Origin of the sequence: Kocuria subflava (assembly GCF_012163155.1) — a bacterium.
GTDB lineage: Bacteria > Actinomycetota > Actinomycetes > Actinomycetales > Micrococcaceae > Kocuria > Kocuria subflava.
The window spans coordinates 1-57,671 of sequence record NZ_JAAVUN010000017.1; the positions used below are offsets into that span (position 1 = coordinate 1).

At 64.3% G+C, this 57,671-nt stretch carries 46 protein-coding genes, 2 pseudogenes and 2 riboswitches (1 of these 50 running past the window's edge); of the genes and pseudogenes, 13 read left to right on the top strand and 35 right to left on the bottom strand.

Going from position 1 to position 57,671, the window contains the following annotated elements:
- The first annotated feature begins 226 nt into the window (after window positions 1-226).
- Complete coding sequence (ald, locus tag GTW58_RS09230) at window positions 227-1,318, top strand: alanine dehydrogenase (RefSeq protein WP_119933103.1); 1,092 nt, start codon at window positions 227-229, stop codon at window positions 1,316-1,318.
- Window positions 1,319-1,646: 328 nt separating this feature from the next.
- Window positions 1,647-2,216 carry a CPBP family intramembrane glutamic endopeptidase gene (locus GTW58_RS09235; RefSeq protein WP_119933104.1) on the top strand — a complete coding sequence of 190 codons (570 nt, stop codon included), beginning with the start codon at window positions 1,647-1,649 and terminating at the stop codon, window positions 2,214-2,216.
- Between the two features lie 42 nt (window positions 2,217-2,258).
- Here the strand turns inward: GTW58_RS09235 and GTW58_RS09240 are convergent, their stop codons facing one another.
- The 7 genes from GTW58_RS09240 to GTW58_RS09270 form a co-directional block, all read right to left on the bottom strand.
- Window positions 2,259-3,272: a HoxN/HupN/NixA family nickel/cobalt transporter gene (locus tag GTW58_RS09240; RefSeq protein ID WP_232818049.1), complete on the bottom strand. Its 1,014-nt coding sequence runs from the start codon at window positions 3,270-3,272 to the stop codon at window positions 2,259-2,261.
- Between the two features lie 112 nt (window positions 3,273-3,384).
- Window positions 3,385-4,299, bottom strand: coding sequence for an urease accessory protein UreD (locus GTW58_RS09245; RefSeq protein WP_119933106.1), 915 nt, complete (start codon window positions 4,297-4,299; stop codon window positions 3,385-3,387).
- Between the two features lie 13 nt (window positions 4,300-4,312).
- Window positions 4,313-4,933, bottom strand: a complete 621-nt coding sequence (gene ureG / locus GTW58_RS09250) for an urease accessory protein UreG (RefSeq protein WP_119933107.1) — start codon at window positions 4,931-4,933, stop codon at window positions 4,313-4,315.
- A 50-nt stretch (window positions 4,934-4,983) separates the two neighbouring features.
- Window positions 4,984-5,664 carry an urease accessory protein UreF gene (locus GTW58_RS09255; protein ID WP_189587277.1) on the bottom strand — a complete coding sequence of 227 codons (681 nt, stop codon included), beginning with the start codon at window positions 5,662-5,664 and terminating at the stop codon, window positions 4,984-4,986.
- 2 nt (window positions 5,665-5,666) lie between these two features.
- Window positions 5,667-6,155 (bottom strand): urease accessory protein UreE, encoded by a 489-nt coding sequence (ureE, locus tag GTW58_RS09260; RefSeq protein WP_047687902.1) that lies wholly within the window; start codon window positions 6,153-6,155, stop codon window positions 5,667-5,669.
- A 39-nt stretch (window positions 6,156-6,194) separates the two neighbouring features.
- A complete protein-coding gene (locus GTW58_RS09265; protein ID WP_047687904.1) occupies window positions 6,195-7,919 on the bottom strand; it encodes an urease subunit alpha in 1,725 nt (574 codons plus the stop codon).
- On the bottom strand, window positions 7,909-8,568 hold the full coding sequence (locus GTW58_RS09270) for an urease subunit gamma (protein WP_119933108.1): 660 nt from the start codon (window positions 8,566-8,568) through the stop codon (window positions 7,909-7,911). The genes GTW58_RS09265 and GTW58_RS09270 overlap by 11 nt, the downstream gene beginning before the upstream one ends.
- Window positions 8,569-8,746: 178 nt before the next feature.
- Here GTW58_RS09270 and GTW58_RS09275 point away from each other — a divergent pair, with 178 nt between their 5' ends.
- Window positions 8,747-10,006, top strand: a complete 1,260-nt coding sequence (locus tag GTW58_RS09275) for an ATP-binding protein (protein ID WP_119933109.1) — start codon at window positions 8,747-8,749, stop codon at window positions 10,004-10,006.
- Window positions 10,007-10,080: 74 nt separating this feature from the next.
- On the opposite strand, the gene GTW58_RS09280 is transcribed toward GTW58_RS09275, so the two are convergent.
- From GTW58_RS09280 to GTW58_RS09330, 11 genes and pseudogenes are all read right to left on the bottom strand, one after another.
- Window positions 10,081-12,519 carry a restriction endonuclease gene (locus tag GTW58_RS09280; protein WP_232818051.1) on the bottom strand — a complete coding sequence of 813 codons (2,439 nt, stop codon included), beginning with the start codon at window positions 12,517-12,519 and terminating at the stop codon, window positions 10,081-10,083.
- Window positions 12,520-12,643: 124 nt separating this feature from the next.
- Window positions 12,644-14,272 carry an Eco57I restriction-modification methylase domain-containing protein gene (locus tag GTW58_RS09285; protein WP_232818052.1) on the bottom strand — a complete coding sequence of 543 codons (1,629 nt, stop codon included), beginning with the start codon at window positions 14,270-14,272 and terminating at the stop codon, window positions 12,644-12,646.
- A gap of 41 nt (window positions 14,273-14,313) precedes the next feature.
- Complete coding sequence (locus tag GTW58_RS09290; RefSeq protein ID WP_119933146.1) at window positions 14,314-14,958, bottom strand: DNA methyltransferase family protein; 645 nt, start codon at window positions 14,956-14,958, stop codon at window positions 14,314-14,316.
- A 175-nt stretch (window positions 14,959-15,133) separates the two neighbouring features.
- The gene (locus GTW58_RS09295) at window positions 15,134-15,826 is read right to left on the bottom strand and encodes an ATP-binding cassette domain-containing protein (RefSeq protein WP_119933112.1); all 693 of its coding nucleotides are present in this window, start codon (window positions 15,824-15,826) and stop codon (window positions 15,134-15,136) included.
- A complete protein-coding gene (urtD, locus tag GTW58_RS09300) occupies window positions 15,826-16,668 on the bottom strand; it encodes an urea ABC transporter ATP-binding protein UrtD (RefSeq protein WP_119933113.1) in 843 nt (280 codons plus the stop codon). Before urtD ends, GTW58_RS09295 begins: the two co-directional genes overlap by 1 nt.
- Window positions 16,665-17,873 (bottom strand): urea ABC transporter permease subunit UrtC, encoded by a 1,209-nt coding sequence (urtC, locus tag GTW58_RS09305; protein WP_119933114.1) that lies wholly within the window; start codon window positions 17,871-17,873, stop codon window positions 16,665-16,667. The genes urtD and urtC overlap by 4 nt, the downstream gene beginning before the upstream one ends.
- The gene (urtB, locus tag GTW58_RS09310) at window positions 17,870-18,754 is read right to left on the bottom strand and encodes an urea ABC transporter permease subunit UrtB (protein WP_119933115.1); all 885 of its coding nucleotides are present in this window, start codon (window positions 18,752-18,754) and stop codon (window positions 17,870-17,872) included. The genes urtC and urtB overlap by 4 nt, the downstream gene beginning before the upstream one ends.
- Window positions 18,755-18,826: 72 nt before the next feature.
- A complete protein-coding gene (gene urtA, locus GTW58_RS09315) occupies window positions 18,827-20,092 on the bottom strand; it encodes an urea ABC transporter substrate-binding protein (protein ID WP_047687910.1) in 1,266 nt (421 codons plus the stop codon).
- 304 nt (window positions 20,093-20,396) lie between these two features.
- Window positions 20,397-22,034: pseudogene (locus tag GTW58_RS09320) on the bottom strand (thiamine pyrophosphate-binding protein).
- 11 nt (window positions 22,035-22,045) lie between these two features.
- On the bottom strand, window positions 22,046-23,440 hold the full coding sequence (locus GTW58_RS09325) for an NAD-dependent succinate-semialdehyde dehydrogenase (RefSeq protein ID WP_119933116.1): 1,395 nt from the start codon (window positions 23,438-23,440) through the stop codon (window positions 22,046-22,048).
- 127 nt (window positions 23,441-23,567) lie between these two features.
- A pseudogene (locus tag GTW58_RS09330) lies at window positions 23,568-24,733 on the bottom strand (sodium:solute symporter family transporter).
- A gap of 124 nt (window positions 24,734-24,857) precedes the next feature.
- Here GTW58_RS09330 and GTW58_RS09335 point away from each other — a divergent pair.
- Window positions 24,858-25,442 (top strand): helix-turn-helix domain-containing protein, encoded by a 585-nt coding sequence (locus tag GTW58_RS09335; protein WP_342453304.1) that lies wholly within the window; start codon window positions 24,858-24,860, stop codon window positions 25,440-25,442.
- Between the two features lie 50 nt (window positions 25,443-25,492).
- Window positions 25,493-26,536: an agmatinase gene (gene speB, locus GTW58_RS09340; protein WP_119933117.1), complete on the top strand. Its 1,044-nt coding sequence runs from the start codon at window positions 25,493-25,495 to the stop codon at window positions 26,534-26,536.
- Window positions 26,537-26,576: 40 nt separating this feature from the next.
- Here speB and GTW58_RS09345 read toward each other — a convergent pair whose 3' ends face one another.
- The 3 genes from GTW58_RS09345 to GTW58_RS09355 all read right to left on the bottom strand — a co-directional run bounded on the left by GTW58_RS09345 (window position 26,577) and on the right by GTW58_RS09355 (window position 29,496).
- Entirely contained in the window at window positions 26,577-27,755 is a 1,179-nt protein-coding gene (locus tag GTW58_RS09345; RefSeq protein WP_052209241.1) for an aromatic ring-hydroxylating oxygenase subunit alpha, read from the bottom strand.
- 74 nt (window positions 27,756-27,829) lie between these two features.
- Window positions 27,830-29,155 carry an NAD(P)/FAD-dependent oxidoreductase gene (locus tag GTW58_RS09350; protein ID WP_119933118.1) on the bottom strand — a complete coding sequence of 442 codons (1,326 nt, stop codon included), beginning with the start codon at window positions 29,153-29,155 and terminating at the stop codon, window positions 27,830-27,832.
- The gene (locus GTW58_RS09355; RefSeq protein ID WP_047687918.1) at window positions 29,152-29,496 is read right to left on the bottom strand and encodes a bifunctional 3-phenylpropionate/cinnamic acid dioxygenase ferredoxin subunit; all 345 of its coding nucleotides are present in this window, start codon (window positions 29,494-29,496) and stop codon (window positions 29,152-29,154) included. The genes GTW58_RS09350 and GTW58_RS09355 overlap by 4 nt, the downstream gene beginning before the upstream one ends.
- A gap of 142 nt (window positions 29,497-29,638) precedes the next feature.
- Between GTW58_RS09355 and GTW58_RS09360 the strand changes: the two genes are divergently transcribed.
- The 3 genes from GTW58_RS09360 (at window position 29,639) to GTW58_RS09370 (ending at window position 34,530) form a co-directional block, all read left to right on the top strand.
- Window positions 29,639-30,445 carry an IclR family transcriptional regulator gene (locus GTW58_RS09360; protein WP_168023500.1) on the top strand — a complete coding sequence of 269 codons (807 nt, stop codon included), beginning with the start codon at window positions 29,639-29,641 and terminating at the stop codon, window positions 30,443-30,445.
- Between the two features lie 118 nt (window positions 30,446-30,563).
- Window positions 30,564-33,158 (top strand): GcvT family protein, encoded by a 2,595-nt coding sequence (locus GTW58_RS09365; protein ID WP_119933120.1) that lies wholly within the window; start codon window positions 30,564-30,566, stop codon window positions 33,156-33,158.
- 238 nt (window positions 33,159-33,396) lie between these two features.
- The gene (locus GTW58_RS09370; RefSeq protein WP_232818053.1) at window positions 33,397-34,530 is read left to right on the top strand and encodes an aminotransferase-like domain-containing protein; all 1,134 of its coding nucleotides are present in this window, start codon (window positions 33,397-33,399) and stop codon (window positions 34,528-34,530) included.
- A gap of 21 nt (window positions 34,531-34,551) precedes the next feature.
- On the opposite strand, the gene pdxT is transcribed toward GTW58_RS09370, so the two are convergent.
- Window positions 34,552-35,214: a pyridoxal 5'-phosphate synthase glutaminase subunit PdxT gene (gene pdxT, locus GTW58_RS09375; RefSeq protein ID WP_119933122.1), complete on the bottom strand. Its 663-nt coding sequence runs from the start codon at window positions 35,212-35,214 to the stop codon at window positions 34,552-34,554.
- A gap of 4 nt (window positions 35,215-35,218) precedes the next feature.
- Window positions 35,219-36,136 (bottom strand): pyridoxal 5'-phosphate synthase lyase subunit PdxS, encoded by a 918-nt coding sequence (gene pdxS, locus GTW58_RS09380; RefSeq protein WP_119933123.1) that lies wholly within the window; start codon window positions 36,134-36,136, stop codon window positions 35,219-35,221.
- Between the two features lie 96 nt (window positions 36,137-36,232).
- Between pdxS and pdxR the strand changes: the two genes are divergently transcribed.
- Window positions 36,233-37,735: a MocR-like pyridoxine biosynthesis transcription factor PdxR gene (pdxR, locus tag GTW58_RS09385; RefSeq protein WP_119933124.1), complete on the top strand. Its 1,503-nt coding sequence runs from the start codon at window positions 36,233-36,235 to the stop codon at window positions 37,733-37,735.
- Between the two features lie 122 nt (window positions 37,736-37,857).
- Here pdxR and GTW58_RS09390 read toward each other — a convergent pair whose 3' ends face one another.
- The 5 genes from GTW58_RS09390 to GTW58_RS09410 form a co-directional block, all read right to left on the bottom strand.
- Complete coding sequence (locus GTW58_RS09390; RefSeq protein ID WP_047692130.1) at window positions 37,858-39,285, bottom strand: L-serine ammonia-lyase; 1,428 nt, start codon at window positions 39,283-39,285, stop codon at window positions 37,858-37,860.
- A gap of 11 nt (window positions 39,286-39,296) precedes the next feature.
- On the bottom strand, window positions 39,297-39,680 hold the full coding sequence (gcvH, locus tag GTW58_RS09395) for a glycine cleavage system protein GcvH (RefSeq protein ID WP_209436483.1): 384 nt from the start codon (window positions 39,678-39,680) through the stop codon (window positions 39,297-39,299).
- 91 nt (window positions 39,681-39,771) lie between these two features.
- Window positions 39,772-40,932 carry a glycine cleavage system aminomethyltransferase GcvT gene (gene gcvT, locus GTW58_RS09400; protein ID WP_119933125.1) on the bottom strand — a complete coding sequence of 387 codons (1,161 nt, stop codon included), beginning with the start codon at window positions 40,930-40,932 and terminating at the stop codon, window positions 39,772-39,774.
- Window positions 40,929-44,015, bottom strand: coding sequence for an aminomethyl-transferring glycine dehydrogenase (gene gcvP / locus GTW58_RS09405; protein WP_119933126.1), 3,087 nt, complete (start codon window positions 44,013-44,015; stop codon window positions 40,929-40,931). The genes gcvT and gcvP overlap by 4 nt, the downstream gene beginning before the upstream one ends.
- 46 nt (window positions 44,016-44,061) lie before the next feature.
- A riboswitch (glycine riboswitch) is annotated at window positions 44,062-44,169 on the bottom strand.
- Window positions 44,170-44,268, bottom strand: a riboswitch (glycine riboswitch).
- A 128-nt stretch (window positions 44,269-44,396) separates the two neighbouring features.
- A complete protein-coding gene (locus tag GTW58_RS09410) occupies window positions 44,397-45,353 on the bottom strand; it encodes a helix-turn-helix transcriptional regulator (protein ID WP_119933127.1) in 957 nt (318 codons plus the stop codon).
- Window positions 45,354-45,460: 107 nt separating this feature from the next.
- Here GTW58_RS09410 and GTW58_RS09415 point away from each other — a divergent pair, with 107 nt between their 5' ends.
- The 4 genes from GTW58_RS09415 (at window position 45,461) to GTW58_RS09430 (ending at window position 49,013) form a co-directional block, all read left to right on the top strand.
- Entirely contained in the window at window positions 45,461-46,030 is a 570-nt protein-coding gene (locus GTW58_RS09415) for a DinB family protein (RefSeq protein WP_119933150.1), read from the top strand.
- A 53-nt stretch (window positions 46,031-46,083) separates the two neighbouring features.
- Window positions 46,084-46,695 (top strand): mycothiol transferase, encoded by a 612-nt coding sequence (locus GTW58_RS09420; protein ID WP_119933128.1) that lies wholly within the window; start codon window positions 46,084-46,086, stop codon window positions 46,693-46,695.
- A 174-nt stretch (window positions 46,696-46,869) separates the two neighbouring features.
- Entirely contained in the window at window positions 46,870-48,075 is a 1,206-nt protein-coding gene (locus GTW58_RS09425) for an NAD(P)-dependent alcohol dehydrogenase (protein WP_119933129.1), read from the top strand.
- Window positions 47,991-49,013 (top strand): NAD(P)H-dependent flavin oxidoreductase, encoded by a 1,023-nt coding sequence (locus GTW58_RS09430; RefSeq protein ID WP_119933130.1) that lies wholly within the window; start codon window positions 47,991-47,993, stop codon window positions 49,011-49,013. Before GTW58_RS09425 ends, GTW58_RS09430 begins: the two co-directional genes overlap by 85 nt.
- 95 nt (window positions 49,014-49,108) lie before the next feature.
- On the opposite strand, the gene fbaA is transcribed toward GTW58_RS09430, so the two are convergent.
- From fbaA to GTW58_RS09465, 7 genes are all read right to left on the bottom strand, one after another.
- A complete protein-coding gene (gene fbaA / locus GTW58_RS09435; protein WP_119933131.1) occupies window positions 49,109-50,134 on the bottom strand; it encodes a class II fructose-bisphosphate aldolase in 1,026 nt (341 codons plus the stop codon).
- A gap of 216 nt (window positions 50,135-50,350) precedes the next feature.
- A complete protein-coding gene (locus GTW58_RS09440) occupies window positions 50,351-51,424 on the bottom strand; it encodes a putative glycoside hydrolase (RefSeq protein WP_047692769.1) in 1,074 nt (357 codons plus the stop codon).
- Between the two features lie 10 nt (window positions 51,425-51,434).
- Window positions 51,435-53,327 (bottom strand): GT4 family glycosyltransferase PelF, encoded by a 1,893-nt coding sequence (gene pelF / locus GTW58_RS09445; protein WP_119933132.1) that lies wholly within the window; start codon window positions 53,325-53,327, stop codon window positions 51,435-51,437.
- A 135-nt stretch (window positions 53,328-53,462) separates the two neighbouring features.
- Entirely contained in the window at window positions 53,463-54,905 is a 1,443-nt protein-coding gene (locus GTW58_RS09450) for a hypothetical protein (protein WP_119933133.1), read from the bottom strand.
- Window positions 54,906-55,296: 391 nt separating this feature from the next.
- Window positions 55,297-55,953, bottom strand: coding sequence for a TrmH family RNA methyltransferase (locus GTW58_RS09455; RefSeq protein WP_119933134.1), 657 nt, complete (start codon window positions 55,951-55,953; stop codon window positions 55,297-55,299).
- Window positions 55,946-56,527 carry an orotate phosphoribosyltransferase gene (gene pyrE / locus GTW58_RS09460; protein ID WP_119933151.1) on the bottom strand — a complete coding sequence of 194 codons (582 nt, stop codon included), beginning with the start codon at window positions 56,525-56,527 and terminating at the stop codon, window positions 55,946-55,948. The genes GTW58_RS09455 and pyrE overlap by 8 nt, the downstream gene beginning before the upstream one ends.
- 24 nt (window positions 56,528-56,551) lie before the next feature.
- Window positions 56,552-57,671, bottom strand: partial view of an acyl-CoA dehydrogenase family protein gene (locus GTW58_RS09465; RefSeq protein WP_119933135.1) — the 3' portion only. 74 nt of this gene lie beyond the right edge of the window; the window shows 1,120 of its 1,194 coding nt (coding positions 75-1,194); its start codon lies off the right edge, out of view — the gene reads right to left on this strand; it ends in the stop codon at window positions 56,552-56,554.

Below are 57,671 nucleotides of genomic sequence, written 5' to 3' on the forward strand. Positions count from 1 at the left end.
TGCTGAGGTCCTCACGCAGTTGCTGAACACCGACCACAAAACCGGTGTTGCAACCACCACATGAATCCACCCCCCGGTTTTCCGGCCTGAAGCGTGTTCCAAACATTGAGCGATTCGGTGACCTGGACCACACTGGAGGTGTGCAGGGTGCTGATCAACACTCCGCAGCGCTCGGTGCCACCCACAGGCCGCCCGGGCACACCATCGGCTCCACGAAAGGCTCACCATGCTCATCGGCATCCCCAAAGAGACCAAGAACCAGGAAGATCGCGTGGCGATCACCCCGGCAGGGGTACATCAGCTGGTGAGCCAAGGCCACGACGTCGTGGTTGAACAGGGCGCCGGGGCGGGTTCGCGCATCCCTGATGAGGAGTACGTGGAAGCGGGCGCCCGCATGGTCTCCGTGGAGGAGGCGTGGGGTGTGGAGCTGGTGCTCAAGGTCAAGGAGCCCATCCCGTCCGAGTACGGCTACCTGCGTTCTGACCTGGTGTTGTTCACCTATCTGCATTTGGCCGCTTCAGAAGAACTGACCAGGGCGCTGGTGGAGGCCGGAACCACGGCCATCGCCTATGAAAACGTGGAGACCGACGACGGCGCCCTGCCCCTCCTGGCGCCCATGTCCGAGGTTGCGGGGCGGATGGCTGCCCTGGTGGGCTCCCACCTGTTGCTGGCCACGAGCGGTGGGCGTGGCCTGCTGGTTCCGGGGATTCCGGGTGTTCGCCCGGCGGTGGCCACCGTGATCGGTGCTGGAAACGCCGGCTCCAACGCGTTGAGCCAGCTGGTGGGGCTGGGGGCAGACGTGACAGTGCTCGACCTGTCCATCGATGCCCTGCGCCGAGTGGATGACCAGTACGGCGGGCGGGTGCGCACGGTGGTGTCCAGCCCGTACGAAATCGAAAAGTGTCTGCTGCGCTCCGACCTTGTGATCGGTGCAGTCCTGGTTCCTGGCCGCAAGGCACCCAAGGTGGTCCCGCATGAGCTGGTGGAGAGGATGATGGATGGCTCCGTGCTGGTGGACATTGCCGTAGACCAAGGTGGGTGTTTTGAGGACACCCGAGCCACCTCACACGATGACCCCACATTCACGGTTGGCCCGGCCACGTTCTACTGTGTGGCCAACATGCCTGGGGCAGTTCCGGTGACCTCCACATACGGGCTGACCAACGCCACATTGCCGTTTGCTCTGCAGCTGGCCCACTCCGGGTGGCAGACGGCCTGCCAGGAGAACACTGCATTGAGCCGCGGCGTTCTGGTCTCCGGAGGCAAGATCCAGCACTCGGCCATCGCAGCAGAGTTCCCGGACCTGCCGGCCGCCTGAGTCCTGCCCGCGAGCCCCGCTGGGGCTTGCCGGCCCACCCCGCCCGGCTGGCCACGGTCCCGCTGCCCGTGAGATCACCGGTGAATGCTGAGATGACACCCTGTTGCGGGTCACCTCAGCATTCACCGGTGATCTCACTGCGCGGAGACATGCATACTCATGTGCATGCATAAAATGAAAGCAGCAGGTGGAGATCGATGGGGTCACTCACCGTTGGATGCACCTCAGGTGAGCTGACCGGTCAGAATTCGATGTAGGCCGGGGACCACGTACTCCCTCCGGGACCCGGAAACTCCATGGGGAGTGGAGAGATGGGAGAGTCAGCGTCATGATCAGCACAGGATCATTGACTACGGGGGCGCAGCCTCGCAGCTGGGCGGATGCACAACGCCGGAAAGCCCACGTCAAGACTTTGGCACCGAACCCCTCGCTCAGGGATGTTCTCTACGCCGGGGTGCTGGTCCTGGTGACGGACCTGGGCGCCACACTCGGCGTGATTCTGGGTGGGTTGGCCTTTGGTGCAACCGGCGCCACAACCACGGGCGTGGTGGCCAGCGTAGGGATCGCCGCCGTAGGCCTCGCCCTCGACGTCATGAGCTTGCGGCCAGGCGCCGGTCCGCTTTCACAGATCAGACCTGAAACTGCGCAGGGCTTGATGCTGGCGCTGGTCCCGAGCCTGGTGATGGCTTTGGCCCAAGAGGTCCTCTTCCGCCGGGTCCTGTTGGACTGGCTGCTGCAGCACTTGCCGATCCCTGCGGCTGCAACCATCACGGTGGTGGTCTTTGCAGCAGTACACCTGGATGCAGCATCGATCCTGTTCAGCCTGATCTTGGGTGTGGCGTTGACGGCATCCAGACTCTGGTACGGAAACCTCTGGGCACCGGTGATCATGAGTTGAGTGGTCAGCGCATCAGTTCTGGGTGCCGTGCTGTTCTGCATCTCATGACCGCACACGAACCAACCTGACACCGAGCCAGGCAACCAACAGGACGGTCGCCAGCACAAAGCCCCACGCTTCCAGCCCAACGGCCTCGGTCCACGCGAACAGATCCGGAGTCCCGAACCATTCCGCCAGCGCACCGGACAACGACGCTGCACCCACCACCAGCGCCACCACCACGGACAGGGTGGTGATCCCGATGTTGTAGGTCAGAAGCCGCCGCGGGTGAGCATCTGCCCACCCGTAGGCTCGGCGAGCCACCCAACCTTGGGCCAGGTCAAAGGTGCTCATGCCCGCCGTGAAAAGAAGGGGCAGCGTGAGAACGGCCCACCACGGCACAGCTGCCAACCCTGCGGTCCCGGCCAACAGGAGCAGGCTGATCTCCGTGGCGGTGTCGAATCCAAAGCCGAACAGCAACCCCACCACGTACATCTGACGCGGGGTGCGGATATGCGCGCCGAGTCGGTCCAGCACGCGGGTCACAGGACCCACCGTCATGTGGCGGTGGGTGGCCGCCTGAGTCAGATGAGCATTCCCGTCCTCCTGGCCAGAGCAAGCGGAGCGAGTGACCAGAATCCGCCGCAGGGTCTGGACGTTCAAAGCCGCAATCACCAGCAGAAATATCCCGGCCACCAGCGGCCCCCACACGCCGGTGAAGTGATGCCATGCGGAATCTTGGTCCGCCACAGGGTCCATCAGAGCGGAAAGTCCGAAGGCCAGGAGCAGGCACAATCCCACAACCACGGTGGAATGGCCCATGGAGAACCAGAAACCAACCGTTGAGGCGGGTCGGTTTTCGGCAAGCAAACGCCGTGTGGTGTTGTCGATCGCCGCAATGTGGTCGGCATCAAAAGCGTGGCGCACACCCAGCAGGAAGGCCGTGACCCCCAGTGCGCCGGTGAACACCGCAGGTGTTCCATCGGCCTGTACGCCCAAGCTCAGATCGGCAGGAACCACCGTGAACAGCAGCAGCCCCCAACCCACCGCGTGCAAGAGCACAACGGTCAGGGACACCACCACGGTGGACCTGTGCTCCCGCGCTCTCACCCCCCGCGGCTGAGCGAGTGGTCGCGTGAGTGTTGACATGGTGGTCTCCCCTCCAGAGTTTCCGGGCACGTGCATCTGGTTAGTACTTCCGGGCGTTCAGTCGCCCTTGATTTCCCCAACGACGCCGCAGCGCTGCGTGCACATCCAGCAGCAGGTCTTCAACAGCGGAAGTTCCCGGACCCAAAACTCGGACAGCCAGACCGGCGGCAGCCGAACCCCGGGTGCCTTGCGCGACACCAGCGGGCTCGGCCAATCCCGTGACGCCCGCCCGCAGCCCGGTCACCTCGGCCTCCCGTTTGGTCAACAGGTCATGGACTACCTCGATCACTGCCCAGTCGATCTCCGGAGCCACCGCCAGCAGGGTGCCCAGATGGGTCCGTCCGGGCAGGAACCCGTGATCGGCCACGGCGTCGTCGTCAGGAACCAGGTGCAGGGTGTCCAGACTGATCAGCCCACCGTGGGGCCGGGCAAGTGTGGTTCGCAGCAGCACCGAGGACCACCGGTGGAGCGAACCGTCCGGGGCCCAACCCGGCGTCACCACGTCCGTCAGGACCGCACGTGCATCCGGACTGACCACCACTTCCGTGCGCTGCAGGTAGTCGGCGTCCTGATAAGCGATCAATGGGTCCGGAATCACCTCCAAGGTGCCGCCGGCTCCCACGGTGAAGGTCTGTTCCTGGACCACGGCCCGGCCTGGCGTCCGGTACACCTTGGTGGCGGATTGGGTGGTCACCAGAGCGGATGCCTCCGATCCCACCGCAACGGCCAATCGGTACCGGTCCCCACCCACATAACCGCCACCAGGGTTGACCACGGTCAGACACGGCTGGCCGGAGGAGTCCAGGTACAGGGGACGCAACAGTCGCAGCGCACCCTGATGGCGTTGACCGGTCACCACATGGCGGCCGCCACGGTGTTCGACCTGGAGCAACAAGCCTCCGGTCAGCTCCACGTCATGGGCAGCACCTGTCCGGGTCACCGCGTCGATCACCACAGAGAATCCCCGGTCACTGTGCCAAGTCGAGCATCAACACGTCCCGACGGATCCAGTCCAACACCGTGTCCAGGCCCTCATCCGTTTTCAGGTTGGTGAAGGCGAACGGCTTGTCCTTCCGAAACACCCGCGAGTCGGCTTCCATCACGGACAGATCCGCCCCCACGTACGGCGCCAAATCAGTTTTGTTGATCACAAACAGATCCGACTTGATCATGCCCTGACCTGCCTTGCGCGGGATCTTCTCCCCCTGTGCCACATCAATGATGTAGATCGAAAAATCCACCAACTCCGGGGAGAACGTGGCGGAGAGATTGTCCCCGCCGGACTCCACAAAAATCACCTGCAGATCCGGGTGCCTTCTCACCAACTGCTCAATGGCCGCCTCGTTCATGGAGGTGTCTTCCCGAATGGCTGTGTGCGGACAGCCTCCGGTTTCGAGCCCCACAATGCGGTCCTCATCCAACACGGAGGTACGCGCCAGGATCTTGGCGTCCTCGATCGTGTAGATGTCATTGGTGATCGCCGCCGTGGACACCTCGCCGTCCATCGCACGGGTAATGCGCTCCACCAACTGGGTCTTGCCGGCCCCCACTGGCCCTCCCACACCGATCCGTATTGGTTCAGTTTTCATCTGCGCCTCCTTTGTGTTGGTGGTGATTCACGACGACACCAGCCGCCGTCTCATGACATGAACATCCGGGCCCGTTGCCAGGCGTGACGCATCTGATCTATCTCCAGCGCGGGGCTGACCGCACCCACCTGGTCCTCCGTCAGTGCAGCCACCCGGTCCACAGCACGCGTCACCTCCGGGTGCATGGCCCGCAGCACCCGCTGACCGGCGTTCTGCCCGATGGGAATACCCCGCACCGCGTTCTGTGTCAGGGCGGTCAGCGACGTGAACACGTGGGCGGCACAGGCATCCCGCCAGTGGATGCCGTGCTCACGCGCCAAGAGCGCCAGGACCACCGGGACACTGCCCACAGCCCGGCGGGTGGAGACCAGCGCCGCGTAGTCGGTGATCTCCAGGCTGGGGAAATTCTCTGCCGCGATCTGCACGGCCCGCCTCCCCATGGCCGCATTGGCCTCCCTGACCTGTACCGGAAGGCTCATGGCGTGCAGCATGGCGTCCACTCGCAGGGCATACAGGCCGTCACGCACCACGGCGCGGATGGCCCAGCCGTCCGCCGGTGCCAGTTGGTGGTGCAGGAAACGGTGGAGCCAGGTCTGAAATGTGGCCTCGTCATGGACGGCGTCGTCGTGGATGGCCGTTTCCAGGCCCAGTGACTGGCTGAAGGCACCGGTGGGCAGGGCCGAGTCCGCGAATTGCAGAACGGTGAGCAGCCCGGATTCATCGCCGATCACGGTCAGTGCGTGTGCTCGGCATGGCGGAAAGGAACTTCCATGACCCGGTCCACCCGGGCAAAGCGCACCGTGTGCTCGGTCAGGAAGTGCTCTGAGGTGTGGTCGTACTGAACCACCATGACCCCGCTGTGACCCTCCAGACCCGTGAACTGGGCGTCCGGACCAAAGAACTGTGCCGGCAGGTGGCGGTTGCCCAGCGAATGAGCAACAAAGGCAGCTTCCTCCACCGTTGCCGGAGCAATGGCCAGAACCTCCGTGGGCAGAGTGGAGACGACGACGACGTTGCGCCCCTCCCGGTGCAGGATGTCCCCATCACGCAGTTCACGGCGCTCGGTCAGCCGTAGCCCCAGCTCATTGCCGTGATCGGTGGTCACACGCTGCACCCGCTGGCGCAGGGCAGCCCCCTCCATCGCCACGCGTTCAACATGCAGGTCAACCTTCTCTTCCTCAGAGAGGTCATGCAGGTTGCCCTGAATGGAATCAACAATCAACGGTTCGGCTCCTTGGAAGTACAGGGGTTTGGAAGATGCTCAGAACAGGAAGTAGCGCTGGGCCATGGCCAATTCCTGGGCCGGCTCGGCTGTGATCAGCTCACCGTCCACCCGCACCTGGTAGGTCTGCGGGTCAACTTCTATCTGCGGCGTCTGCCCGTTGTGCTTCAGATCTGCTTTGGTCAGGCCACGGATTCCGCCCACGGGCAGGGTCTTCTTAGCCAGGCCGAATCGGGTGCGGACGTCGTCGTCATGTGCGGCACCGGAGACAAAGTGCACGGAGTTGTGCGCGGGTGCCTGCCCCTGGGCGCCAAAGGCGTCCCGCATGAGCTGCGGCTGCGGCGTGGGAATGGACGCGTTGGGGTCCCCCATCACGGAGTGGACGATCTGCCCGCTCTTGAGCACGGCGGCGGGTTTGACGCCAAAGAATGCGGGCTCCCAGAGCACCAGGTCCGCGAGCTTTCCCACCTCAACCGAGCCAACGTGGTCGGCGATGCCGTGGCTGATGGCCGGATTGATCGTGTACTTGGAGACGTAGCGGCGGATCCGGAAGTTGTCCGCATGCTGGTCACCCGCCAACGGCCCGGTGCGCTTTTTCATCTGGTCCGCCAACTGCCACGTCCGCAGGACCACTTCCCCCACACGGCCCATGGCTTGGGAGTCCGAGGAGGTCATGGAGAACACCCCCAGATCATGCAGGACGTCCTCGGCGGCAATGGTCTCCGGGCGGATCCGGGAGTCCGCAAAGGCCACGTCCTCCGGGATGGAGGGGTTGAGGTGGTGGCAAACCATGAGCATGTCCAAGTGCTCTTCGGCCGTGTTTCTGGTGAAAGGCAGGGTGGGATTGGTGGAGGACGGCAGCACGTTGGGCATGGCCGCCATGGAGATGATGTCCGGGGCGTGGCCACCACCAGCACCTTCGGTGTGGAACGTGTGGATCACCCGGCCGTCGATCGCGCGGATGGTGTCCTCCACGAACCCGCATTCGTTGAGGGTGTCCGTGTGAATGGCAACCTGCAGGTCAAAGCGGTCCGCAGCGGTCAGGGCTGCGTCAATGGATCCGTGGGTGGCACCCCAATCCTCGTGGATCTTGAAGCCCACCACCCCGGCCCGCACCTGCTCCTCCAAAGGGTCCTGTGCCGAGGTGTGGCCCTTGCCCAGCAGGCCGAAGTTCATGGGGTAGGCATCAAGTGCCTGCAACATGCGTTCGACGTGCCACGGTCCCGGTGTGATGGTGGTGGCCTTGGAGCCTTCGGCCGGGCCCGTTCCGCCGCCGATCATGGTGGTGATCCCGGAGGCCAGTGCGGTGCCGATCTGATCCGTACCGATGAAATGGATGTGCGTGTCCACACCGCCTGCCGTTAGGATCTTGTGCTCCCCGGCAATGACCTCCGTGGCGGCCCCGATCAGAATGTCCACGCCATCCATCACATCTGGGTTACCGGCTTTGCCGATCGCACTGAGGCGCCCGTCCACCATCCCGACGTCCGCCTTGAACACCCCTGAGTGATCGATGATCAGGGCATTGGTGATCACGGTGTCCACCACGCCGTCCGCCCGGGTCAACCTCCCGTTGTGTCCCATGCCGTCGCGGATGACCTTTCCGCCTCCAAAAACCACCTCGTTCCCGGGGTTGGCCAGATTGCGGTTGGTAAGATCCTGTTCCACCTCCGCGAACAGTTCGGTGTCCGCCAGGCGCACTTTGTCACCGACGGTGGGCCCGTAGAGGGAGGTGTATTCGGAGCGGCTCAGTTCACGCGCCATGGTTGGCCTCCTGGTCTACTGATGCCCCGGCACTCCGGGCGATCTGGCCTGTCCCCGCAAAGCTGACCAACCGCACCGTTTTGGCATCCCCTGGTTCAAATCGCACGGCAGTGCCCGCAGGGATGTCCAGACGGTGTCCCATCGTTGCCGCACGGTTGAACTCCAAGCCGGGATTGGCCTGGGCGAACGGGAAGTGGGAGCCCACCTGGACCGGCCGGTCCCCGCGGTTGATGACCTCCACCTCCACCGTGGGCCGATCCGGGTTGATCACCACGGGCTCGTCCCGCAGCACGTATTCACCGGGAATCAAGCGGTTCTGCGTTGAGGCATTTGTGGCATCCGGCCCCGGGCGGATGGGCTCGTGCACGGTCACCAACTTGGTGCCGTCCGGGAACGTGGCCTCCACCTGGACGGAGTGGATCATTTCCGGCACCCCATCCATGACCTGCTCGGCGGTCAAAATGGTGGCTCCCCAGGACATCAGGTCGGCCACGGTGCGCCCGTCACGGGCGGCTTCCAACAGCTCAGCGGTGATCAGCGCAACCGCCTCCGGATGATTCAGTTTCAGTCCACGGTCACGACGACGTCGGGCCAGGTCACCGGCCACAACAATCTGCAGTTTCTCTTGTTCCCGGGGCGTCAGGTACATGTTTCGACCGTAGCGGGGACACGTTTCGGGCTTGTGTCCAGGACCAGAGGTCGATTCAACACCGGCGGCTCCCTGGCGGCTGGTCGAATGAGCTACCCGCTCCGAAAATCTCCAGGTTCAGGTCCGAAAATCTCCAAGTTCAGGTCCGAAAATCTCCAAGTTGGGGCATGATGGACTCATGGATGAGACCGCCGGATCCTACCCCCGACATGCTCTGTCACTGGTTCAAGAAGCGCTTGGAGACACCCCTGTCGTTGTCCTCCAGGGCGCCCGTCAAGTGGGCAAGAGCACGCTTGCTCAGATGGCCTCCACAGACAGGGAAACCACCGTCGTGTCCCTGGACGACCCCTACAGTCGATCCCTAGCCACGGAGGATCCACAGTTCTTCGTGGAGCGAGCGGGGCAAGGCATGTTGGTGGTTGATGAGGCTCAACGCGCCCCTGACCTGATCCTGCCCATCAAGGCGTCCGTGGACCGCCAGCGGCGCCCGGGCCGCTTCCTGCTCACCGGCTCCGCGGACCTGCTGCACGTGAAGGGTGTGGGCGATTCCCTCGCGGGCCGGGCGGAGACCGTTGAACTCATGACCTTGAGCCAAGGCGAAATCAGCCGTCGCTCCTCCCCGGAAGACTTCGTGTCGTGGGTACTGGAAGGAGCACAGTCAGACGATGCTTTCCTCCCCCTCGACCCCCAAACAGTGGTCAGCGGGGGCTATCCAGAGGTTCTCACCAGGTCCGGGCGCCGGAGGGATCGTTGGTTTGCCTCCTACACCGCCCGGCTAGCAGACCATGACGCACGCGATCTCCAATCGGGCGGTTTTGCGGATCACATGGCCGCTGTACTTCGCCTGCTTGCCGCGCAAGGCCAATCCGAGCTGGTGAAAGCCAAGGAGGCCCGAACCCTGGGGATCTCGGAAACCACGCTCGACTCATACCTCCGCTTGGCTCAAGTCATGCGCCTGGTGACCACCACAGCCCCTTGGCGCCGCACCCCGCGGAGCCGGCTCTCCAAACGTCCCAAAGTGTCACTGACCGACACGGGGCTGACCGCCCACCTGGCTGGATTCACCGCGCCGATGGCCGCGACGATCGGAGGACGCGAGTTCTACGGGACGTTGGTGGAACAGTTCGTCGCTCTTGAACTCCAACGGCAACGCACATGGTCAGAGCAGCTCTTCGAGCTCTATCACTACCGGGACCACGATGGTCCCGAGGTTGATCTACTTCTTGAACTCTCGGACGGACGGCTGATTGCGATTGAGGTCAAGAGTGCGCGAACCGTAAACGACCGATCATGGGCGGGACTCAAGCAGTTCCGAGATCACGTGCCAGACCGGGAGGTGGTGGGGGTTGTGCTACACACCGGCACTGAGGTTGCCCACCTGCATGACTGGCTCCACGTCCTGCCCATCAGCTCGTTGTGGGGGCATCCAACCTTTTGATGTGGCTCGGCATGCTTCCGTATACTGCGGGAGCCTGCCACACATACGACTTTCCTGGGAGGCCGCGCCGATAATTAGGAAATGGACTCTTCGTCAATGGCGACGACCGTGTCGTAGAGGCCGTAGCTACGCAGTCCCTCGTGGGACTCGATACCGGCGTAAGACAAAGACGCATCCTCATATCGCCGGAATGCGAAGACGGCCTGATTCATGTGAGTCGCGTTGAATACGCCGAGGTTTACGAGCAAATGAAAGTCCTCGACGGTCAGCCCCGTTACCGTGCGGAACAGGCCCGGTTCGAGCTTGGTGATGACATCCTGAAGGGTGTTCTCGCGGAAGTCAGTGAGGTACATGAACGCCGGAATACGGGTGGCGAACTTGACCAGCTTCTCCTGAATCTGCTTCCGCTTGGACTTGTACTCCTTCTCCTCCGCGGTGAGTTCCTTCCTCTCCGCCGGAGTGAGGTCCTCGCCCTTCTCCTTCTTCGCCTTCTTCACGGCGTCGCTCTTGTTCACGACGGTCTCAATGACGTCACTACCGAGTGCGCGGAAGCCTTCGATGTTCATGACAGCGTTGAGTGCGTCAGGGTTGTTCATGATCTTGCGCAGAGTGTCGTTGTCTACATTGACGAGGATCGCGGACTCCCACTTGCGGGCCAGGAGGGTCGCGGAGGTGCCCGACATCGCGATGTCGAGGATGCCGCCGGCATCGACCTGAGTCATGTTCGACCCGTCGTAGGCCAACACGGGTAGGAACTTCACGAGCTCCTCCACGGCCTGCTCCGGGTTCGGCGTCTCCGGCGACAGGCCCGCACCGTAGTCGGCGATCTGACGCAGCGCCCGGGTCGGCGCGAAGTCGAACACAAAGCACACCGGCTTGAGCACTGCTTCGGCGCTCGGGTTGTCGCCGTCGGGGTTCTTGATCGACCACGGCGACTGCACGCGGAACGCGGCCTGGAAATAGGTCTCGGGCGAGTTAAGGTTGCGCAGCATCAGGATCGAGGACCACTGCTTGACGGTCACACCCGTGGTGAGCTTGCCGCAGGAGAGGGTGATCGTCTTCGTGTCGTGGCCGTCACCGATCGCCGCTCGCACCGGTGGGAGGGCATCCAGGCCGATGCCCGCGCCAGTGCCTGCGACGACGAGGACCTTGTAGTCGTGCCAGAACACGTTCTGCTTCTCCGCGAGCAGGTTGGCCATCGCCTGGCAGGCAGCCACATTGGGTAGGAACCAGAATGAGTGCTGCAGGTATGGCAGGAGCCGTACATCGGAGTATGGGAAGGGCGGGCGGGTGCCCATTCGCATGGCATCGACCTGCGTGGGCAGGTGAGCGCCGCGGATGAGGTCGAGCCACTTCTGAACGTCGGTCTTGTGGGTGAATTCGGCGTCCTTGCCGATTCCCTTTGCCTCAAAGAACTCGTTGAGGTCGAACTCGTCGAACTCTCCCTGGTTCGCGACGGCGATGAGCTCGTCGGGCATCTGGTAGGTGAACAGGCGCATCTCCGGGAGTGCCCCATACGGGTTCCAGGCGTTCGGATGCGCGACGGCGTACTCGGCCTTGGCACGCTGCTCGTCGGTGTAGGTCCAGTTGAAGATTTGCTCCTCAATGAACTCACCGGTTGCCAGCGCCTTGAACGGGGTTCCCGACAGGTACAGGTAAGCGCGGGTGGTGATCGGCAGGAAGTCGTCCTCGTCGTTGCCGAGCTCGTCAAGCTCCTCGTCGAAGGCCACGAGACCGTCGTTGTACTCGGCGGCCAGTTCCTTCTGCTTGACCTTCTCGTCCTCGCCCTCGAACAGCTCCTTGGCGGACTCTCGCCAGGCACCGAAGTGGTACTCGTCGAAGATGACGAGGTCCCAGTTGGTGGTGTGAACCCACTCGTTCTTCGCTTTGATGAGCCCGGTCTTCCGGTCGCGCCCGAGCAGGTCCTGGAACGAGCCAAAGTAGACCAGCGGTCTCGTCACGTCGGCATCGTCCGGGCTACCCCCGGTAGCCGAGGAGAGGTACTGCCAGCCGTCGAAGTCGGCGTGAGACTCCAGGTCGGTCTGCCAGGCATCTTCCACCGCGGGCTTGAAGGTGACCACGAGGATGCGTCTCGCGCCGAGCCGCTTCGCGAGCTGATAGGAGGCGAAGGTCTTTCCGAAGCGCATCTTGGCGTTCCACAGGAAGCGCGGCACTGCGTGGTAATCCTCGGCCCAAATCGACTCGAAGTAGCCCTGCGCCTTCTCGACGGCGCTGACCTGCTCGGGTCGCATGGGGAAAGTCTCATGATGGGTTCCAGTGAGTTTCACACCAGTGCGAAGCTCGGTGATCGCCGTGCGCACATCGTCTGGCGTGCACCGCATCCACTCTCGCGCTGAGCCGAAGATCGGGTTCTCGAAGCCCTTGTCGACCAACCGTTGACGCACATCTGTGTCGCGGAAGATCGACCCATCGCCGCGTTCGGCGAGCTCATCCACGTGGAGCCTGTAGGCCTGCTGCATCTGACCCTGCGACTCGCGGATGCGGGCGTTCACGTCCGTCTTGGTCGTCTGCCCCACCTTCAGCAGTCCCGGATATCCCGCGGGTGGATCATTCGGCGACCACGCGTATATGCGTAGACGTGCCTTCGGCCTCTCCGGGAGAAGCTCGTCGAGACTTCTACTCATCGATTCCCAACTCCATCGGACGGACTACTTTCTCGACGAAAGCGATCTCCTCATCGGTCAGACGGTATTTCGCATACAAGTCAGAGTCGGTCCACTGCTTGGTCCACTCTTGAACAGGCACGAAGCCGTAGACCCTGCTCGTAACATGCTGGGAGGCCTTTCGGAGCTGAATCAACAAGCGCGTCAACCGGCAGGACAGGTACGTGAGCGCACTCTCTGCTTCGTCCTTCGAATCGAAGGGGCCGATGGCCAGGTATGTCTCCGTGGAGATACTCCCGGGTTCGCCGAGGAATGGCGTGCTGATGACGCGGTGGGGATACGAGTCCTTATTGCCGGTACCCGGAGCCGCGTAGCTGACAAAGATCTTCCACTTGTCGATCAACGCTTTGCCAGAAGCCACTTCACTCCTCGCGATGTAGCCGATGCCACCGTTCTGGTAGACCTTCACATCCTCGGGGCCGGCAACCGACTTCGCCTTGAAGAAGGTCCGCAACCCGAACGCACGGGCCGAACTCACAAGTTCGCTGAAGCTCTTCTCGGCCGGGAGGGAAACGCTCGGCTGCCCTGCGAGCTCGACTTTCATGATCTTCTTCAGGATGGAAACACCCTCATTGAAGCGTATGAAGACATCGGCGCCTTCTTCGAGTAGCGGCCGGGTGTCGGTCGAGTCATCCCATCCTTTGAAGTGGGTCGTCACCACGCACTCTCCAGGATGGTCGCGATCCCAGAGGAAGTAGTTCACGCCACCCTTGAGACCAACGCCGGGAAAGACATCAGCCGCACTGAGGAAGTCGTCTATCGAGCGAAGGCGTCCGTCTTTGAGCATCGACTCGCGGAAATCCTCCAATCCCTTGCCACCGGCAAACCATCTGGAGGGAATGACCATCGTGAGGAAGCGGGGATCAAGCTTCTTGGCCTGCTCTACGAAGAGTTGATAGATCGGCGCAGCACTGGTTCCGTGTCCGCCGTCGCTGAGCTGGTAGGGCGGGTTTCCGATGATGACGTCGAACTGCATGTTGTCTCCGAACAGCTCGGCCATGCGAGCTTTGATGTCGTCGGTGTGAATGAAGGCATATGCGTGAGTCTCGAGGTTATGACCACGGCCATAGTCATCCTCGCCCGCCCCGCAGTAAACACACTTGCGGTTGGTGTAGACCGCGATCTCTTCACTCGTGAGGGGATCGGCGCGGAACTCGGGTTTGCCGCCGCCCCAAGTGTGTTCGGTGCGGTCAAACCAGATGTTGCCGTCCTTGGTCGTGAACGACGCGGCAATAGAGTGAGGACCGTTGGCGAGCTTCGAGCAGTAAACGCTCCGTCGAGCCAGCAGTGCAGTGAGCTCGGTGATCCCGATGCCGAACACCTGACGGGTCAGGACGTGATCGACGCGTTCGGCTAGGTCAGGGATCGCCAAGATCAAGCCGTCTGTGAGCCGACGCACGATCTCACGGAGGAACACCCCGGACTTGGTGAACGGATCCAGGAACGTGACATCCGGATTTGCCCAGATGTCCGCGCCGTCGTTGGCATCTGCCCACGCGGCGGCAAGCGTGTCGAGCATCTGGTTCGCAAATTCCGGCGGAGTGAAGACCTCATCGTTGGAGAGGTTTGCGATGCAGGTCAAGACATCCGGGTTGTGTGCTCGTAAGTTGAAAGGCGCAAGGGTCACGTGGCGGCCCCGGCGATCTGGGCGACGGTCATCGTCAGGTAAGTCTGCGCGGGGACGAACAAGTCCTTGTCGTCAAGCTCGCCGAACAGGCTGCCTTCGTACGAGGCACGCTTGGTGAGTTCGTCATAGCGGAAGTCACGCCTCTGGAACTTTCCCTTGCCCAGGTAGCCCCATTCAGGAAAAGTGATCGGTTGGCCAGTCACTGTGGTCATTGTCAAGGCATCACCCTGGACGATATTCACCGCAAGGACCGCACGCGCCGCTTGTGCCCACTGATCATCATGACTGACACCCAGGAACGCGTTGAATACCTCATCAAGGTTATCTCGGCATTCTTCGGCATTATCAGTGAGGAGCTCGATACCGTACAGACACATAAGCGCAAACAGAGCATAGTGGCGCTTCTCGAACTCGCTCTTGCCGTGACGAAGCTGGACGGTGACCAGCTTGCGGGCAAGCACCGGGACCAGAAAATTGCCCGAGCCACAGGTTGGTTCAAGAACACGGGAGTCGATACGTTCGGACTCTGGCTTGACAAGATCAAGCATGTCGTCAACCATCCACGCCGGTGTGAACACCTCACCATGATCAGCAACGCGCTGCTTAGACTTCACCAAGCGCTGGGCTTCATTCAGCGTCACAGCCACTTCTCCCTTGCTCCATGGCGCAGACAGGCCAAGGACCATAATCATAGGCACTTCGACCCCATCAGGAGCAGTCTCGACTTTGACTGGCTCACGACCGTGGCCCGCGCCGATGCCAGAGCAACCCAGGGCCAGAAGGAGGTCACAGACGCCGAACCCAAACCACCCGCACTCACACCGCGAGCGCCTCCCTCGCGGCATCCACAGCGGCTTCATCGGCTCGTCCGGAGCGGACCACTCGACCCGTGGCCAGCACGGTGTACTGATCGGCAGCGTCCAGGGCAAAGCCGACCTTCTGCTCGGCCAGCAGCACCTGGGTTCCGGAGCGGGAGGCCAGGCCCACGATCTTCTCCTCGATCTCCTGGACCACTGACGGCTGGATGCCTTCCGACGGTTCATCCAGCACCAGAAGACGCGGCCCGGTCAACAAGGCACGGGCGATGGAGAGTTGTTGCCGTTGGCCTCCGGAGAGCAGCCCCGCCCGGCGGTCCATCAGAGGTTCCAGGGCCGGGAACATGGCCACAACCTCCTCCAGTCGCCCCCGTCCACCGGGATGCGCTTCTGCCACCACCAACAGGTTTTCGCGTGTGGTCAGGGTGCCGAAAGACTGTTGCCCCTGGGGGACCCAGGCCAGACCTTCACGAACCCGTTGGTGGGCTGACATCCGGGTGATGTCCTTCCCGTCCCAGGTGATCCGCCCGGAGCGCACCGGCAGCAGTCCCATGACCGTTTTCAACAGGGTGGTCTTGCCCGCCCCGTTGTGCCCCAGGACGGTGGTCACGCCGTCGTCGGCAATGGTGAGGTCAATACCGTGCACTACTTCCGTGCGTCCGTACCCGGAGCGCACACCTTCCAGTGCGAACATCAGTTCTCCTTGCTCTGTGTACTGCCGGAAACGGCCACGGCCTCCGGGTCCAGGCCCAGCAGTTCGGCCTCCACCTTGGCTTCCTCCAGGCTCTTGGTCCCGGCGGTTCCCAGATAGATTTCCTGCACGGTGGAATCGGCCTGGACCTGCGCCACGGTACCTTCGGCAATGACCTTTCCGGCGGCCATCACAGTCACGGACTGGGCGTATTTGCGCAGGAACTCCATGTCGTGTTCCACCACAACCACCACGTGATCGGCGGCCAGTTTGGTCAGCAGCTCGCCGGTGGCGTCGCGTTCGCCCTGGCTCATCCCGGCCACGGGTTCATCCAGCAACAACACCGTGGCGTCCTGGACCATCAGCATCCCGATTTCCAGCCATTGCTTCTGCCCGTGGGACAGCACCCCGGCCTTGGTCTCCTGGTGCCGACTCAGACCTGTGGTCTCCATGACCTCAAGAATCCGCGGAGACACCTCTTGACGGGTCCGCACCATGTCCCGCGGTCGTCTGCGCAGCCCAGCTGCGATGTCCAGGTTCTGCAGGACGGTGAGGTCCTCGAACACACTGGCCGTCTGGAAGGTCCTCCCCACCCCGTACCGCACGATCTTGTGAGTCTTGCGTCCCACCAGCTCGTGCCCGTTGTGATTGATGGATCCTTGGGCCGGTGCCAGGGCCGTCACGGCGTCGATGGTGGTGGTCTTGCCCGCACCGTTGGGGCCGATCAGGAACCGCAGATCACCTTGCTCAACCCGCAGGTCAACACCGTCAACGGCAACGAACTTGTCAAAGACCACGCGTAGATCGCGGATCTCCAGATAACTGGGGCGGTGGTCGCGGCTCATCGTGTTGCCTCCTGTTCTGAACTCACTGGTGCCGTGGTGCTTCCCGCCGCTTGGCCGCCGTCGTCGTTCGCACCCTGGGAACGACGACGCCGCACCAGCCCCAGTACCGAAGCCAACCCGCCGGGGAGGAACCCGATGACCAGGATGAACAGCAGACCCTGGAGGTAGACCCAGAAGGAGGGGAAAGCTGATGCCAGCTGCGTGCCGGCAAAGGAGACCGCAATGGATCCCAGGACCGGGCCGAGCCACGTGGAGCGGCCACCGATGGCCACCCCGATCAGGAACGCGATGGATGGGACCACGCCGATGTCCGCCGGGGAGATGATCCCCACCACCGGCACAAACAAGGCACCGCCAATGGCTGCAAAGAGAGCAGCGATCATGTAGGCCACGGTCTTGATCAAGGCGGGGTCATACCCCAGGAAGCGCACACGCTCCTCCTGATCACGGACCGCCACCAGCAGTTCGCCGAACCGGGAGCGGTACAACTGCCAGGTGACGGCCAGCATGACCAGCAGCACTGCGGCAACCACCAGGAACAACACGGTGCGGTTGGCCTGATCAGAGAGGTCCCAGCCGAACAGAGAGTGGAAGTTGGACAGGCCGTTGGAACCGTTGGTCAGCACCGGCTGGCCGATGATCAGCACGGCGAATGCGGCAGCCAACGCCTGGGACAGGATGGCAAAGTAGGCGCCTTTGACCCGCCGGGAGAAGATGGCCCACCCCAGCAGCCCGGCGACACCCGTGGGCACCAGGATGACCGCGGCCACCGCAACCACCGGGTGCTGCACGATCCCCCACAGTTCGGGCAGCTGCTCCACGCCGTTCTGGCGCATGAACGTGGGGATGGTTTCCCCCTCGAGCGTGGTGTCCGCCAGAGTCATGTGCATGGCCATGATGTAAGCGCCCAGCCCGAAGTACACGCCTTGGCCCATGGTCAACATCCCACCACGGCCCCAGGCCAGTCCGATGCCCACGGCCACCATGGCCACACACAGGTATCGGCCCAGCAGGTCCAACCCAAACCCGCCCAGGGTCAGCGGTGCAATCACCAGGAGCAGCACCGCCCCGATGCCCAGTCCCAGCAGGGCGCCGCGCGGCCCGGTGGTCCACACCCCGGCTCCCTCTGCCACGGAGGGCAGTTCAGCGGAACCGGTGGTGGGCGGCGTCGTCGTTGTTTGTTGGGGTGAAACTGTGGTGGTCATGCCAACCCCCTGGTTTGAGTGGCCACAATGCCCTGTGGGCGGATCTGGAGGAAGGCCACCACGATCACCAGGACAATCACCTTGGCAATGGACGCGGTGGTGCCGAATTCAAAGAAGACCTGCAGCAAGCCCAGACCCGCTGCGGCGATCACCGCACCGCGGATCTGACCGATGCCACCGGCCACCACCACCAGGAACGCGTCCACGATGTATGTGGTGCCCAACGTGGGACTGGTGGAGCCGATCAAGGTGATGGCCACGCCGGCCACCCCGGCCAGGCCCGAACCAATGAAGAACGTCAGGGCGTCCGTGCGGCGGGAGGAGATACCGGAGGCCTCCGCAAGGTCGCGGGACTGCACGACTGCGCGGATGCGGCGCCCCAGGGACGTCTTGGACAGCAGCAGGGAAAGCCCTGCCACCACCACAACCGTCAGTACCAGGATGAACACGCGCGAGGCCGGAACCGGGGTGCCCAGGATCATCACGGGACCGGACAAGAACTCAGGCAGTCGAACGTCAACCGAGGGCGCTCCAAAAATGTCCCGGGCCAGTTGCTGCAGGATCAGGCTGACACCAAAGGTCACCAGCAAGGTGTCCAACGGACGGTGGTACATCCGCCGTAGCAGCGTGGCCTCCAGGATCAGACCCAATGTGCCGCCGATCAGAAAGGCCAACGGGAGACTGACCAGCAAGGAAACCCCAGCGCTGCCCAGAACCTGCTGAACCGTGAAAGCCGTGTAGGCACCGGCCATGATGAACTCGCCGTGAGCCATGTTGATCACGCCCATCTGACCAAAAGTCAGAGACAAGCCGACTGCTGCCAGCAGCAGGACCGAGCCCAGGCTCAGGCCCGCAAAAACTTGGCTGATCAGAATCTCCACGTGCGCCCCCTTTCTGAAGGGTGTTGGTGTGGTGCTGGGAAAAAACGCCGATGTGCGGTGGGGCCGCAGGCATCAGGCCCCGGTGATGGAATCCGCCCAGGGATAGGTCTCCAGGAACGGGTCCGGAACCACAGGCTCGGGGGCTTCCCAGACGGTGTCGATCAAACCGTCGTCGCGAATCTGACCGATCCGCGGGGTCTTGGAGATGTGCTGGGTCTCCCCATCCACGGTCACTTCACCTTCGGGTGCGTCATAGGTGATCTCCCCGGTGTCAACGGCCTCCTGAACAGCGGCGACGTCAAAGGACCCGGCCTCCTCCACCATGGCCTTCCACAGGTACACCGAGGTGTAGGCGGCCTCCATGGGGTCGGAGGTCACCTGGTTCTGGCCGTAGCGGTCCTTGAAGTTGGCCACGAATTGGTCATTGGTGGGGGTCTGGATGGTCTGGTAGTAGTCCCAGGCCACGTACTGACCCTGGATGTTGTCCACGCCGATGCCCGGCACTTCTTCCTCCGCGATGGACACGGACATCACGGGCATGGTCTCCGGGTCCAGGCCCACGGCGTTGTACTGCCGGAAGAACGCCACGTTGGAATCCCCGTTCAAGGTGTTGAACACCGCGTCCGCATCCGATGCCATGGCCTTGTTCACGATCGTGGAGAACTCCGTGGAGCCCATGGGCACGTATTCCTCGCCCACGATCTCCATGTCATGGGCTTGTGCGTAGGCGTTGATGATCCGGTTGGCCGTGCGCGGGAAGACGTAATCCGAGCCCACCAGGAAGATCTTCTTGTGACCCTGTTCCCGCATCCAGTCCAGGGCCGGGATGATCTGCTGGTTGGTGGTGGCCCCCGAGTAGAAGATGTTGGGAGAAGCCTCCAGCCCCTCGTACTGAACGGGGTAGAACAGCAGGGAGTTCTGGGCCTCGAACACCGGGAGCATGGCCTTGCGGGAGGCTGACGTCCAGCCACCAAACGTGGCTGCCACACAGTCCTGACGGATCAGCTTGCCCGCGCGTTCGGCAAAAATGGTGGGCTCACTGGCGCCGTCCTCCGTGACGGGTTCAATCTGTTTGCCCAAAACCCCACCGTCAGCGTTGATCTCATCGATCGCCATGTTCAGGGAGCGGTTCACCGTGGTCTCACTCACCGCCATGGTGCCTGACAGGGAGTTCAGCAACCCCACCTTGACGGTATCTCCGCTGGTATCCACGCACGATGCCTGCGGCACCTGCTCTGCAGCCGCCTCCGCCTGAGGGTCGTAGCGCTGGCCACAACCGGTGATCGTCAAAGCGGCAACCAGGCTCAGAACTGCGCTCACGGTGGTACGAGCGGACACGGCGGCTCCCTCGGAACGGCGGGAGAACCCGCTGCGGTCAAGACAGCACTGAGGCTAGGGACGCTGTGTTTCGCCGTTTGTCCGAGTGTGTTTCCAGTCCTCACTCAGCGAGTTACAGCTGAGTGTCCGGCGTTAACCACAGATTTCCGCTCCACCTGATACCCGCCTGACGCCCTGGCCGACGTCCACCCACCGTGAGATCACCACCTGCTGCTGAGATGACACCCAACTGGCGGTGATTTCACCGGTAAGAGGTGATCTCACGGTGCGGTCGCAGCGGGTGGAGCCGCGACCGCGCACGCGTTCACACGGTCGGTGTCTCCACACTCTTGGCGATCGGCAGATGAATGAGCGTGGGGCCATCGGCCTCCAACGCCGCCAGCACGCGATCGGCCACGTCATCCGTGGTGGCTGACGTCCCCCGAGCCCCCAAGGCCTCCGCCAACGCCACCCAGTTCGGCTGCTGCAGATCCACTGCCAGGGGCTCGATGGAGCGGTCCTCCATGTTGGCCCGGATCTCCCCGTAGCCGCCGTTGTCCACGCACACGATCGGCAACGTGATCCCCAGCTCCACCGCGGTCATGAGCTCCTAGATGGAGAACATCAAGGCGCCGTCGCCCACCAGGCACACCACCGGGCGATCGGGTGCAGCCAGTTTGGCCCCGATCGAGGCCGGCAGCCCGTAGCCCAACGTGGCGTAGGTGCCCATGTAGAGCAGCGAATTCGGCTGCTGCGCCCGGAAGAACGTGGTGGAGCCCATGTACGTGACTTGGGAGGAGTCCCCGCCAATGATGGTGTCTGCCGGGACGGCATTCATGATCGCCTCGTTGAGCTCGGCCAGCTCTGGCGCCCACTGGCGCCCCTCCTGATCCAGGCGCGCGAACACCTCCGTCAGATCCTGCGCCGCCCGCTCCCCCAGATCACCCAGGGCCTCGATCAGTTGCGGTACGACGGCGGCCGAGTTGCCCGGCAGCTCGATCTCCGGGTCCAGGTTGCACAACATCTGATCGCGCATGATGTCCACGCGGATGATGGGCCCGTCCGAGGTGATGTCTCCACCCCACAGTTCAGCAGCCCCCACCTTGGAGCCGATCACCAGCAGGGCATCGGCAGATCGCAGGAACTCATGTGCGGTGCTCAACCGCAGGTCAGCACCCAGGGACAGCCGGTGCCGCTCCGGGATGGCGCCCTTGCCGTTGGTGGTGGTGATCACCGGGGCTTCAAGCTTTTCGGCCAGTTGCAGCAGGTCCGTGCCGGCCGCCAGAGATCCCCCACCGGCCAGAATCACGGGGCGTTCAGCTTGGCGCAGGGCCCGGGCCGCCCGTTCGACGTCGTCCACCGGAGCCGGCTGCGGGGTTCCCAGTGGCCGCGGGGCAACCTGATGCTCCGTGTAGTCCAGCTCCGCTTCCAGGATGTCCAGGGGGATTTCAATGTGGACGGGCCGCGGGCGGGAGTGGGTGAAGTCCCGCATGGCGTCGTGGATCATGGTGATTGCCTCGCAGCCGTGGGTGACCCGGCGGCTCCTGCCCACGATCGAGTTGACCGTACCGGAGGGGTCCTTGGTTTCGTGGAGGTCCCCGATGTCCCGGAAGTCCTGTCCCAGCGGACGCCCCGGGGAGAGCAGGATCATGGGTCGGGACTCCGCGTAGGCGGTGGCAGCCCCGGAGAGAGAATTGAGCAACCCGGGGCCCGACGTCGTGATGACCACGCCGGGAAGCCCGGACACCAGGCTCCACCCGTCCGCACCGCAAGCCGCGCCTTGTTCATGCCGGGGTGTGACGGCACGGATTCCGAGTTCACGCATGGGCCGGTAGAACTCCAGCGAATGCGTTCCGGGGATGCCGAACACGGTGTCGATCCCGTAGCCCTTGAGGGTTTCCAGGACGGCGCGGCCGGTGGTGCGTCGGGGGGGGGCACAGTGTGCTCCTAGTGGTGATCTCACGGCGAAAGTAGTCAGTCCTCAGGACCGGCGATGAACAGCAGGCGTTTGTTGACGAACTCGTTCATGCCCAGCGGACCCAATTCGCGTCCGTACCCGGAGCGCTTGACACCACCGAACGGCATCTCCGCGGTCTCCGCCGACGCCGCATTGACCGCGCTCATGCCCACGTCCAGCAGTTGGGCAATGGCCTCGGCCCGCTTGGGATCCGTGGAGTGCACGGATCCGCCCAGACCAAAGGCGGTGTCGTTGGCCAGGGCCAATGCTTCCTGGTCCGATTCCACCTTGTAGACCACAATCACCGGGCCGAACAGCTCTTCCTTGTAGGCCTCCGTGCCGGGCTTGACGTCGGTGAGTACGGCCGGGCTGAAGTAGGCCTCCGGGCCCTCGGAGAGTTCACCTCCTACGTGCAGGGTGGCGCCTTCCTCCACGGCCTTCTTGACCTGCTCATCCAGAGTTTCCGCAGCCGCTCGGGAGGACATGGGGCCATAGGTGTTGGGCTTTTCCGACGCCGGATCGGCCGGTTCCAGCTGTTTGGTCAGGCGCACCATCTCGGCCACAAAGTCGTCGTAGATCTCTGAGGAGACAATGATCCTCTTGTTGGAGTTGCAGGCCTGTCCGGTGTTTTCGATCCGGGTTTCAAAGGCCAACTTGGCGGTCTCCGCCAGGTCCTTGGTGTCCAGGACGATGAACGGATCGGACCCACCCAACTCCAACACGGCCTTCTTGAGGTTGCTGCCGGCGATTGCGGCCACCTTGGCACCTGCACGCTCGGAACCCGTCAAGGACACACCCTGGACCCGGGGGTCGCCAATGATCTGCTCGATCTGGTCATGGCTGGCAAAGATGTTCTGGTACACGCCCTCCGGCAGCCCGGCATCCCGCATGAGTTCCTGGATGGCCAAGGCCGCTTGCGGGCATGACTCCGCGTGCTTGAGCAGCAAAACGTTGCCCAACATCAGGTTGGGGGCGGCAAAACGGGCCACCTGGTAGAACGGGTAGTTCCAGGGCATGATCCCCAGCAGCACCCCGATGGGCAGTGACTGGATGACTGCCTTGCCTTCAACCGTGGATTTGATGGGCTGATCCGCAGCCAGCGTGGGGCCTTGTTTGGCGTAGTAGTCAAAGATGTCGGCACAGAACTCGGCCTCCCCGCGGGATTCACCCAATGGCTTGCCCATCTCCTGGGTGGCAATGGCCGCAAGGTCGTCCGCTCGGTTCTTGAACAGCTCCGCAATGTTGGTCACGATTCGCGCCCGCTCCTCAATGGGAGTGGCACGCCACTCGGCATACCCAGCTTCAGCGCGCACCAGAACGTCCTCGATCTGGTCATCCGTCAGACCGTCGTACTCGGCCACGGTCTGACCGGTGGCCGGATTCACGGTTTTGTAATGCAACGCGTTGCTCATGTCCATCTCCTGATGTGCTACTGATCACGTACTGCTGGCCATGCTTCTACAGCCGGCTCGGCCTCGCCAGAGGTGTTCGCTGCCAGGTGCAGACTCTATGACGGCGCACAGATACGGTCCCCGCATGTCACGCGTGCTCGCCCACGGAATCCTCCGACTGCCCGGCAAGGCGCCGGTCCCAGGCGCCCAGAACAGCAGGATCGGTGGGGCGGGTGGAGAGTGAGACCACCACGTACACCACGGCCGAAACCCCCAACCCGATGTAGATGGGGGCATTTGCCATCACGCCGAAGGCCAGCATGCCAACCACCACTGCCACTGAACCGGCGGCCATGGAGGCGGCTGCCCCCAGAGAGTTGCCTCTACGCCACAACAGACCACCCAGGATGGCCACCAGCAGGCCGCCCACCAGTAGGTCATAGGCGATTGTCAGAGCCGTGACCACATCGGGGACCAGGACGGAAAACACGGTCACCACCACACCGAAAGTCAGCAGGTACAGGCGGTCACCGCGCACGGAGGGCCGCGAGTTCTGCTGACCGGTCACCAGTGTTTTGAACAGCGCGACGACGTCGATCCGGGCCACCGTGGCGGAGGCGATCAGAGCCCCGGAGGCCGTCGACATCATGGCTGCCACACCTGCCGCCAGCACCACACCACCCAGCCCTGCCGGAACGTGCTGTTGGGCCATGATGGCGAAGGCGTCGTCGGAGTTTTCCAGGGTGGGGAGGACGGCAGCAGCGGCCATGCCGATGACCGCACCAGCCACACCGTAAAGACCCACGTGAACGGCAGCCGATGTGCCGCCCCAGCGGGCCACCCCTGCCGATCGCGCGGTGAACACCCGCTGCCAGATGTCCTGCCCGATCAACATGCCAAAGCCGTAGATCACGAACATGGTGATGATCGATTGGAAGCCCATGGCATCCGGGGCAAAGAACGTGGCGTCCAACCGGTCACTCATGCCGGACCAACCGCCCACAGCCACCAGGGAGACCGTGTAGATCTTCAGCCTGGTGATCCGACCAGCAAACACCAGACTCAGCACCAACAGGCCTGTGGCAATAGCCATCACCAGCCACATTCCGGAGATGCCGTAGGTGTATCCCAGCCCGATTCCACCCACAGTGGAGGCGCCACCCAGAACGACGGCGGACATGGTGCCGGTGTAGAACGGGGGCCCAGCCGGTGGCCAGCCACCCTGTAATCCTCCGTACTGGATGCCCGGCGGGCCGCCCACAGGCCGACCACCACCATGGCCACCAAGTAGACGACGATGATCGCAATGTCCATGGCGGGATTCCTGTCTGTTGCGACTGGCCAGCGGCTATGTTTCTTCCAGAGAAACAAAAGTTGCGTATCAGTATAGGCATCATGTGATCCACGGCATAGTGTTGGATCACAGCTGCGACAACTCGTGCCCCCGGAGGTTCCACTGAAAGCTCTTCCCGTTCACAGCGGATCCGGGGACGCACGGATCGGGGCGCGGCTACGCAACCTCCGGCGTCGTAATCACATGACCGTTGAACAACTGGCAGCAGCAGCGGAACTGTCCAAGGGTTTTGTCTCCCGGGTGGAGCGTGACCTGACGTCCCCCTCCGTGGATGCCTTGGTCCGACTGTGCAGGGCGCTGCGGGTTGAGGTGGGGGAAGTTTTTGCCGCTGAGGCAGCAGTGGATGTGGTGCGACTGGCTGAAGCCCCGGAGGTCGATCTGGGTGGTCACGGGATTCGCGAACTGCTGGTCACCCCGTCCGTCAACAAGGCCCTGCAGATCATTCGGGCCACAGTGGAACCCGGCGGGCACAGCGAGGACGAGCCCTACAGCATGGATTGCCGCCATGAGGCCCTGCACGTGATCAGTGGGCAGTTCGTGTTGAGCACTCCCGACCAGCGCCTTGAACTCCAGGGCGGAGACACCGTCAGTTTCCCCGGCTCCGAACCCCACGGATGGGAAAACCCAGGCTCGCAGCCCGCCACGGTCCTGTGGATCATGGCCACCTGACCCACCTCACCTGTTGACCACCATCACCACCATCCACCCAGGAGAGAACCATCGACCCCGAACGTGTCACCCACACCGGCCCCGACGGGCGCCACCTTCTTGGCCCCGTCAACGCCGCCAAAACCCCGCGCTGGGCAGGCGTGGGGACGTTTGCGCGGTTGCCCAGGACGGATCAGGTGGAGCACACGGACATCGCGGTTCTGGGCATCCCCTTCGATGCCGGGGTCTCCTACCGCTCGGGCGCCAGTTTCGGTCCCAACCACGTCCGGGAATCCTCCAGGTTGCTGCGGCCCTTCAACCCGGCCCAGTCCGCCTCACCGTTTGCCGCGTGCCAGGTGGCTGATGCCGGTGACTTGATCGGCAACCCTTTCGACATCGCAGAAGCCATCGAATCCATTGCTGCCGGAGCCGCGGAGCTGATGGACGGCGGCACCAAGATGGTCAGCGTCGGCGGAGACCACACCATTGCCCTGCCCCTGTTGCGTGCCCACCACGCCCTCCACGGACCCGTGGCGCTGCTGCATTTTGACGCGCACCTGGACACCTGGGACACGTACTTTGGCGCGGAGTACACCCACGGGACACCGTTCCGGCGCGCCCATGAGGAAGGCCTGATCGATCCCGAATCGATCATGCACGTGGGTACCCGTGGCCCGCTCTACGGCACACAGGACCTGGACGACGACGCCCGGTTCGGCTTCGGCATCGTCTCCTCCGCAGATGTGATGCGCCGGGGCGTGGACGCCGTGGTCAGCCTCCTGCGGGACAAGGTAGGGAACCGGCCCTTGTACGTCTCTTTGGACATCGACGTCCTGGATCCCGCACACGCCCCCGGGACCGGGACCCCGGAGGCCGGTGGCATGACCAGCCGTGAGGTCCTGGAGATCCTGCGTGGACTGCGCGGCTTGAACATTGTGGGCTGCGACGTCGTGGAGGTCTCCCCCGCCTACGATCATGCGGAACTGACAGGCATTGCCGCCGCCCATGTGGTCTACGAACTCATCACCGTGATGGCATTGGGGCCGCAGGCCGAGCCGGGTGGCCCTGCCTACGGCATCTCCCGCAACCTCTACGGCTCAGCCGCTGAAGACTGAGATTCCGATGACCGCGTTGCCCCAGCCAGCGGGATCCGGCTCAGTCTGCTGAACCTGCCTCAACACGCTGGGTCCACCACGAGTGGAATTCCCCGATGTGGTGCTCACTGGGCACCAGTGCGCCACCTGACCGGTAGGCACGGGAACTCATGGAGGGCTGGGTCTGTTCACAGGCCTCAAAGTCCTGCAGATTGACGCGGTGGAAGAGCTCAACGGACTTGGAGACGTCCAGCTCTCCGGCATCCACACGTTCCACGACCTCCGGGAGGAACAACCAGTCGCACACCACGATGGTCCGGGACTCGGAGACCGGGAACATCCGGTGGATGATGACCTGGTCCGGCGCGGTGTTGATGAACACCTGCGGCTTGACCGTGATTGCGTAGTACTTGCGCTCCTGGTCGGGTGCAATGGAGGGGAACTCAGTCACGCCGTCGGAACCGTCCACGGTGAACCCGCGGATCTGCTCGCCAAAGGAAGCGCCGTGCACCTCACCGTTGGCACGTTGCGAGGCCAGGCCGTCCGCGAACTCCGGGATGACCTCGGTCAGCTCCGGGTGAATGGTGGCGCAGTGGTAGCACTCCATGAAGTTCTCAATGATGAGCTTCCAGTTCGCTGCGACGTCGTAGGTCTTGGACTCACCGCACCGCAGGTTCTCGATCCCGTAGTTGTCGATCGATTCCACGGCACCGAAGCTGGTGCGCACCTCTCCAAGGACGGTTTCCTCAAACGACGGCGGCTGCTCACCCTGGTCCGCATCGGACAGGCACACCCACACGTAACCCAGCCATTCCCTCACGGCCACGGACTTCAGCCCGTACTGCTCGCGGTCCACATCAGGCATGGAGGTGAGGTTGGGCGCGGCCACGAGCTCGCCTTCCAACGCGTAGGTCCATGCGTGGTAGCCGCATTGAAGGGTCTTGTTCTTGCCGTCACCGCTGGTGCAGACCCTCATGCCACGGTGCCTGCACACGTTGTGATACGCCTTGATCCCGGCCTTTCGAGTGCGAACCACAATGATTTCCTCGCGCCCCACGGTCACGGTCTTCCACTGGCCAGGGCTGGGAATGGAGTCCGCGCGCAACACGCAGTTCCACATCTTCTCGAAGATCTCCTGCTGTTCGCGTTCAAACACCTCCGCTGAGGTGTAGGCCTCCCCCGTCAGGGTGGGGTGCAGGGATGATCCGGGAACGGGTGCGTCCAGGTGGTCAATGATCACGATGTTTCCCTTCAGCGTTCAGCACCGGCTGGTGACCGGTCAATTGATCAGGCTGTTGTGGTTTCTCCGTTCGCTCAGACTGCAGTCATGCGGGACTTGCCGCCGCGAATTCGCCATTGCTTGCGCCACTTGGTGACGTCCCGCAAGCGGTTGATCCCCAGGATTCCCACCTCTTGTCCGTCACGCAGGTAGCGCACCAGAAGGTTGTGCTCCTCAGGCGTTCCGTCCAGCACTTCCACCTGGTTGGCCAGGTGGATTCGTCCAGCGCCCTGGATACGGAGGTCGAACTGGTCGGACCAGAAGTAGGGCTCCTGCAGCGCAACTTCATCGGCTCCGGTCAGCGCCGCTGCCACCACCGCAGCCTCTTCCACGGCTTCCTGCCAGTGACCCACCGGGCGCAGACCGCTGGAGTGAGAAGCCCATTGGGCACAGTCGCCGGCCGCATAGACCCCGGGGATCACGGTGGCACCGGAGTCGTCACAGCGCACCGCGCGGGTGTCCGGGGTGAAGGTCAACTCGGAATTCGCCAGCCATTCGGTGCGCGGCTTGGCCCCGATGGCACAGATCACGATGTCGCCCTTGAGAACGGTGTCGTCCGTCAGCAACACTTCATGACCGTCCGTGGCGGTTCGCAGGCACCTGGCACGCGACGGCGGGGCAATCTGCACCCCACGCTTTTCCAAAGCGGACCGAATGGCCTGTCCCACGGCATGTCCCAGACGCTTTGCACCTGGATACTGCTCACCCGCTGCCACGGTCACGGAGGCAGCTCCACGCTGAATACAGGTGGCTGCCGCTTCCAAGGCCAGGAATCCGCCGCCGACCACCACGATCTCAGCCCCGCTGAGGGTGGCATCACGCAAGGCCAGCGCGTGCCCCATGTCCCGCAGGACGTAGGGCTCCACGTGGGGTTGGGAGGAGTCGGGGGCAGCCGGCAGGGTCAGCGCAGAAGCTCCGGTGGTGATCACGACGGCGTCACCGGCGTGGAACTGGCCATCTGCGGTGTAGATCCCCAGCGGTGCAGGGAGTTCCTCAACGTCGCCGTCTTCTTCGGCCGGTACTGCCGACCCAGACAGTCCAACAACTCCCACGCCGCTGATCCAGGTGGCCTCCACCGGGTCCTCGGGGTCATCGAGGTGGAGATCCTCCTCGGTGACTGCACCCGTGAGGTAGGCCTTGCTCAAAGCGGGGCGATCGTAGGCCGGGCGGTTCTCGTCACCGAAGATGGTGATGGGACCGGTGTGACCGTGACTGCGTACGCCGCGAGCCACGTGATACCCGGCAAGACCCGCACCCACAATCAGCAAGTGACCGTCCGGCGCCAGCACCGGACCGTCTGAACCCACGGCCTCGTGCTGCAACAGGCTGTCATCGAGCACATCAGCACCGTGCGTGGTCATGCGGTGACCCCCGGAGGCAGGTTGGGTGCGTCCTGAGAGAGCTCCACCAGAACGTCGTCGCCGTCGATTTCCACACTGTGGACCCGCACCCGGCGCTTGGCGGGTGGCTGATCCACCTCCCCGGTTTCCAGGGAGAACGTGCTTTCGTGCAGAGGGCATTCCACCCGGCAGTCCTCCACCCAGCCGGCCGCCAGAGAAGCGTCTTGGTGCGTGCAGGTGTCGTCCAGCGCGTGGACAGTTCCTTCCTCGGTCAAGAACACGGCAATGGGCGGCTGCACCGAGTCGATGCGCAGCCCTTCACCGGGAGTCAAGTCTTGGAGGGAGCAAGCTCTGAAGCTCACGTCAGATCACCAACCATTCGTACCTTCGTTGCAAGATATGCAACAGTGGTCACATTCCACAACACGTGGTTGGGGAAAGTATGAAGGCATCCGTGGCACAGTCGTCAAGAGGCACAACACAAGTGATGGGAAATTTACGGGCGTGAAACCAGAACAAACCACCATCCAGTCAGTCGACCGGGCAGCCACGATCCTGGAGGTGCTCAGCGACGAGGCCCCGTTGAGCATCAGCGAGATCGCCCGCCGCCTGGATGTTCACCGCTCCACCGCATTACGCCTGCTGGCCACCCTGGAGGCACACAATTTGGTGGAGGAGACCACCACCCGCGGCTCCTACCAACTGGGCTTTGCGCTGCTTCATCTTGCCAACTCGGTCACACACCGCATCGACTTTGCCCGGGACGCCCAAGCCTGCTGCGATGCCGTTGCCGAACAACTCAACGAGACCATCAATGTGGCTGTTCTGGACTCCGGTTACGCCATGACCATCACCCAGACCACAGGCAACCGGATGATTGGACTCACGCGGCAGTACGTGGGCCAACGCGGCCCCCTGCACGCCACGTCCACCGGCAAGATGCTGCTTGCTCATGCCGACCAGATCGAACTGGAGCGCGTCCTGGACCAAGGCCTGGAGGCCTACACCAGCATGACCATCACGGATCCGGATGTGCTGCTCATGGAACTGGAGACGCTGCGTGAACGTGACTGGGCGTCATCCGTGGCGGAGTGGGAGGAGGGGATCAATGCGCTGGCGGTCCCCGTCCGTGACCCCGAGGAACGGGTGGTGGCAGCGCTGGCGGTCAACGCCCCGGCCTTCCGGCTGCCGGAATCCAGTTTTGCGGAGGTGGCCGGCCTGTTGCGTGAGCACACGGAGTTCCTGGAGTCGCGCTTGAGCCTGGAGACTTCAGTGATCGGCGGCCCACGGACTGCGTTGCTCGGCCACTGACTTTCTCCAAAACGGTGCGCGTAACTATTGCCTGGATCACAGGTGCATTCGTACTGTAGTTGCACTATGCACTATGGCGTTGCATAGTTCGCAACACACGCGCTGTGGAGGTTTTCTCATGACAGAACTCCGGTCGGGACCCGAGTCCCGCGTGGTGATCATCGGGCTGGGCGTGGTTGGCGCCGCGTTGGCCGATGAACTGGTTTCACGTGGCTGGACAAACGTGACGGTGGTGGAACAGGGGCCGATTTACGTCACGGGCGGTTCCAGCTCCCACGCCCCCGGTTTCGTCTTCCAGACCTCCCCCAACCGCACCATGTGCCAGCTGGCGCAGCGGACCCTGGACAAACTGGACGGCCTCACGGTCAACGGCGAGTGGGTCATGAAGCGGGTGGGTGGCCTGGAAATCGCCACCACGGAAGAGCGCGCTCAGGAACTGCGGCGCCGTCACGACCTGGCCAACTCCTGGGGTGTGCCCTCTGAGCTGATCTCCCCTGAGGAGGTGGCGCAGCTATGGCCGGGCCTGGACGTCAGCCGCGTGCTCGGCGGGTTCCACACCCCCACCGACGCCGTGGTCAAGGGGATTCGCGCCGTCGAGTTCCAGGCACGTCGCGCCCAGAAAGGTGGCGCCCAGATCCTGGAGCACACGGAGGTCACGGGCCTGCAGTACGACGACGGCCGTGTCACCGGCGTGCAGGTCCGCCCTGTTCAACCGGGAGATCCGTCCGAAACCGTGGACATCGAGGGCGACCCGTCAGCTGACGAATCGGCAGAAGCCTCTGAGGTGATTCCCGCCGACGTCGTCGTGACGTGTGCGGGGCTGTGGGGGCCCAAGATGGCCCGTGAAATGCTGGGGATCGACATCCCCATGCTGCCGGTGGAACACGGCTTCGGATTCAGCCTGCCCATGGATTCATTGGCGGAGATGGATTCGGCCACGGAAGTGGTCAAGCCCATGCTGCGCCACCAGGACCACGCCATGTATCTGCGCGAATGGGACAACCGGATTGCCATTGGCGCCTATGAGCACCGGCCGCTGCCGGTGGACGACACCCAGATCGCCAGCGCCCAGAGCTTTGCCACCACGGGGACCCACCCGGCCATCCACCCCTTCACCTCGGAGGATTTCGAATCCACATGGCGTGAAGCCCAGGATCTCCTGCCTGAATTGCGCCAGAGTGAACTCGAAGACTCCATGTGCTTCAACGGCATCTTCTCCTTCACCCCCGACGGCGGACCGCTGTTGGGGCCGGTGCCGGGATCGCCAGGTCTGTGGATGGCTCAGGCCGTGTGGGTGACCCAGTCCGCCGGAGTCGGTCAGGTCATGGCGGAGTGGATCACCACCGGGGACCCGGGAATTGACACCCACAGTGTTGACCTGACCAGGTTCGATCCTCGGGTGACCTCCAAGAGGTGGGCCCGCGAACAGGGCGAGGAGTCCTACGACGAGGTCTACGACGTCGTCCACCCCAAGGCCACCACGTTGCGGATGCGGGGGCTGCGCACGACGTCGTTCAACGACCGTCAGCGGGAGGCCAAGGCGGTGTTCTCCGTGGCCAACGGCTGGGAGCGCCCGCTGTGGTACGAATCTTCTGCTGAGCGTGGTCAGCCCATGCTCGGGGATCAGCCGTTGCCAGGACGTGGCGCCTGGGCGGCACGGCACTGGAGCCCCTTGGCGGCCGTTGAGGCCCACGGCCTGCGCAATTCCGTGGGGTTGGTGGACATGACCTCCCTGCCACGGCTCCGGGTCTCCGGAACGGGACGGCCGGGGCGCGATGCCACGGCGTTCTTCACCTCCCTTGCCGACGACGGCCTGCTGAGCCGCACCGTGGGCAAATCACCTGGCAGCGTGGTGTACGCACTGGTCCTCAATGCCTCCGGGGGGATCCTCTCCGACATCACCATTGCCAGGACCGGCCCGGACACCTACCACGTGGGTGTCAACGGCAACCAGGACCGGGCATGGCTGCAGGAGCGGATGCGCGAACGCGGCGTGGACCTGACCGTGGAGGACGTGACCTCCGGGCACTTCGGTCTGGGCCTGTGGGGCCCCAACGCCCGGCGGACCCTGGAAACCCTGGTGGATCAGGACATCAGCAATGAGGCCTTCCGGTTCTACCGGTGCGGTGAACTCAGCATTGCCGGTGTCTCCACCCTGGCTCTGCGTCTGAGCTACGTGGGTGAGCTCGGCTGGGAGCTTTACGCCCCTGCGGAGTTCGGCGGCTACCTGTGGGACCAGATCATGGCTGCCGGGCAGGAGTACGACATTCTCCCGGTGGGGCGCCGCGCATTCGAGAGCATGCGACTGGAAAAGGGATTCCGCCTGTGGGGTGCGGACATGGACCGCAGCAACACACCGGAGGAGGCCGGGCTCGCGTTTGCCGTCAAGGGTGTGGCAGCCGAGCACATGGAGGCCCGTGGGGCACCCAGCAAGATCCTGTCCTGCTTGCTGCTGGGTGATCCCTCCGCCGTGGTGCTGGGCCATGAGCCGGTCCACGCGGTGGGGGCAGATCCAGATGCACCAGCCGTGGGCTATGTGACCAGCGCGGATCAGGGATACACCATCGGCAAGTCGATCGCCTACGCGTGGCTGCCTGCGGAGCTGAGCACCCCGGGCACCGCGGTGGAGATCTCCTACTTCGGTCAGCGCTACCCGGCCACCGTGACCCCGGAGCCCTTGCTGGATCCGAGTGCGGAGCGTATGCGCAGCTGATCCGCACGTCCTCACCGTCAACGGCGTCCGTGATCCGGCCATCTCTTGACCGGGTCACGGGCGCCGTGCACGCTGGTGCTCGCGTGTGCTCCGCGAACATCGGGGTCCGCAGCCCTGGACCTTCAGCAGATCGAGGCAACCCCCGATGTCACGCCATCAGCCCTCCCCCACTGCTTCATCCACAGACACGGGTTTCGCCACCCGGTCCAAGGAGTTTCGTCCGTCTCCGGTCAGAGCTGTGTTTGAGACGGCCCTTGATCCATCAGTGGTCTCCTTGGCCGGTGGAAACCCGGATCTGAGCACTCTGCCGGAAGGTTCGGTGGCGCAGCTGGCGTCGTCGTTGCTGAGCGAGCGTGGACCGGAGATCCTGCAGTACGGCTCCGGTGCAGGCATTGACGGGCTGCGCGAACTGGTGGTTGAGCTGATGGCGCGCCGTGGCTCCAGCATCGGTTCTGGTGAGGTGCAGCCGCTGGCGGGGTCGCAGGTTGGGCTGGACCTGGTGACCAAGCTGTACTGCAACCCGGGTGACGTGATCCTGGCCGAGGACCCCACCTACGTGGGCGCGCTGGGGGTGTTCGGCAGCTATGAGGTCCAGGTCCGGCACGTGAACATTGACCAGGACGGCCTGGACCCTGAGGCGGTGGCCCACGCGATTGACGCCGCACGCGCGCAGGGGCACCGGGTGCCGTTCGTCTACACGGTTCCCACTCATCAGAACCCCACGGGGGTCACGCTCTCCCCTGAACGACGCCGGGCGTTGGTGGAGGTTTGCGCCGCCCGCGGCGTGATGATCATTGAGGACGATCCCTACGGGCTGCTGGATTTTGAGCGCACCACCGGGCCGGTGGCCACGTTGCATTCCATGGCTCCCGAGCACGTGATCCACCTGGGCAGCGCGTCCAAGATCTTTTCACCCGGTTTACGCGTGGGGTGGGCCGTTGCACCGGCCCATGTTCGGGCTCGTATGCAGATCGCGGCCGAAGCCGTCCTCGTCCACCCCTCGGTGCTGTCCCAGGAGCTGGTGGTCACGTGGCTGGGTTCACCGCAGTGGACCACCGTGTTGGACCGCTCCGTGGAGTTCTACCGCGAGCGCGCACAGGCCACCACCGCTGCATTGCAGGAGCATCTGGGCGACCGTGCCGAATGGACGGATCCCAAGGGTGGGTTCTTCACCTGGGTGCGTTTCCCCGGAGTGGAGTTGGGGGACATTCTCAACCGTGGCATCCAGGAGGGTGTGCTGATTGTGCCAGGCGCCGCGTGCTACGCCGACGGCCGATCCTCCGACGCCGTGCGGGTGGCCTACTCGGGCGTGAGCCCCTACCGCGTGGCGGAGGGCATCCGGCGCCTGGCACGTGCTGTGCCGGCCCGCTGACTGACGGCGGCTCGTACCACCTCAGAGCCGATCCAGGAATTCGTGGTGGAAAGTCACGTCCCCGGTGAGTTCCGGGTGGAAGGACAGTGCCACCGCTTGATCCGTGGCCACACCAACAATCGGCCCGTCACCGGCGACATCCGTGCCCCTACGTGCCACGACTGCAACACCGTCCCCCGCGGAGACCACCGCCGGCGCGCGAATGAAGGCGGCATTCACGGGGCCCAAGGTGGTCTCCAGCATCTCCGTGGCCGAGTCCGCTTGAGGCCCAAAAGCGTTGCGCTGCACGGAGATGGGCACCACAGCCAGGGACTGCTGCCCGGGAGCCGGGTCCACGATCTGCTCCGCCAGCAGGATCATCCCCGCGCACGTGCCCAACACGGGCAGGCCCTCCGCCAGCATCTCCACCAGCGGGTCACGCAGCTGGAATCGCCGCAGCAACCGGTCCACCGTGGAGGACTCACCACCGGGTAGCACCAGCCCGTCCAACGACGACTCCGTCAGCGCACCTTCTGTGCGCACCGGCACCACCCGAGCCCCCAAGGTCTCCAGCATGGCGGCATGTTCCGCCACGCCACCCTGCAAAGCAAGAATTCCCACCGTGGGACGGGCAACCCCGCCGCTGACCCCGCGGACCGGTGAGGTTGCGGCGCGGACCGGTGCGGCGGCGTCGTGCTCCGGCATGCGGTCACCAGCCGCGTTCGGCCAGCCGATGCGGGGCGGGCAGGTCTGCCACGTTGATGCCCACCATGGCTTCGCCCAGACCGCGGGACGTCTTGGCAATGGCTGCGGGGTCGTCGTACTGGGCCGTGGCGGCAACAATGGCCTCCGCGCGCTGGGCGGGGTTGCCGGACTTGAAGATCCCGGAGCCCACGAACACGCCATCGGCGCCCAACTGCATCATCATGGCGGCATCGGCCGGAGTGGCCACACCACCTGCAGTGAACAGCACCACGGGCAGTTTCCCGGTTTCGGCCACCTCCCGGACGATGTCATACGGGGCCTGCAGTTGCTTGGCGGCCACGAACAGTTCATCCGGGTTGGCACGGAAGGTGGCCTGCAGATCGGCAATTTGTTTGCGAATGGTGCGGATGTGCTTGGTGGCCTCGGAGACGTCCCCGGTGCCGGCCTCACCCTTGGAGCGGATCATGGCCGCACCCTCTGCCAGTCGGCGCAGCGCCTCCCCCAGATTGGTGGCCCCGCACACGAACGGCACGGTGAAGGAGTGCTTGTGGATGTGGTTGACGTAATCCGCGGGGCTGAGCACCTCGGATTCGTCGATGTAGTCCACACCCAGTTCCTGAAGGACCTGAGCCTCCACAAAGTGCCCAATGCGCGCCTTGGCCATCACAGGAATGGAGACGGACTCGATGATCTGGTCAATCAGATCCGGATCGGACATCCGTGCCACTCCACCCTGCGCCCGGATGTCAGCGGGCACCCGCTCCAGGGCCATCACGGCCACCGCGCCCGCGTCCTCCGCGATTCGCGCCTGCTCGGCTGTGACAACGTCCATGATCACCCCGCCCTTGAGCATTTCGGCAAGGCCTCGCTTGACCAGAGGTGAGCCGGTGGTGGACGTGGGTGCAGCGCTGGTTTCAGTCATGGAAGCCATCCTCACGGGGCTTCTGGTCCATCACAAGATCCAGTTCTGACCACTTTCACTGGACCAGTTGGGGGGATCCCCTGGAGAATTCACACCATGACCCCGCGTGCCACCATCGATCTCACCCTGGTGCTGGACCGATCGGACCCCAGGCCCCTACCAGTACAGGTGGCTGACGGCATCCGTGAACAGATCACCCGATCCACACTGACTCCAGGCGATGCCCTGCCGTCAACACGGGTACTGGCCAGCCAGTTGAAGGTTTCCCGCGGAACCGCAGTGGCAGCCTATGACCAACTGTTGGCCGAGGGATACGTGCTGGCTTCCCAGGGCAAACCCACCACGGTGCACCCTCAGTTGGACCGCATTCACCCTGTGGCAACGGACCAGCAGTCCATCAAGGAACCAGACTCAAGCCACGCCGTCGTAGCTCATGACACTCGCGCAACCCCGGCCGCCCCCGCAGATCGGGGACGATCCGCCGCATTGCTGGACCTTCGCCCGGGCCAACCGGACACGGGCCAGGTGGCGGGAACCGCTTGGCGCTCCGCGTGGCGTCATGCCGCGCAACAACCCACCGATGCCCCCGAGCAGCCGCTGGGTTCAAGTGATCTGCGCACCGCCGTGGCGGAACACCTGCGGTTGATGCGCGCCCTGCCCGTGCCGAGTTCACACATCGCCGTGACCGCTGGGGCGCGGGAGGGACTGACGCTGCTGTTGGCCGCGGCAGCAGCACGGGTCAGTCGAACCCAGCTGCGGATCGGCCTTGAGTCCCCAGGCCACCCCGGGTTGCGCCAGGTTCCCACCGCACACGGCCACACAGTGGTTCCCTGCCCAGTGGATTCACACGGCCTGAGAGTGGACCTGTTACCCACGGGGCGAGATGCCCCGGACGTCTTGATCGTGACCCCCAGTCACCAGTACCCGTTGGGCGGCTCCTTGACACTGGATCGACGCCTGGCGCTGTTGGAATGGGCCCAACGCTGGGACGTGTTGATTGTGGAAGACGATTTCGATTCGGAGCTGCGCTACGTGGGTACGCCGCTGCCCACGCTCTCTGACTTGGACACCTCCCGCGAGCAAGTGGCGCTGCTGGGAACGTTCTCCACATTGCTCACACCGTCCTTGGCCACCGGATACCTGGTGCTGCCGCTGAACCTGGTGGGCGACGTCACCCGTCTACGCGCCACATTGGGGCTGCCCGTTGCTGCCACCACTCAGTACGCCTTGGCGCACTTGTTGGATTCCGGTTACGTCCGCCGGCACACCCAGCGCATGCGCGCCACCTATCGTCGTCGTCGGACTGCGGTGCAACAAGCGTTCGAGCAGGCCGATCACGCCCGCCTGACCCCCATGCACGGCGGTATTGATGCGGTCATTGACACAGATCTTCCGGAGGACACCGTGGTGCACCGCTGCCAGGAAGCCGGTCTGCGAGTGGGCCGTCAGTCCAGCTACTGGGCCTGGGGTACCCGGGGCAAACCAGCCTCACCTCTGGCAACCACCACGGGGCAAGGAATCGCGGTGGGCTTTGCCCAAGCCGGCGACGACGCCCTCCGGGATCTCTTGCCCCGCCTTGTCCAGGCCTGCGGAGGGTGAGTGCCACCGATACCCCCATCCGGGCTGGCTGAGCGCGGATGGAGCAGGGCAGCCACAAGCCACACTCCGGTTGAGTACGTGGTGCTGTGGCACCCCCGTTGGCCTCGATGCGATTCCCTACCTCAGCACTCCACCACGTTCACACCCACACTCACGGCCAACCCGCCCCGTGCAGTCTCCTTGTAGTTCTCTGACATGTCAGCTCCCGTGTCTCGCATGGTCTGCACCACCTTGTCCAAGCTCACATGGGTGGGGCCGTCCTCGAACAGCGCCATCCGCGCGGCGTTGACGGCAGTGACCGCGGCAATCGCGTTGCGCTCGATACACGGCACCTGTACCAATCCACCCACGGGATCGCAGGTCAAACCCAGGTGGTGTTCCATGGCGATTTCCGCCGCGTTCTCGACTTGCTGCGCGCTGCCACCCATGACCTGAGCCAGTCCGGCAGCTGCCATGGACGACGCCGATCCAACCTCACCTTGGCAACCCACTTCAGCCCCGGAGATGGAGGCCTGCTCCTTGATCAGCGCCCCCACAGCCCCTGCGGCCAGCAGGTAATCGGCAACAATCTCTTCCCGAGGCCGGGCATCATGGCCGCGAGCAGCCGGAGTGTAGTGGGTGGCGTAAAACATCACAGCCGGCACAATGCCTGCCGCACCGTTGGTGGGTGCGGTCACAATCCGACCGCCGGAGGCGTTCTCCTCGTTGACCGTCAACGCCACCAGGTTCACCCACTCCACCCAGTACTGGGAGTCAAAGGTGGAGTCGATCGCCTTGAGCCGTGCGTACCAGTCCGGGGCACGACGACGCACCGCCAACCCACCCGGCAAGCATCCCGTTCGGCGGAGGTTGGAGTTCTTGGACTCCTCCATCACATCCGCAATCTTCGCCAGCCCGGCCCTGACCTCCGCCTCTGGCCGACGAGCACACTCGTTGGCCAGCGCCAACTCGGCCACGCTCAGCCCGTGCTCATCGCACAAGGCCATGAGTTCATCAGCCGTGCGGTACGGATACGGGACCTGGACGTCGTCGTCATCCGCCATGGGGTCCGTACCCTCCGGCGGATCCACCACCACAAAGCCGCCACCACACGAGTAGGCGGTGCGCTCGGCCAGGACCTGCCCGTCAGCGTCAAAGGCGCGAAACCACATGCCATTGGGGTGATAGGGCAGCAGCGTGAGGGGACGCTGGACAATGTCACGCTCGTGAAAGTCCAGCTCAACCGGTGCAACAACCCCGTCAAGGGCACCGGCGAACTGCAGCGGTTGACCAGACTCCAACGCCTCACGGCGTTGGTCAATGGTTTCCGGGGCCACCTGTTCCGGGCGGTGGCCCTCCAACCCCAACAACACGGCGGTGAACGTTCCGTGCCCCTTGCCCGTGGAGGACAGGGACCCGTACAGGTCCACCCCCACGGAACTCACGGATTCCAACTGACCGTCGGCAACAAGGTCGGCAACAAAGTCCGCTGCGGCACGCATGGGCCCCACGGTGTGGGAGGACGATGGCCCCACACCAATGCTGAACAGGTCAAAAACGCTCACCACCATGATGGTTCACCTCACTCTTGGTCTTGTGCTGCGGCGTATTCCTCCGGGGAGAGCAGATCCCCCTCGGAGTCGACCTCCACGGAGAACAACCAGGCTGCGCCATAGGGGTCGGAGTTGAGCAGTGCCGGGTCATCAATCACGGCGTCGTTGACCTCGGCCACGGTTCCGGTGACCGGGGAGTAGATCTCGGAAACGGACTTGGTGGATTCCACCTCGCCGCAGACTTCACCCGCGGTCACGGTGGCACCGGCCTCTGGCAGGTCCACGTACACAACATCGCCCAGGGCGTCCACGGCGATCTGGGACAGCCCGATCTTGGCGGGGCTGGCGGAATCAACCCATTCGTGTTCAGCAGAGTAGCGGTAGTCCTTGTTGACCTTGTCAATGGCACTCATGGATGGGGGTCCTTTCGGTTCCTGGCTCCTGTTGAGTGGAGCCTCTGGCTGCTTGGAGTTGGTGGGCACCCGGCGTCGTACCGAGCACCGATCAGCGTTCGCGCTTGTAGAAGGGCAGAGCCACCACAGTGAACGGGGTGGGTTTTCCACGCAGGTCCACCTGGAGCTCAGTACCCACCTCTGCCAGGTCCGGGCGCACGAAAGCCAACGCGATGGCGTGGCCCAGTGTTGGGCTGGGGGCACCTGAGGTCACCTCACCCACGGTGTCGCCGTCGTGAAGGACGGCGTATCCGGGGCGAGCTGCGCGTTTGGTGTCGTTGGCCAGGCCCACCAGCTTGCGCTGCGGTCCGGATTCCTTGATGGCTGCCAGGGCATCCCGTCCCACAAAGGACACTTTGGACTTCAAAGCCACCACCGGGCCCAGGCCCGCGCTGAACGGGTCAATCGATTCGGAGAGCTCGTGACCGTGCAGCGGCATGCCAGCCTCTAGACGCAGCGAGTCACGGGAGGCCAAACCACACGGAACCAGGCCGTAGGACTGGCCGGCTGATTCCAGCAGTGTCCACAGACGTTGGGGTGCCTCTGGATCGGCTTCCGCATCCACGTAGATCTCGAAACCGTCCTCCCCCGTGTAGCCGGTGCGGGCCAGTTTCACGGGCAGTTCACCGTCTCCGGTCTCCACCACGACGTCGACGATCGCGTAATACCGCAGCGCCTTCACTGCCTCCACGCTGTCGGCAGTGACAACCTCCAGCAAGATGGCTTCCGAGGCTGGTCCCTGCACCGCAATCAGTGCAGTGGCCTCCGTGCGGTCGGAGATGGTGACGTCAAAGGTGTGACCATCAGGCGTGCCGGTGCGCCCCTCGAGCGCGGCCAACGCCGCCGGGGTGTTGGCAGCGTTGGGTACCACCAGGAACTCGTCCTGACCCAGGCGGTAAATGATCAGGTCATCGATCACGCCACCCTGCTCATTGCACAGCAGTGAGTACTTGGCCCTGCCGACCTCGACCGCGGACAACCGCCCCACCAGGGCGTAGTCCAGGAATGCTGCGGCCTCCGGGCCGGTCACCAAGACTTCCCCCATGTGGGAGAGGTCAAAGATTCCAGCGGCCTGCCGGACGGCCAGGTGCTCAGCCACGTCGGAGCCGTAACGCAGGGGCATCCACCACCCACCGAAGTCGGTGAAGGAGGCGCCCAGGCGCTCATGGACGGAGCTCAGCGCAGTGGGCTTGGAGTTGTTCGGCGCGCTCAACGCGGGGTCTCCTCCTTGGTGTTGGTGGTGGCTTCCCGGTTCTCGCTGTGGGCAGCGCCCTTGGGATCGGGAGTCTCCGTTGCATCGGCACTTTCCGAGGCCCCAGCGGTTTTTGCTGCATCAGCGGCATTCTCCACGACGACGTCGTCGTGATCACGTGAGTCCGCAAAGGCTTCAGGCGGCGGGCAGGAGCAGACCAGGTTGCGGTCCCCGTGGGCGCCGTCAATGCGGCCCACCGGTGGGAAGTACTTGTCCACGCGCAAGGACGGCAACGGGAAGGCTGCCCGTTCACGGGTGTAGGCGCGCTCCCACTGATCGGCAACCAGAACGGCGGCGGTGTGCGGTGCGTTGCGCAGCACCGAGTCCTCTGCGCTGACCTCACCATTGGCCACGGCTTCAATCTCTGCGCGAATGGCAATCATGGTGTCCACAAACCGGTCCAGTTCCGCCAGGTCCTCCGACTCCGTGGGCTCCACCATCAGGGTGCCACTGACGGGGAAGGACTCTGTGGGCGCGTGGAAGCCGTAGTCGATCAGACGCTTGGAGACGTCCGCCACGGTGATGCCTGAGCGTGCAGTGAGCTTGCGGAAGTCCAGGATGCATTCGTGGGCCACCAGACCGTTCTCACCGGTGTAGAGCACCGGGAAGTGCTCATCCAGGCGCTTGGCCAGGTAGTTGGCGTTGAGCAGTGCAACGGATGAGGCGCGGGTCAGCCCCTCCCCTCCCATCAGCGCCAGGTAGGCCCAGGAGATCGGCAGGACACCGGTGGAGCCCCACCGGGTGCTGGAGACCGGCAGACCCTTGCCCACAGAGGCGGCGTCGTGCGCCTCATGGGTGTGACCACCCACGGTGGGGCGACCAGGATCCCCCGCCAAGGGGTCCCCGGGGAGGAACCGCACCAGGTGTTCAGCCACGGCCACAGGACCAACGCCTGGGCCACCGCCACCGTGCGGGATGCAAAAGGTCTTGTGCAGGTTCAGGTGGGAGACATCCCCACCGAACTTGCCGGGCTGGGCCAGGCCCACCATGGCGTTGAGGTTGGCTCCATCCACGTACACCTGGCCACCGGCCGCGTGCACGGTCTCGCACACGGCCTTGACCTCTGACTCGAAAACGCCGTGGGTTGAGGGGTAGGTGATCATGATGGCCGCCACCCGGTCCTGGTTCTCCGCAATGGCTTTGTCCAGATCCACCGGATCAATGGTGCCGTCCGGCGCAGTCTTGACCACGCGAACCCGCAACCCTGCCAGAACGGCAGAAGCGGCGTTGGTGCCGTGGGCGGAGGCCGGGATCAAGCACATGTCCCGCTGATCATCCCCGCGGGAGATGTGCCAGCGGCGAATGGCCAGCAGACCCGCCAGCTCACCCTGTGAACCGGCATTGGGCTGCACGGAGACCTTGGCATAGCCGGTGATCTCCGCCAGGCGGTCCTCCAGGTCCGTGACCAGATACTGCCACCCCTGCATTCGCTCGGCCGGCGAATACGGGTGGACGTCTGCGAACTCAGGCCACGTGATGGCCGCCATCTCCACTGCAGCATTGAGCTTCATGGTGCAGGAGCCCAACGGGATCATGGTGCGGTCCAAGGCCAGGTCCCGGTCGGCCAAACGGCGCAACCAGCGCATCATCTGGGTTTCGGAGCGGTAATCGTGGAAGTTCTCGTGCGTCAGGAAGTCGCTGGTCCGGCGCAGGTTCTCGGGCAGGTTCGGCTCGGACAGTTCGGTGGCCGGTGCCTTCGCTCCGAACACCTCGGCCACGGCCGCGATGTCCTGGGCCGTGGTGCGTTCGTCCGTGGAGACTCCTACGTGGTCGGCGTCCACGCGCCGCAGGTCGATGCCCTGCGCTGCCGCGGCGGCCAGGATGTCGTCCGCCCGACCGGGCACCCGGGCGACGAGTGTGTCGAAGAACTGCTCCGCCACCAGCTCGACCCCGGCCTCGGCGAGTGCTGCCGCCAGGTTGACGGCGTGTCCGTGGACGCGCTTGGCGATCGCGGTCAGCCCCTCCGGGCCGTGGTACGCCGCGTAGCAAGCGGCCACCTCGGCCAACAGCGCCTGGGCGGTGCAGATGTTGGAGGTCGCCTTTTCACGGCGGATGTGCTGTTCACGGGTCTGGAGCGCCAAGCGGTAGGCGGGTCGGCCGGCGTCGTCGTGACTCACGCCCACCAGGCGACCGGGCATGGAGCGCTGCAGACCATCTGTGACCGCCATGAAGGCGGCGTGTGGACCGCCGGCGAACAACGGCACGCCGAAGCGCTGGGAGGTGCCCACGGAGATCTCCGCGCCCAGGTCCCCGGGGGCGGCCACCAGCGTCAGGGCCAGGAGGTCGGCGACGACGGTGACCATCGCGTTGCGCTCGTGGGCCTCACCGATCACCTGCGACCAGTCGTGCAACCGACCGGAGGAACCGGACTGCTGGACGATCACGCCGGCCACCGGCTCGTCGATCTGGGGCAGGCCCTCGGTCAGGTCCAGGATGCGCAGGTCCAGGCCGACGGCGCGGGCACGGCCGGGGAGCAGCGCGAGCGACTGCGGGAACAAGTCCTGGTCCACCAGGATCACACCGTTCTTGGCCTTGCGGTTGGCGCGGCTCATCAGCAGCGCGGCCTCGGCTACGGCGGAGGCTTCATCCAGCAGGGAGGCGTTGGCGATGGGCAGCCCCGTGAGGTCCTGGATCATGGTCTGGTAAGTCAACAGCAGCTCGAGGCGGCCCTGTGAGATCTCCGGCTGGTACGGGGTGTAGGCCGTGTACCAAGCCGGACTCTCCAGCAAGTTGCGGGCAATTGCCGGCGGGGTGATGGTCCCGTAGAACCCCTGGCCGATCATGGGTGTGCCGGGGTCGTTCTGGTCTGCGATCCGGCGCAGTTCCGCCAGGACCTGGGCCTCCGTCAACGGGGCCGGTAGCTCCAGCTCCTGTTCCTGCCAGATGCTGGCGGGAATCGCCCGGTCGACCAGATCGGCGAGGGAGTCCACACCCACGGTGCTCAACAGGCGCTCGAACTCGGCGCCCCGCGGACCGATGTGACGGTCCACGAAATCGTGCGCATCCTGCCCCACGGGGCGGGCGGGTGCTTCTGACGAACTCATATGGGACTCCCTCATTCGTGGGGCCTCGCGCGAGCCCCAGCCGGATCCTCCCCGCTCTGTCCTTGGACCTGAGAGATTCAACGGGAAACCTCCCGTTTGCCCCGTCGGTGACGGATCCCGCCCGCAATGGGCCGGCCCGTACTTTCCAGAGTTGCCGAGCGTCCCGGTGCGGGTGCCTGAGAGTTTCCCGGGGAGGGATTGCTCCTACGGCGCCCCACGCAGTTTCCGCGGGGTCTCTCCCGGGAACGCTCGTCGGCATGTTCGTTTATGCGGTGAGCTTAGCGTGACGTGGGTCTCTGCACCAAGGTCCGGAACACCCCGGGCCCTGGCGCGGACCCCGCGGCCGCCGGCCCCTTGGACACTGGTCCGTGCCCGCGGGTTTCAGCGGCTCCGCTCGACAGTGCGGGCCAACCGGTCGCTCATCGCACTCATGGCTGCCACCAGCTCCGGCGGCTCGAGGACCTGGGCCGGCATGGGCAGGGACACCAGCCGGAAAGCCACCCAGTCGAACTCCTCCGTGTACGTGGTCAGCACGCAGCTGTCCGGTCCGTCGGCGTCCAGCGGTCCCACATCGGCCGGGATCTGGGCGCTGGCCTCCTCCCTGGAGGCCAGGAACCGGACGCGCACCCGGGTGCTTCGCCCACCGTGGGAGACCGCTTGGCGCAGGTGCACCTGAATGTCCGGGGTGGGCCGTGGGCTGTAGCGGAACGTGGTCAGCCGCGCGGACTCGATCCGGTCCAGCCGGAACGTCCGCCAGTCATCGCGGTCCAGGTCCCATGCGAACAGGTACCAGTTGCGCCCCATCGACAGGACCCGGTACGGCTCGACGCGACGTTGCGTGGCGGCTCCGTCCCGCGCCACGTAGTCCAGCCGCAGCTGAACCTGTCCGCGCACCCCCTGGGCCAGAACCAGCAGGATCTCCAGTTGGACGGGTGGGACACCCGTGAGCACGACGTCGACGGCGGCCCCCACGGTCGCGATCTCGTCCTTGATGGATTGGTGCACCAGTTGCTCGAGGTGAGCCAGGGACCTGACCGCGACCTCGTCCAGGCCCGTGATGCCGGAGGCTGCGGCCAGACGGAGTCCGACCCCCACAGCAACGGCCTCGTCTGCTTCCAACAACAGGGGCGGGAGGCGCTGCCCGGCACCCAGCTGGTACCCGCCCCCGTGCCCCTTCTCGGACAGCACGGGATACCCCAGCTCCCTCAACCGTTCGATGTCACGCCGCAAGGAGCGCGTGGTGACACCCAGCTCATCCGCCAGGCTCTGCCCGGTCCACACGGGTCGAGCCTGCAGGAGGGTCAGCAGGCGCAAGGCTCGTCGGGTCGTGTCGCTCATGGTGTCATCATCGCCTTTTCAGAGGACGGAAAGTGACCTTTGATGGCGTGACCCTGGTGGTGTCCGGGGCGGAAGGCCCGCCCGGTTCAGCCGGAGGAGCGACACCGATGAACACGCAGATCGACCCCCTGACCGCCGTCGTCGAACAGTTCAAGATCCACTGGAACCACCAGTTGAAACAGCGGCTGGTCACGTTGACGGACGACGAATACTTCTTCGATCCCACGCACGACCGTTCAGCCTGGACCGTCCACGCGCGCGACAGCGGAGGGGCCGCCGTTCAGGGCGGATCCGGCGAGATGGTCATCGACTTCGAGTTCCCCGAACCCGATCCCACGCCGTTCACCACGATCGCCTGGCGGCTGGGCCACGTGATCGTCGGCATTCTGGCCGTCCGCAATCACGACCACCTGGGCGCGCCGGAGGCGTCCTACCTGGACTGGGAGTACGCCCCGACGGCGGCCGAGGCGATCGACCAGCTGCAGCACCAGGTGGACGTCTGGTTCAGCGGCATCCGCAGTTTCGACGCCGAGCGGCTGGCGGCCCCGTGCGAGCCTGCGGAAGGTGAATGGGCCGACCGTCCCATGCTGAGCCTGATCCTGCACATCAACCGCGAGCTGATCCACCACCTGTCAGAGGTCTCCTTGTTGCGAGATCTCTACGCCCACACCCGCTAATTTCTGCCTCCGAGCACTGAAACTTTGTCAGCAATCCACGAACAGGAGCAGTCATGCCGTTCTTCACCCGCCAAGTCACCACCGAAACTGACGCGCTGGCCGCGTACGCGGCACAACAGATCCACCAGCTCGCCACCACTCTGATCGGGCTGGATGACGAACAGATCCGGGCCACTCCCACGGCCAGCGAGATGAGCCTTGCGTCCCTGGCCAGGCACTGTCTCTACGTGGGCAACGACGGATTGTTGGCCACCGCTGTCGACCCCTCACGGGCTGAGACACACGGCACGGGCGACATCTCCGCGGGGGAACCGTTGGCCGCAGGGATCCGCCCGGAGGACACGTCGGAGAGCCTGATCGAGGCGCTCGAGGACATGGCCCAATGGGCCGAAGACCTGGTCCCCACGCTGGACATGGACGCCCGGGTCGAGAAGCCGGATGCCCCTTGGTACCCGCAGGACCTCGAGTCCTGGCCGATGCGCTGGGTCGTTCTGCACTACGTCGAGGAATACGCCCGTCACGCGGGCCACGCGGACATCATCCGGCAGTCAATCGACGGCAAGACAGCCTACGAACTCAATGCACTGGCCGATGGCGAACCGTGGCCGCCCGAGGACTGGGGCAAGAACTGGGACGAATGGGTCGAGAACCAGAACCGCGACTGAGATCTGGAACCCCGGCCCGTCATCTTCGCCCACACGGGTTCCGCGACGGTTGCGTGGGTCACACTTGTTGACAACGCAACCGTCGTGCCGGGGCGCCGGCCTCAGGACGGCGGTTCCGCGCGGAGGAGCGACCACCTCAAGGTCGCCGCCGGAACACTTCAAGGGAGAAGAACTATGCAGGTCACCGCAGCCGTCGCCACCGCCCCCAAAGAACCACTGACGATCCAGGACCTCGACCTCGACGAGCCCCGCCCGGACGAAGTGCGCGTGCGCATGGTGGCCACCGGGGTCTGTCACACGGACGCGATCGTCCGCGACCAGTGGTATCCCACTCCCCTGCCCGCCGTCCTTGGTCACGAAGGGGCCGGCGTCGTCGATGCCGTGGGAGCAGCGGTTACCAACGTCTCCCCCGGCGACAAAGTCGTCCTGAGCTTCGACAGTTGCGGCTCGTGCCGCCTGTGCCTCACGGGTCACCCGGCGTACTGCGAGCAGTTCTACTCCCACAATTTCGCGGGCAGGCGCGGGGACGACTCCTCGGCGCTGTCAAAGGACGGCCAGGTCCTCTCGTCCCATTTCTTCGGACAGTCCTCGTTCTCCACCTACGCCAACGTTGCCGCCCGCAGTGTCGTGAAGGTGGACGACGACGCCCCGCTGGAGATCCTGGGGCCGTTGGGGTGCGGCATCCAGACGGGGGCCGGTGCAGTCCTGAATGTGCTGCAACCGCGACCGGGCTCCTCCGTCGTCGTCTTCGGCGCAGGCGCTGTGGGGCTGTCGGCCGTCATGGCCGCCAAGATCCGCAACGCCACCACCATCGTCTGCGTGGAGATCGTCCAGGAGCGGTTGGACCTGGCGCTCTCCTTGGGGGCCACCCACACCGTCAACGGGCGCGACGGCGACCAGATCCAGCAGATCAAGGACATCACCGGCGGTGGCGCCGACTACGTCCTGGACACCACGGGTGTGGCCGCGGTGTTCCGCACCATGACGGACTGCATGGGCATCCTGGGGCACGCCGCGCTGGTTGGCGCCAGCGCATTGGGCACAGAATCCACCATCGACATCGGCACCCAGATGCTCTCCGGACAGAAAATTTCCATGGTGATCGAAGGCGATTCAACACCACAGGTGTTCATCCCCGAGCTGATCCAGCTGCACAGGGCAGGACTGGTCCCCTTCGACCAGCTGATCCGGACCTACACGTTGCAGGAGATCAACCAGGCCTTCGACGACAGTCACTCCGGGGATACCCTCAAACCGGTCGTTGTCTTCCGAACGAGAGGTACAAGGAAGTCATCATGTCCCTCACGGAACAACTCGGTTTGGACATCCCACTGGTCGCAGCCCCCATGGCGGGTGGGCCCTCCACCCCGGAGCTGGTGATTGCGGCTGCTGAGGCCGGTGGCCTGGGGTTCCTGGCTGCCGGGTACAAAACTCCGCAGCAGTTGGCTGACCAGATCAGCACCGTGCGAGCAGCCACGTCCACTTTCGGCGTGAACCTGTTTGTGCCCAACACCTTCCACCCGGATCCGGACCAGTTCAGGTCCTACGTGGAATCACTGGCCCCCGTTGCCACAGAACTGGGAGTGGAACTGGCCACGGAACCACGGGATGACGACGACGCTTGGGAGGCCAAGGTGGAGCTCCTGGTCAAGGACCCCGTCCCGGTGGTGAGCTTCACCTTTGGCCTGGCCCCGGCTGATGTGGTGGGCCGGCTCAAGACCGCCGGTTCCCTGACTGTCCAGACGGTCACCACCCTGGCTGAGGCACACCAAGCTCGTGAGTGCGGCGTGGATGCCTTGGCCGTCCAGGGGTCTACTGCCGGTGGGCATTCGGCAACGGTTACTCCGCAGGAACCCATCGCCCAGGTCCCCCTTCCGGAGCTGGTGCGCACCATTGCCGGAGAGGTTGAACTCCCGATCTTTGCCGCCGGTGGGATCAGCACCCCGGAGGCCCTCCAGGAGGTCCTGGCTGCTGGTGCGGCAGCCGCGGTGGTGGGGACTGTGCTGCTGCGCTGCCCAGAAGCCGGGACCTCGGCACCACACCGCGCCGCGCTGGCCGATTCGCAACGGACGGAGACCGTGATGACCCGCGCCTTCTCCGGCAGACCGGCCCGGGCCTTGCGCAACCAGTTCACAGACCGGTATACGGAGAGTGCTCCCCTGGCCTTCCCTGCCGTTCATCACCTGACCGCACCGCTGCGCAAAGCTGCCACCGCTGCAGGCCAACCCGAGTACATCAACCTGTGGGCCGGTACGGGCTTCCGTAACGCCTCAGCGGCCCCTGCTGCAGAAATCCTCCGGCACCTGACGGGTCACTGATGCCTTGAACAACAACGACGACGGCGGGTCACCTCCCACAGGAAGGTGACCCGCCGTCGTCGTTGCCGTGAGGAACTAGCTCGCCAGCAAAAGCGTCACGCGGTGACGGAAGTCCCGGCCGAGCCGAGGTCCTGGCATGCCTGGACCACGCGGGCGGCCATGCCGGTCTCAGCGGAAGCGCCCCAGACGCGGGGGTCGTAGAGCTTCTTGTTGCCGATTTCGCCGTCAATCTTCAGCACGCCGTCGTAGTGGGAGAGCATGTGACCGGCCACGGGGCGGGTGAAGGCGTACTGGGTGTCCGTGTCCACGTTCATCTTGATGACACCGTAGGAAACGGCGTCAGCGATCTCCTGCTCGGTGGAGCCGGAGCCGCCGTGGAAGACCAGGTCGAACGGACGGTCCTTGCCGTACTTGGCGCCGACCTCGTCCTGGATCTGCTTGAGCAGCTCCGGACGCAGCTTGACGTTGCCCGGCTTGTAGACGCCGTGCACGTTGCCGAAGGTCAGAGCCGTGATGTAACGGCCCTTCTCGCCCAGGCCCAGTGCCTCAACGGTCTTGATGCCGTCTTCCGTGGTGGTGTAGAGGGTGTCGTTGATCTCGCCGACCACGCCGTCCTCTTCACCGCCAACCGCACCGATCTCAACTTCCAGCACGATCTTGGCCTTGCCGGTGCGCTCAATCAGCTCGGCGCCGATCTTGAGGTTCTCATCCAGGTCAATGGCGGAGCCGTCCCACATGTGGGACTGGAAGATGGGGTCCTCGCCGCGGGCCACAGCGGCCTCGGACTCGGCCAGCAGCGGCAGCACGAAGCCTTCCAGCTTGTCCTGGGGGCAGTGGTCAGTGTGCAGGGCAATGTTGACGTCGTAGTTCTTGGCCACCTCGCGGGCGAAAGCAGCCATGGCCAGGGATCCACGGACCATGTCCTTGACGGAGGAGCCGGACCAGTAGGCAGCGCCACCGGTGGAAGCCTGGATGATGCCGTCAGAGCCGGCCTCAGCAAAACCACGGATGGCTGCGTTCAGGGTCTGGGAGGAGGTGACGTTGATCGCCGGGTAGGCGAAACCCTTCTCCTTGGCCCGGTCGAGCATCTCGTTGTAGACCTCAGGGGTTGCGATGGGCATGCTGGCTCCTTCTTCGTCGAGTGCCTTGGGCTGCCACCGGCCACGTGTGCACGGCGGCACTGCTGCCCAGTCTACTGGCCCGTTGTGGGCAACGTCAGGGTGATGCCATCAGGTGCCGTGAGGTCCTGACTCGTGAGATCACCGGTTGCTGCTGAGATGACCCCCAACTGGGTGTCATCTCAGCAGCAAGTGGTGATCTCAGCGGTGGAGACGACGTCAGCCCCGGCGCAGGACCAACCCGTGGTGGGCATGCAGCACGTGTTTTCGTGCCACAGGCTCACCGGAGGCGTCCACCATGCCGCGGGGAACCTTGATCTTGCGGCGCATCCGCCGATCCTTGGCCAGGTTGGCGGCGGCAAAACCGTGTTTGAACTCCCGCGTCCAGGTGTCCCCCACCTGTTGCGGCGGCCCCAACGGGGAGCCCAGCTGGAAGTCCAGCTCCGGCACGTACTGCAGCTGGGAGTAGTCATCATGGCCCGTTGCCGAATAGGCCCCGGAACCATCACCGAAGATCCAGAAGGCGGCCAGTCCGTACAGAAAATTGGGGTGGTCATCCGAACCGTGGGTGGGCACCCGCAGGATGGAAATGCCCGGCCCGGCGGCCTGCCCGAGTTGCTGATGTGCCGTGTAGGGCTCGAACAGCTCATCAGGATTCCAGCCCAGCCACACCTCCTCGAACCCGCCACCCCACTGCGCGTGAGTGTCCCACCGGCCGGGTTCGCGCCGCGATTCCGCAATGTTGGGGACCAGGATCTTGCCCCGCTCCCGTAACGCAGCCCCCGCGGCAGCCACCAACTCACCCAGCGCCGCCCGCAATTCAGACATGGAATCCAACCCGGTCAGAGGAAGGTTCAGCCCGTAATAGTCGTCAAAGACGTCGTTGTCCGCCATGACCCCGTCAAACGGCGAATCAGCCAGTTCGGCAGACACGTTGGCCACCCACCGTTGCCGGTAGGCCGGGTCCCAGACCCGCATCTGCCAGTGCCGCGGGTAACGCTCCCACTCAATGCGGCTGCCGTCCAGGCGAGTGGCGAACCAGTCCCCACCCTCCCGTTCGGCCTCCGTAGAACTGACTCCGGAGGTGAACACCGGACCAGGTTCGTAATCCCTGGTGGAGGACAGGCACTTGTAACAGAGCACCGTCATGTCCGGGCGTCGGCGTTTGAGCTCGGCGGCGGCCTCCACTTCCCAGGGCTGCAGAATCGCAGCCCGGTAGTGCTCCACCGCAAAGTCGATCTCATGCGCCTGAATCGGGTCTTTGTACCGGATCCACGCCCCCACCCCACTCATGAATCACTCCTCACGCACGGTGCCGGGGCGACCCCGGGCGTGCGTGCTCAGCATCCAGCTCCAGCCACTGGTCTCCTTCATGGATGGGCTCGACCTCAGGCATGGAGGCGGCAGCCTTGCGTGCCTGCTCCACACCGGTGGCGGTCGTGGACTCCACCTGATCCGGGGAGACCACCATGAGGGACTCCGTGATCGGATCCATGCGGCGGTGGGCCACCTCGGAGGCGCCCTCGTAGCGCACGTTGCGCTCACCGGCGGTGTCACCGAGCATGCGGTAGAGCTGGTTGTAGTTGGCCATGACCTCGTGCAGCTGGAAGAAGTTCTGCACGCGCTCGCGGGAGTTGACCGAATAGGTCTTGTAGAGCTCCGGGTTGGAAACCACGCGGTGGATGCCTTCAGCCATCATCTGGATGTCACCGGCCACCACCAGTTCACCGCAGGCCTCATACACGCGGCCATCACCGGTGGTGAGGTCATCGTGGATCAGCTGCTTCATGCCGCCAACGTCCGTGCCCACGGTGGGGATGCCCGCGGCCATGGCCTCCAGGACCACGATCGGCTGCCCCTCGTTGTAGGACGGCAGCACCAACAGGTCGTACTCGTGCAGGTGTTCGCGGACGTTCACGGTGCCGTGAATGGTGACCATGTCCTCCAGCTGCAACGCAGCGATCTTCTCCACGCAGGCCTGGTGGTACCCGGGATCGTGTTCGGTGGGGCCCAGCACGTTCAGGTGCACGTTGGGGTAGCCCATCTCCCGCAGCATGGCCATGGATTCCAGAAGATCCAGCAGTCCCTTGATGGGCACCAGACGCGCAATGTAAACCAGGCTCCAGCGGTGCTCCTTGGGGTTGGCAAAGATCGACTCCATGGCCTCCGCCCGGGCACGGTAGGGACGGTCGAACTCCTCGATCACCATGCCGTTGGGAACCACCACGGACTTGTCCACGTCCGTGCCCAGGGAGGCGGCCTCCGCAATGGCGGACGGGTACAAGTAGGTGATGACCTGCGCGGACGGGTAGCAGAAGTGGCCCATTTCCGTCCACCATGCCATCCAGGCCCGCTCCTCCGCGGTGACGTCGAACTCCCTGTAGTCGTGGGAGGTCAGCGGCAAGGCCATGTTGCGCCCCAGCAGGGTGTTCACGGTGTCACGCACGTAGAGGTTGTGCTCGGTCAGCAGGAAGGAGGTGTCGTGCTCACGGGCGGCCGCAGCAGACATCAGGGATGCGTACCCGGTGGTGTGCGCGTGGTAGACCTTGGCCCGCGGCATGGTCTCCGCCAGCACGGCGTGCCCCAGGGAGAAGAAGTTGCGCAGCGTCCAGAAAGCCTCGGACAGGGACAGCCCCAGCTCCGGCAGGTGCCGGCCCACGCCCATCATGAATTCACGCGATCCCAGCAGGGCCCACAGCGGGTACCGGCGGGTGGATTCCAGGACACCCTCGTCCAGCAACTCCCACAGGGCATCCACTTCACGCTTGGACGGATCCTGGTTGGCCAGGACCTTCAGCGCATTGAAGAGTCGGTCGGTCAGCTCACGACGCTCCCGCGAGGTCATGTTCAGGTCCGCCACACGGGCTGAGCTGAAGTCGTGGCGATGCTCCTCCATGGACAGGTAGACCATGCGCACCCACTTGACGTTGCCCGGCATGCCGTAGAGATCCTCGTGCGGCGCCTTGGAATCCCACGCGATGTGAATGATGCCGAACTCCACGTCCGGGTTCTCCACCACGATGTCATGCACCACCGCAGACACCCCACCCTTGAGGTAGGGGTAGGTGGACTCCATCACGATGGCGACGTCCACCTCCGGGTAGTCACCGTTGTAGGCGATCTGCGCAGCGTTGAGTTCGGTGCTGGTCTGGCTGGTCTTCTTGAACTGCTGGGTGAACTTGTCCAGGAACTTCATGATGCAATCCGTTTCAGAGTCAAAACTTCTTGGGGGTTCGCCAACCTCAGCCCTGCACAGGGGAGGTGAGGCGGGAAGGTGAGCGGGGCGTCGTCGTCGTGGGATTGCATGAACACCCACGACGACGAACGGGGCTCACCACGTGACGGCGTGACGCCAGAAGAGCGTGTACTCCGGCTGGGACCAGGCGCGCTTGTAGAGCCACCAGGCCACGGCCACCAGGGCCAGGTCACCGGTGACGATGATCAAGTAGGCGCCCACGCTCGGCACCAGGGCGAATGCTGCGATCATCACGATCAGGTGCGCGGCGGCCAGCCACTGGGAGAGGTGACGTTCGCCGATGTAGTCCAGCTCGTAGCTGAGCATGGTGAGCATCATGAAGGCCCAGGAGGCCAGCGCGATCCCCACGGCCAGACCGGCCTGTTCCGGGACCAGAACCTCAAGGACCAACGAGCAGGCCAGGGTGAGCAACATGCCCAGGGCGCCGGTTCGCAGCACGGAGCGGTCAATCACACGGGAGAGTTCGGCGGAGGTGTTGACCAGGTCCTTGATGGGCTCACCCTGGATGGCGGTGTGCAAGCCACGGATGTTGTTGTCCACCGCCGGAGCCAGGTTCACAAAGTAGAAGTTGTAAGCCAGCACGGCCGGCAGCATGGCCATGAAGACCACAATCACCTGGAACTGACCGTCCGTGACCATGAACAGGATGAACTTGTCCCCCCACAGAACGGAACCCAGCAGCAGGCCGCGCAGCAGATCCTTGGCCACATCACGGTGCGGGAGGCGGATCAGTGCGGTGACGTGACGCAGGTGGCCCCGGATGAAGAACAGCTGGGTCAGCGTGGCAGCAACGGGTGGCAGCCAGACCCAGGTGGGAGCCACGGCCAGCGCTGCGGCGTAGGCGATCCAGGCAACGGCCCAGTGGCCCCGGCGCTCACCGATGTTGGCGATCACCAAGGACTGGACAAACACCAGGTGCAGCACGCACAGCAGGGCGTAGAGCCCCATGGCCTGCGCGGACCAACCGCTGACCAGCCACAACGGCAGGGCAAACACGGCCACCAAGGGTAGGGCCTGGACCAGCATGGGCACCCAGCCCTGAACAAAGCGGGGGACGATCTGGGACATGTCCTTGTCGCCCATGAGCTGCGCCAGACCGCGATAAGCCGGCATGCAAGCAGCCTGAGCCAACCACGGGGTGGTGATGGAGCTGGCCAGCACAATGTAGGTCAGGGTCACTCCCCCGACTTCCTGGTTGTTGATGGCCGGGGTGACCAGGGGGAACACCAGGTTCAACAGAACCAGCGGGGAGAGGTAGAGGGCCAAGGCAATGCCCTGCCCCAAGGTGCCGCGGGTGTCAGTGCTACCCGTGACGGCGGCGTTGAGCCGCTTGTTCGGCATGAGCAACACGGTGATCACACCGATCACCACGCCGGCCACGATCAACAGACCGCTTTCAGTGGCGGGCACAACCCTCACCAGCGCTGGCACAGCCAGTGTTGCCACCAGCGCGGCGGCAATCACGAACGCTCGACGGCGACTGTAGGTGTCTTGCAAGACGGCAGCAAAAGAGCCCATCAACTCATCTCCCCAATGAATCGTCGGAGGCGCTCCGAAAGTTCCCCAACCCGGCCCCCCGGCCGGATGCGGACTTGGCTGCGGATCAGAAACCGCGTGCCTGGATACGCCCGAACTTGATGGTTTCAGTCTGCTTCCGGGCGTTCACAAATGCACTAGTTGGGCAATGTGATTCAGGTCTAAATCTCTACTGACCGGTAACCGCGGGGGTGTTCCGGCAGGTCACAAGCTCTTCTGTCGGTACTTGGTGGGCAAGGTCACGGTGCACAGCCTGGGTTGGGCCACGGCAACCGTGCAACATGACGGCATGTTGGAGCCACTGCCCCCGAGATCACCGTTTGCTGCTGAGATGACACACAACTGCAGGCGCTCTCAGCAGTAACCGGTGATCTCAGACTGTGGGTCTCTGTCCGAACACGTGGCGGCGGATCCACGCGTGCATGGTCACGGCCGCTGCGGCACCGGCGTTGATCGAGCGGGTGGAGCCGAACTGGCTGATTTCCAGCACCGCATCAGCGTGCTCTGTGACCTCGGCAGAGAGCCCAGGGCCCTCCTGGCCGAACACCAGCACACACTTCTCCGGGATCTCAAAAGTCTCGATCGGAACCGAGCCCTCCACGTTGTCCACGGCCAGCACGGTGAACCCCTCACCCCGGGCCCAGTCCAGGAACTGCGCCACAGAAGCGTGGTGGTGAACGCTCAAATACCGGTCCGTGACCATGGCACCCCGCCGATTCCAACGACGACGGCCCACCACGTGCACCCCGCCCGCATTGAACGCGTTGGCGGTACGGACCACCGAGCCGATGTTGAAATCGTGCTCCCAGTTCTCAATGGCCACGTGGAAGGCATGCCTGCGCGAATCCAGCTCGGCAACGATTGCCTCCAGGCGCCAGTACCGGAACTCGTCTTCCACGTTGCGGCGGTCGCCGTCGCGCAGAAGCTCCGGATCCCAGTGGTTGCCCTCCGGCAAGGGCCCCTCCCAGGGACCAACCCCCACCTCCGGGCGCTCGGTCGACGCACCAGGATCTGCCACCGGCTCAGTCAAGACCGAGTTCGTCCTTGCCGTAGGCGTACAGGCAGGGCACTCCCGCGGTTTCCTCGATGCGTTCCTTGGCCCCGGTGGCGCGGTCCACGATGATGGCCACGGCCACCACGTTGGCACCGGCCTTCTTCAAGGCCTCAACAGCAGTCAGCGCAGATCCGCCGGTGGTTGAGGTGTCCTCGACCACCACCACGTTGCGCCCCTCAACAGCCGGGCCTTCCACCTGGCGTCCCATGCCGTAGGACTTCTGCGCCTTGCGCACCACAAAGGTGTCCACGGCGCGCCCCTGGTCTCCGGCGGTACGCATGATGGCGTGGCCCACGGGATCAGCCCCCATGGTCAGCCCGCCTGCGGCGTCAAAATTCACACCGGCCTCATCCAGCATGCCCAGCATGACCTGACCCACCAGCCGGGAGGCTTCATGGTGGAGGGTCACACGGCGCAGATCCACGTAGTAGTCAGCCTCGATCCCGGAAGCCAACGTGACCTTGCCGCGGACCACGGCCAGTTCCACAATCAGTTCACGCAACCGCTCACGGGCGGCGGCCAGGTCAGGGGCGTTCAGCTGGGTGCTCATGGGCACCATCCTATGTGGGCCACCTCATGCAAAGGCGCTGTGGCCCGTGAGCTCCCGACCCAGGATCAGGGCCTGAACAGATTCCGTGCCCTCATAGGTGTGAATGGCCTCCACGTCCAGAAGGTGGCGGATCACGTGGTTCTCCAACAACATGCCGTTGCCCGCCAGCATGTCCCGGGCAATGGTTGCGATCCGCCGGGCGGCCCGCGTGTTGTGAAACTTGACCAGGGAAGCCTGCTGGGGACGCAAGGTGCCCGCAGCTTGCAGTTCTGTGGCCCGTGCACACTGCAGCTGCATGTTGGTCAACTCCTCCAGCATCTGCACCAGACGTTCTTGGACCATCTGCTTGGTGGCCAGCGGCTGCCCGAACTGGGTGCGACGCTTGGAGTAGTTCAAGGCCGCATCAAACATGGCCAGTCCGTGGCCCAGCGCGGACCATCCCACGCTCAGGCGGGTTTCGGACAGGACCTTGGAGACGTCTTTGAATGACGTGACACCGGGTAACTGCGCATCAGCAGGCACCCTGACGTTCTCCAGGGTGATGTCCGCCTGGTGGATGGCCCGGATGCCGCCCTTGCCGGCGATGGGCACACCTGTGTACCCCGGGGTCTCCTGGTCCACAATGAAGCCCTTGACCTGGTTGTCCTCCGGGTTCCTTGCCCACACGATGGTGATGCCACCGGAGGCGCCGTTGCCGATCCATCGCTTGTGCCCGTTGATCACCCACTCCTCCCCGTCGCGCACCGCGGTGGTTTCCAGGGACACGGAGTCGGAGCCGTGATCCGGCTCCGTCAGCGCAAAAGAGCCCAGCACCTCTGCTGTGGCGATGGGCAACAGCCACTTCTCCCGTTGTTGCTCACTGGCAAAAAACGCCAGCGAGCGCAGCACCAGTCCACCTTGGACTGCTGCGGCGGCTCCCATGGAGCCATCCGCCCGGGAGATCTCCATGGTCACCAAACCTGCTGCCAGCGGGGACATCGGTTCCAGGCCCGGGATGTCCAGGCCGTCGGTCAGCAGCCTCAGCTCACCCATCCGTTTGACCAGATGCAATGGGTATTCGGCCTTGTCCCAGGCCTGACCGATCACCGGAATGATTTCCTCCGCGTACTGCTTGGCCCGGTCCCAGTGGGCGCGGTCATCTGCA

What these genes read in the sequence shown, in the direction of transcription:
- ald (WP_119933103.1), top strand. Translation starts at nt 227, where the DNA reads ATGCTCATCGGCATCCCCAAAGAGACCAAGAACCAGGAAGATCGCGTG.
- GTW58_RS09235 (WP_119933104.1), top strand. Translation starts at nt 1,647, where the DNA reads ATGATCAGCACAGGATCATTGACTACGGGGGCGCAGCCTCGCAGCTGG.
- ureG (WP_119933107.1), bottom strand. Translation starts at nt 4,933, where the DNA reads ATGAAAACTGAACCAATACGGATCGGTGTGGGAGGGCCAGTGGGGGCC.
- GTW58_RS09265 (WP_047687904.1), bottom strand. Translation starts at nt 7,919, where the DNA reads ATGGCGCGTGAACTGAGCCGCTCCGAATACACCTCCCTCTACGGGCCC.
- GTW58_RS09270 (WP_119933108.1), bottom strand. Translation starts at nt 8,568, where the DNA reads ATGTACCTGACGCCCCGGGAACAAGAGAAACTGCAGATTGTTGTGGCC.
- GTW58_RS09275 (WP_119933109.1), top strand. Translation starts at nt 8,747, where the DNA reads ATGGATGAGACCGCCGGATCCTACCCCCGACATGCTCTGTCACTGGTT.
- GTW58_RS09295 (WP_119933112.1), bottom strand. Translation starts at nt 15,826, where the DNA reads ATGTTCGCACTGGAAGGTGTGCGCTCCGGGTACGGACGCACGGAAGTA.
- urtD (WP_119933113.1), bottom strand. Translation starts at nt 16,668, where the DNA reads ATGAGCCGCGACCACCGCCCCAGTTATCTGGAGATCCGCGATCTACGC.
- urtC (WP_119933114.1), bottom strand. Translation starts at nt 17,873, where the DNA reads ATGACCACCACAGTTTCACCCCAACAAACAACGACGACGCCGCCCACC.
- GTW58_RS09325 (WP_119933116.1), bottom strand. Translation starts at nt 23,440, where the DNA reads ATGAGCAACGCGTTGCATTACAAAACCGTGAATCCGGCCACCGGTCAG.
- GTW58_RS09350 (WP_119933118.1), bottom strand. Translation starts at nt 29,155, where the DNA reads ATGACCACGCACGGTGCTGATGTGCTCGATGACAGCCTGTTGCAGCAC.
- GTW58_RS09365 (WP_119933120.1), top strand. Translation starts at nt 30,564, where the DNA reads ATGACAGAACTCCGGTCGGGACCCGAGTCCCGCGTGGTGATCATCGGG.
- pdxT (WP_119933122.1), bottom strand. Translation starts at nt 35,214, where the DNA reads ATGCCGGAGCACGACGCCGCCGCACCGGTCCGCGCCGCAACCTCACCG.
- pdxS (WP_119933123.1), bottom strand. Translation starts at nt 36,136, where the DNA reads ATGACTGAAACCAGCGCTGCACCCACGTCCACCACCGGCTCACCTCTG.
- pdxR (WP_119933124.1), top strand. Translation starts at nt 36,233, where the DNA reads ATGACCCCGCGTGCCACCATCGATCTCACCCTGGTGCTGGACCGATCG.
- GTW58_RS09390 (WP_047692130.1), bottom strand. Translation starts at nt 39,285, where the DNA reads ATGGTGGTGAGCGTTTTTGACCTGTTCAGCATTGGTGTGGGGCCATCG.
- gcvH (WP_209436483.1), bottom strand. Translation starts at nt 39,680, where the DNA reads ATGAGTGCCATTGACAAGGTCAACAAGGACTACCGCTACTCTGCTGAA.
- gcvP (WP_119933126.1), bottom strand. Translation starts at nt 44,015, where the DNA reads ATGAGTTCGTCAGAAGCACCCGCCCGCCCCGTGGGGCAGGATGCGCAC.
- GTW58_RS09410 (WP_119933127.1), bottom strand. Translation starts at nt 45,353, where the DNA reads ATGAGCGACACGACCCGACGAGCCTTGCGCCTGCTGACCCTCCTGCAG.
- GTW58_RS09415 (WP_119933150.1), top strand. Translation starts at nt 45,461, where the DNA reads ATGAACACGCAGATCGACCCCCTGACCGCCGTCGTCGAACAGTTCAAG.
- GTW58_RS09420 (WP_119933128.1), top strand. Translation starts at nt 46,084, where the DNA reads ATGCCGTTCTTCACCCGCCAAGTCACCACCGAAACTGACGCGCTGGCC.
- GTW58_RS09425 (WP_119933129.1), top strand. Translation starts at nt 46,870, where the DNA reads ATGCAGGTCACCGCAGCCGTCGCCACCGCCCCCAAAGAACCACTGACG.
- GTW58_RS09430 (WP_119933130.1), top strand. Translation starts at nt 47,991, where the DNA reads ATGTCCCTCACGGAACAACTCGGTTTGGACATCCCACTGGTCGCAGCC.
- fbaA (WP_119933131.1), bottom strand. Translation starts at nt 50,134, where the DNA reads ATGCCCATCGCAACCCCTGAGGTCTACAACGAGATGCTCGACCGGGCC.
- GTW58_RS09440 (WP_047692769.1), bottom strand. Translation starts at nt 51,424, where the DNA reads ATGAGTGGGGTGGGGGCGTGGATCCGGTACAAAGACCCGATTCAGGCG.
- pelF (WP_119933132.1), bottom strand. Translation starts at nt 53,327, where the DNA reads ATGAAGTTCCTGGACAAGTTCACCCAGCAGTTCAAGAAGACCAGCCAG.
- GTW58_RS09450 (WP_119933133.1), bottom strand. Translation starts at nt 54,905, where the DNA reads ATGGGCTCTTTTGCTGCCGTCTTGCAAGACACCTACAGTCGCCGTCGA.
- pyrE (WP_119933151.1), bottom strand. Translation starts at nt 56,527, where the DNA reads ATGAGCACCCAGCTGAACGCCCCTGACCTGGCCGCCGCCCGTGAGCGG.